We start from the raw sequence: 54,496 nt of genomic DNA, 5'->3' as shown, positions 1-54,496 counted from the left end.
GTCCGGCAAGGTGGTGCTGCGGCTGGCGCTGATGCGGCTGGAACGCCACTATCTGGACCGCTACGGCCGCGGCGCCCCGATGATCGGCTGATGCGTGCGGCCCGCGGTCGCAGGCCAGGTCGTTGCAGGTCACGCCGGATCGGCGTCGGAACGGGGATCATGCCCCGCTCCGGCCAGCGGGATCAGGCGGCGGCGCGGGCCCGGTCGCGCAGATAGGCCAGGATCGCCTGGGGCGAGGATTCGCCATAAGGATCCTCGGGGTGATTGTCGCATTTCCCCGGCTCGACGAACAGCCGCTCGACCACGCCGTCGTCGACGATGGCCGCATAGCGCCACGAGCGGGCGCCGAAGCCCAGGTTGTCCTTGCGCACCAGCATCCCGACCCTGGCGGTGAACTCGCCCGAGCCGTCGGGGATCACCTTGACGTTCTTCAGCTCTTGCGAGCGCGCCCACTGGTTCATCACGAAGGCGTCGTTGACCGACAGGCAGTAGATCTCGTCGATCCCCAGCTCGGCCATTTCGGCCGCCGCCTCCTCGAACTCGGGCAGCTGGAAGGTCGAGCAGGTGGGCGTGAAGGCACCGGGCAGCGAGAACAGCACCACCCGCTTGCCGGCAAAATAGTCGCCGGTGGTGGTTTCGTTCCAGCGGAACGGATTCGGCCCGCCGATCGAGGCGTCGCGGATACGGGTGTGAAAGATGACGTCGGGCAATCTGTCGCCGGGCTTCATGCTGGTCCTCATCTGCTCGCGGCGCGCTGCTGCGCCGCAGAAATCCCCCCGTGCGCTATCTGGGCCGGACGCGGCAGTTGATCAACCCCTGCCAAGAGGATAGGCCGGACTGGACAGTCCGCGCCCGCCCAGCCCAGCCCGAAGGGATCACCGATGTCCGACGCGCCCCCGATCCTGCGCCACCCCGAAAAGGCCCATCGCCCCGACCAGAGCCAGCCCAAGAAACCGTCGTGGATCCGGGTCAAGGCCCCGACCAGCCAGGGCTACAAGGACACCCGCGACATCCTGCGCAACAACCGCCTGTCCACCGTCTGCGAAGAGGCCGGCTGCCCCAACGTCGGCGAATGCTGGAGCGCGGGCCACGCCACCATGATGATCATGGGCGAGATCTGCACCCGCGGCTGTTCCTTCTGCAACGTCACCACCGGCAAGCCCAACGCGCTGGACGTGTTCGAGCCGGGGCGCGTCGCCCATGCCGTCGCGACGCTGGGGCTGAAGCATGTGGTGATCACCAGCGTCGACCGCGACGATCTGGACGACGGCGGCGCCGAGCATTTCGCCCAGACCATCCGCGCGATCCGCCACCGCGCGCCCGGGTCCACCATCGAGGTGCTGACCCCCGATTTCCTGAAGGCCCGCCCCGACGCGCTGGAAACCGTGGTCGAGGCGCGGCCCGATGTGTTCAACCACAATCTGGAAACCGTGCCGGGGCTGTATCCCACCGTGCGGCCGGGGGCGCGGTATTTCGCCTCTCTCCGGCTGTTGCAGCGGGTGAAAGAGCTGAACCCGGGGATGTTCACCAAATCCGGGATCATGGTGGGCTTGGGCGAGGACCGGCAGGGGGTGCTGCAGGTGATGGACGACATGCGTGCGGCGGATGTCGATTTCATCACCATCGGCCAGTATCTGCAGCCGACCCCCAAACACCACCGCGTCGACCGCTTCGTCACCCCCGAGGAGTTCTCGGGCTATGAAAAAGCCGCCTGGGGCAAGGGGTTCCTGATGGTCTCGGCGACGCCGCTGACGCGGTCGTCCTACCACGCGGGCGAGGATTTCGCCCGGCTGCGGGCGGCGCGGCAGGCCCGGCTCGCCACCTGAACCCCGCTTGCGCGGCGGCCGGCTTGCGCATAAACGGGCAGGGTGGCCCGAGTGGCGGAATGGTAGACGCAGCGGATTCAAAATCCGCCGACGCAAGTCATGTCGGTTCGAGTCCGACCTCGGGCACCAATAGCTTAGCCAGCTCCCCTCGACTGGCAGGGGGATTATTTCCCACTAGTTTCCCACTTCATAAGTTTCCCACTTTCATAGCTCGGTCTTGTTCTGTTCGACCAACCGCACGGCCGCGCGTGGCAGACGGCACTTCTTCTTTGCACATATCCTGGGGAGCCGGCCGCAGGCCGGCGGGCGAAGCCACTGACGCAGGACTCTGGCCCGGAACTAACCCGGCAGCGTCAGCACCGCCTTTAACCCGCCCAGTTTCGACCGCCCTAGCGCCAGCCCGCCGCCGTGCAGCGCGGCGAGATCGGCGACGATGGCAAGGCCCAGACCGGCGCCGGGCGGGCCCATCTCGTCCAGCCGGCCGCCGCGGGACAGGGCGCGGGCGTGGTCGCTGTCCGCCATGCCGGGGCCGTCGTCCTCGATGGCGATGACCAGCTGCCCGGATCGCTCGCCCGCGGTGACGCTGATCGCGGTGCGCGCGTATTTCACCGCGTTTTCCAGCAGGTTACCCAGCATTTCCTCGAGATCCTGCCGCTCGCCGGCGAAACGGGCGGCGGGGTCGCAGGCGGTGGCGATGCGCAGGCCGCGGTCCTCGGCCGGGCGGCGCAGCACCAGCAGGATGTCGTCCACCACCGGCGCCACCGGGGTCGCGTGGCCCAGCAGCCGCGGCTGCCCGGCGCTGCGGGCGCGGCGCAGGTGCCATGAAATCTGCCGGTCCATCCGCGCCACCAGCGCCCGCCCGGGATGATCGTCGGGCAGGGTGTTGGCCAACGCCGACAGCGGTGTGCGCAGGGAATGCGCCAGATTGCCCAGATGCTCGCGCGCCCGCGCGATCACCGAGCGGTTGGCGTCAAGCAGCGCATTCAGCTCTGCCGCGACCGGGCGCAGCTCGGCGACCGGGGGCAGGGGGATGTGCTCGGCCTGACCGGCGCGGATGCGGCGGATGTCGCGGCCAAGCGCGTCCAGCGTGCGCAGCCCCCAGCCCACCTGCACCAGGCTGGCCGCCGCCAGTCCCGCGCCCAGCACCACCAGCGCCAGCGCCAGCGGCGGACGCACCAGCGACATGGCGGCGTCGATCTCGGCGCGCGGCACGGTCACCACCACCGCCAGCGGCGGCTCGACCCCGGGCAGGGTAAAGACGCGGCGCATCACCCGCAGCGCCTCGCCATCGGGGCCGGTGCCGGGCTGGCCGGCATAGCTGCCCGGCGGCGCCTCCAGCCGCAGGTCCAGCAGCGAGGGCGAGCGGGCGATGAAGTCGCCCTCCGCGGTTTCCAACTGCCAGCTCCACAGCGACAGCGGCAGCGACAGCCGCGGATCGGCGGGGGGGCGCGTGATCTCGACGAGGGCAGGGGCGGCATTCGCCTCCGGTCCGACCCCCGCCCCGGGTTCGACCCCGGCGATCAGGGTCTCGGCGATCACTGCGGCCTCGGCGTCGAAACGCTCGGTGACGAAGCGTTCCAGCACGCCGCCGATGAACCACCACGCCAACAGCAGCACCAGCGTCAGCCACAGCGCCGCCGCCGCCAGCAGCCGCGCGCGGATGGAATCGAGCATCATGGCGCGCGCCGCAACACATAGCCCTCGCCGCGGCGGGTCTCGATCAGCCCGTCGCCGATCTTGCGGCGCAGCCGGCCGATCACCACCTCGAGCGACTTGTGGTCGCGGTCGCTGCCGGCGTCATACAGATGCTCGCTCAGCTCGCTGCGGCTGACCACGCGGTCGGGGTGGTGCATCAGATAGCCAAGGATCCGCGTCTCGAACGGGGTCAGCTTCAGTGCCACCCCGTCGCGGGTGATGACGCCCAGCTGCGTGTCGTAGGACAGCGGCCCGGCGGTCAGCACCGCCTGCGCGTGGCCGGCGGCGCGGCGCACCAGGGTCTGGGCGCGCAGCACCACCTCGTCCAGCCGGAACGGCTTGACCGCATAGTCGTCGGCCCCGGCGCGGAACCCCGCCACCTTGTCGGTCCAGTCGCCGCGCGCGGTCAGGATCAGCACCGGCATCGCCACCCCCTGCGCCCGCCAGCGCGACAGCACCTCGAGCCCCGGCAGCCCGGGCAGGCCCAGGTCGAGGATGGCAACGTCATAGGTCTCGGTCGCGCCGGCGAACTCGGCGGCCTCGCCATCGTGGAAGACATCGGCGACGAACCCGCCCTCGGCCATGGCGCGGGCCAGCTGGGCGGACAGCGTGGGGTCGTCCTCGGCGATCAGGCAGCGCATCTCAGTCCTTTCGGTTGGGCTTGTCGCGGCGGACGCCCGAAAGATCGGCGCCGCGCAGTTCCAGGAAGCGCCCGTCGAGCGCATCCATCCTGATGTCCAGCACGTCGCCCGCGCGGGTCAGCAGCCGGATGCGATAGACCAGCGGCGACGGCCCCGGCCCGGGCGGCAGCAGCGCGATGTCGAGCACCCGCCCGTCGAAGCGCTGTCCGGCCCGGCGCACGGCCTGGTGCATGGGAATGACCTCGGCCATCCAGCCGGGGGCGGCGTCGCCGAAATCGGGGTTATCCGCCGGCATCGGGTCGTGGTGCCGCGCCGGGGCGCGCGGATAGGGCGGCGGGTGACGCGCCGCCGGCAGGGCCAGCGCCACGGCCAGCGCGGCCAGCAACAGCAGGGGGATGAGGAATCGCGGGCGCATCGGCCCCATCTTTACCCCGGAAGCCAAACGGAAACCAAACGCGCCGTTGGTCTTTCGTTCGGGTGCGGGCGGCTAGATTGCGATTCGATCCGGGACGACAGGCAGCCCGGAACGATGCGAACGAAAGGAAAATCACGATGCTTCGCAGGTTTCGCAATTCCGCTGCGGTGATGGTGGCGATGACGGCGCTGGCCGCGCCGCTGGCCGCGCAGACCACCCAGCCCGCCCCCGAAACGCCGCCGGCAACCGCGCCGGCGACCCAAGCCGCGGCGCTGCCGCAGGCGCTGACCGATCTGGGCATCACCGATGCCCGCGTGACCAAAGGTCGGCGTGGCCAGCAGGTGCAGGGCACGCTGCCCGGCGGCCCGGCGTTCCGCGCCATGCTGGACAGCCAGGGCACGCTGCGGATGATCCGCGCCGAATCCGCGCCGCTGCCCGCCGCCATCGTCGAGCGGCTGGTGCCACAGCCGGTCCGCGACCAGGCGATCCTGAATGAATTCGCGCAGATTCAAGGGATTGGCCGCGGCGACCAAGGCGTGATGGTGTTCGGCACCGATGCGCAGGGGCAGGGGATCCGCGCCGGCTTCGGCAATGACGGCACGCTGCACCGCTTTGGCCGCGGCGAGACCGATTTCGGCCCCCGCGGGATCAAGGGCAAGGACCGCGGCGCCCATGACCACGGCATGGGCTGGCGCGGCAAGGATGGCCGCGACGACCGCGACCTGCGGCAGATGCAACGGTTCCACCGCGGCGACGACGCCCGCCGCGCGCCGCAGGCGGCGCCGGCCGCGCTGGATGACGCAGGCGTGCAACGGCTGCTGCAGGATGCCGGCTATACCCAGCCCGGCACCGTCACCCGCGACGGCCCGCGCATCGAGGTCGAGGCCGTGAACCCCGAGGGCGAGCCGGTCACCGTGACCATCAATGCCCGCGGCGTTATCGTGCGCGAACTGGCGCGCTGAACCTGACACCGCGCGGCCGTCCTTGGGCGGCCGCTGCGGGCTCAGCCTTCCAGCGCCGGGATCAGGTCCGAGAGGTCGTATCCGGCGCGGGCCGCGGCCTGCATGATCTCGGCCGCCGGCCGCCGCCCGGCCTGGCCGAGCGCCCAGGCGATGGTCGAGCGCGTCCCCGAGCGGCAATAGGCCAGCACCTTTCCCTGGGCGCCGTCGAGGATCTCGCGCAGCGCCCGGACCTGTTCCGGGCCGAGTTGCCCGGGCAGGATCGGCAGATAATGGAAATCAAGCCCGGCCGCGGCCGCCAGCTCGGCCATCCGGGCGCTTTGATGCGAGGGCCCGACCTCGGAATCCGGCCGGTTGGCGACCACCGCGGTAAATCCCGCCTCGGCCAGCCGGCGCATATCCTCGGGCTCGATCTGGGGCGCGACGGAAAGATCTGGGGTGAGCTGGCGTAGGTCCATGGTTCGTCCTGTATCTTCGAGGTCGAAGCATGGTGAGTGGCCAACGCCGGGTGTCAAGCAGCGGCTGCGCACGTCTGCTTGAATTACATAATACGGATTATTGTTATTCACGATGCCCTGCGGGGAGGGTGTGTGTCGAACGGAGGTATTGGACGGTTGAAGTCCCTTTCTTGACGGCTCAAACCCTCCTTGATCAGTGGACGCGCAATCCTTCGCGGCGAAGCGCCGTATTAAACCTAGCATTTACAGCTGGTTCCCTATGAGCTTGCCGGTGATTGCTGATGCGGGCCTTCGGCGTCGCCCTCCTCGGCGGATATGCCAGGCGCGGCTCCGGCGCGTCGCGGCTCCAGGTTGGGCTGTAGTCCACCACTTGACCCGCCCCTCTCGCCGCGCGATCCCGGGCTGACCACGGCAAGCAGCAGGAACAGCCATGCCCAAAGCCTACTGGATCGGCCATGTGACCGTCGACGATCCTGCCGCCTATCAGGCGTATCGCGCCGCCAATGCCGAGGCGTTCGCGAAATACGGGGGGCGGTTCCTGGTCCGCGGCGGCGGGCAGGAGGTGGTCGAGGGGGCGCTGCGGCCGCGGGCGGTGGTGATCGAGTTCCCCTCGTACCAGGCGGCGTGGGACTGTTACCACAGCCCCGAATACCAGGCGGCGCTGGCCATCCGCGCGCCGGTCTCGATCGCCGATCTGGCCATTGTCGCCGGATGGGACGAGGGCTGAGCGGGCCCCTTCCCCGGGGTTTCCGAGGGGCGCGCCCGGCAGCGGCCGCGGGCGCCGCCCGACCGGGCGACAGCGTTGCTATTGTTTAACTTGAAACCGCAAAAGACCTGTGCGGATACTCCGGCCATGTTTCGCAGATTGTTGCCTCGACTACTGGGTGAGATTCCCGCCGGAGCCGCGCTCTCGCACGACGATGCCGAAGTCGCGGTGGCGGCGCTGCTGGTGCGGCTGGCCCGCGCCGACAACCGCTATGGCGAGCCCGAGCGGCAGCGGATCGACGTGCTGCTGTCGCTGCGCCAGCGGCTTGCCCCCGACGAGATCGCCGATCGCCGCGCCGCCGCCGAGATGGTCGAGGCCGAGGTCCCCGATACCGAGCGCCTGACCGCCGCCATCCGCGAGCGGATCCCGCGCGAGCAATGCGCGGGAATCGTCGCGGCGCTGTGGGATCTGGCGCGCACCGACGGCCCGGAAACCCTGTGGGAAACCGCGGCGGTGGACCGCATCGCCCAGCTGCTGGGCATCAGCGAGGCCGACAGCGCCCGCGTGCGCGAAGGCGTGGCGCTGGCCACCGACCCGGACAGCTGAGCCGGGCCGCCGCCCCACCCCCGCGACCCCTTGCCTCTCTTGCCACGTCACCGTTGCAATCCGCCGCGGAATTGCGCCAGATGCCAGCCATGACCGCGCAACATTCACCTTCGCGGGCCGGCGCCCCTGCCCCAGGCCCTTCTGCCGCCGACGCGGACCCGCCGGTCATCGAGATTCGCGGCCTGCACAAGGCTTACGGCCAGCTCGAGGTGCTCAGGGGCGTCGACATGGCGGCGCCGCGCGGGCATGTGGTGACGCTGATCGGCTCCTCCGGCTCGGGGAAATCCACGCTGCTGCGCTGCTGCAACCTGCTGGAGATCGCGCAGGCCGGCGACATATGTATCGAGGGCGAGCCGATCCGCTGGACCAACAGCGGCCCCGACCGCCAGCCCGCCGACCGCGCGCAGGTGCGCCGGCTGCGCACCAACCTGGCGATGGTGTTCCAGCAGTTCAACCTGTGGTCGCACCTGACCATCCTGCAGAACGTGATGGAGGCGCCGCTGACCGTGCTGGGCCAGCCGCAGGCGCAGGTGGAATCGCGCGCCCGCGCCCTGCTGGCCAAGGTCGGCATCGGCGACAAGGCCGACGCCTGGCCCGCGCAGCTGTCGGGTGGCCAGCAGCAGCGCGCCGCCATCGCGCGCGCCCTGTGCATGGAGCCGCGGGCGCTGCTGTTCGATGAGCCGACCAGCGCGCTCGACCCCGAATTGCAGCAGGAAGTCGTCAAGGTCATCAAGGACCTGGCGGCCGAGCACCGCACCATGATCCTGGTCACCCACGACATGCGGCTGGCGGCCGAGGTCAGCGACCGCGTGGTGTTCCTGCACCAGGGACGGATCGAGGAAGAAGGCCCGCCCGACCAGATTTTCCGCGCTCCCCGGACCGACCGGCTGCGCCAATTCCTCAGCGCGACCATGGCCGCCTGAGACAACCAACCGACAGGAGACACCCAGATGAAGAACCTGCTGATCGCCGCTGCGGCCCTGGCGCTGAGCGCGGGCGCGACGCTTGCCGAGCCGCTGCGGATGGGGACCGAGGGCGCCTACCCTCCCTACAATTTCGTCAACGAAAAGGGCGAGGTCGACGGGTTCGAGATCGAGCTGGGCAACGAGCTGTGCAAGCGCATCGGCGCCGAATGCACCTGGGTGCGCAACGACTGGGATTCGATCATCCCCAACCTGGTCAACTCGAACTACGACACGATCATGGCCGGGATGAACATCACCGACGAGCGCAAGAAATCCATCGCGTTTTCCGATGAATATACGCCGCCGCCGCCCTCGGCCTATCTGGCGCTGACCCCCGACGCCGACATCTCCGGGGTGGTGGCCGCACAGACCAGCACCATCCAGGCCAGCTATGTCGCCGAATCCGGCGCCACGCTGATCGAGTTCGCCACCGGCGAGGAAGCCATCGCCGCCGTGCGCAACGGCGAGGCCGAGGCGGTGTTCGCCGACCGCGACTTCCTGGTGCCGTTCGAGCGCGATTCGGACGATCTGGTCTGGGTCGAGGGGCAGGACCGCGTGGTCGTCGGCGAAGGGCTGGGCATCGGGATGCGCCAGTCCGACACCGAGCTGAAGGCCCGCTTCGACAAGGCCATCGCCGAGATGAAAGCCGACGGCTCGCTGGACGCGCTGATCACCAAGTGGCTGGGCGACGAATCCATGACCTTTGCTGCCCAGGCCGAGGCGAAGGCCGAGGCCGGGAACTGATCGGAACCCACGGGGCCGCCGGTGACGGCGGCCCCGAACGCCCCCGCCCGCGATGTTCGCCTATTGCGCCGATCCCAGGACCCTCGAGGGTCTCGCCTGGCTGAGCTGCTATCTCAGCTCGGGCACGCATCTGCTGTTCTATGCCTCTTTCGGGACGGTGCTGCTGCTGCTGGCGCTGACCGCGCCGGTGTCGCTGGCGCTGGGGTTCCTGGGGGCGCTGGCGGCGCGGTCGGGGTTTGCGCCGCTGCGCTGGTTGGGCAAAACCTATGCCGCGGTGGTGCGCGGCGTGCCGGACGTGATCTTTTTCCTGTTCGTGCCCATCGCGCTGGACCAGGGGATCGAGTGGCTGCGTTCGCGGGTCTACTGCGACCCGTCGGTGCCGGTGCGGCAGGGCAACGAATTCGTGGTCTGCGCCGCCGCCAAGATGCCGCTGGGGACGGCGCCGGGCTGGGTGCATGACGCCTATGGCATCGGGCTGGCGGTGGTGGCGTTCTCGATCGTGTTCGGCGCCTTTGCCACCAATGTGCTTTACGGGGCGATGCAGGCGGTGCCACGTGCGCAGCTGGAAACCGCCGAGGCCTACGGCATGACCCCGCGCCAGATCGACCGCCGGATCCTGATCCCGCAGATGTGGAGCTATGCGCTGCCCGGGCTGTCGAACCTGTGGATGATCCTGATCAAGGCCACGCCGCTGCTGTTCCTGCTGGGGGTCGAGGACATCGTCTACTGGGCGCGCGAGCTGGGCGGCACCAAGACCACCACCTATGCCTATCCGCACGGCGACTGGCGGGTGTGGTATTTCCTGGCGCTGCTGGTGTTCTACCTGCTGATGACCTGGGTGTCGCAGCGGGCGATCGACCGGCTGTCCGCGCGCCTGTCGCGCGGTCAGGCCACGCTGGCCGGCGAGGCGATGCGCAAGGCGGGGGTGGCCGCATGAGCGCCGCCGCCGAATGCCTTCAGACCATCGCCGACTATGGGCTGCGCTCGATCGGGATCGGCGAGCGGCTGCTGCCGCGCAGCGACTTCACCCTGTGCCAGCAGGTGACGCTGATCGGCTCGGGGATGATCTGGAACCTGTATTTCGGGGTGCTGGCGCTGGCGGCGGGCTTTGTGCTGGCCAACGGGCTGGCGCTGGCCAAGGCCAGCCCGCGCCGCTGGCTGCGCCGCCCGGCCGAGGGCTTCATCTTCGTCTTTCGCGGCAGCCCGCTGTTCATCCAGTTCTTCCTGGCCTATTCGGCGCTGGTGCTGCTACCGCGCGAGGGGCTGTCGATCCTTGGCCTGACCCTGCCCACCGGCTGGATGGCGCGGGCTTGGGCCGGGGCGCTGCTGGTGCTGACGCTGAACACCGCCGCCTATTCGGCCGAGATCTTCCACGGCGCGCTGCGCAATGTCCCCAAGGGCGATCTCGAGGCCGCCGACGCCTTTGGCCTGACCGGCTGGGCGCGGTTCCGCCGCATCGTCTGGCCGACGATGATGCGGCTGGCATGGCCCGCCTATACCAACGAGGCGATCTTTCTGTTCCACGCCACCACGCTGGTGTTCTTTTCCGGCTTTCCCGCGTTTCGGCAGGAGGGCGACAGCCTGTATTACGCCAGCTACCTGGCCGACAAGACCTTCAACCCCTTTGTCGCCTATCCGATCGCGGCGGGGTATTTCATCCTTCTGACCCTGTGCCTGATCTGGCTGTTCGGGGTCGTCAACCAGCGGCTGAACCGGCATCTGCCCGGGCAGGCACGGCGCCTGCGCTATCGGCCGAACATCATCAGGTGAACCATGGACTGGCTGCACGAGCACCCCGAGGTCAAGACCATCCGCGTCGCGGCGGTCGATCTGAACGGCGTTGCCCGCGGCAAGCGGATGCCGGTGCGCTTTGCCGAGCGGCTGCTGCGCGAGGGCACCAAGTTCCCCTATTCCGTGCTGAGCATGGACATCTGGGGCGAGGATATCGAGGACAGCCCGCTGGTGTTCAAGGCGGGCGACCCCGACGGGCTGCTGCTGCCGACCGAGCGCGGCTTCCTGCCAATGCCGTGGCTGGACGCGCCTACCGCGCTGCTGCCGATCTGGATGTTCCACCCCGACGGGCGCCCCTATGACGGCGACCCGCGCCAGGCGCTGGCCCGCGTGGTCGAACGCTACAAGGCCGCCGGGCTGACCCCGGTGGTGGCGACCGAGCTGGAGTTCTTCCTGATCGACGACAGCAAGTTCGGGGAATTGCAGGTGCCGCCCTCGCCCCGGTCCGGCAAGCGCCGCACCGGCGCCGAAACCCTGTCGCTGCGGGCGCTGGACGCGTTCGACCAGTATTTCACCCGGCTTTACGACGCCTGCGAGGCGATGGACATCCCCGCCGACACCGCCATCAAGGAGGCCGCGCCGGGGCAGTTCGAGATCAACATGATGCACCAGCCCGACCCGTTGAAGGCCGCGGACGACGCCTGGCTGTTCAAGCTGCTGGTCAAGGGGGTGGCGCGGCAGTTCGGCTTTGCCGGGTCCTTCATGGCCAAGCCCTATGAAGGTTTCGCCGGCAACGGGATGCACATGCATTTCTCGATCCTCGACACGCAAGGGCGCAACATCTTCGACGACGGGACCGAGGGCGGTTCAGACATGCTGCGCCATGCGGTGGCGGGCTGCCTGCGGGCGATGCCGGGCTCGACGCTGCTGTTTGCGCCGCATGAGAACAGCTATGACCGGCTGGTGCCCAACGCCCACGCCCCCACCGGCATCGGCTGGGCGTACGAGAACCGCACCTCGGCGATCCGCATCCCGGCCTCCGCCCCCGCGGCGCGGCGGATCGAGCATCGCACCCCCGGCGGCGACGTGAACCCCTATCTGACGCTGGCGGCGATCCTGGGCGCGGCGCTGAACGGGATCGAGGACCGGCTGGACTGCCCTGCCCCGATCACCGGCAACGCCTATGACCACGATCTGGAACAGCTGCCCGGCAGCTGGGCGGCCGCCATCGACGCGTTCGAGACCTGCCCCGAGATCAAGCGCATCTTCCCGCAGCACCTGATCGAGAATCTGCTGATGACCAAGCGGCAGGAACTGCACTACATGGCGGAACTGTCGGACGACGAAACCGTCGAGCTGTATCTGGATACGGTCTAGGCGGCGTCCCGCGCCGCCAACGAGGCCACGAGCTCGTCCAGCACAAGCGCGGCCTCGTCGGGGTCGTAGTCGGTGCGGTAGCGCTTGCGCACCCCGTGGTCGGACAGCAGATGGTATTCCGAGGGCTCGACCCCGTGCCGGGCCAGGCAATTGCGCACGCAGGCCAGCGCGCAGCCGTCGATCGCCACGATGCGGCGCCCGGATTTCGCCACCCGCACCAGCTTGGGCACGTCGCCCCCGACCCCGGCGATGCAGGACATCTCGGCCAACCCGCGCCGGTCCAGTGACACCGCCAGATAATTCGCCATCTGCGCGGCGCTGGAACAGCCGGAACAGGAATAGACAAGCGGAAGCTGCGCGCGCGCGGACATGACGGCCCTCGGAGGATTCGGGTGGCTTGGGTGCGGGACGCAGCATAGCCCCCGGCGCGCGGCGGCCCGAAGGCGCGAATTGTCGCAGCCCCGGCGCGCCGGCCGGGGCCGGAAAGAAAAAGCCCTGCTACCGTGTTTCAGAAACAGTAGCAGGGCAATGATGGTGGGCGATAACGGATTTGAACCGCTGACATCTTCGATGTGAACGAAGCGCTCTACCGCTGAGCTAATCGCCCGGTGGAGGGGGTGATAACGCCCCTTCTCGCCGACGGCAAGCCCCAAGTTGGGGTGCCGGAAAGCTTCATTCCGCCGCGTCGCGTTGGGCCTCGGCCGCCCCCTTGCGACGCAGCCGCAGGATCAGCACCTCGCCACCCTTGGTGGTGCGCTGCCGGCTGACCCGCGCCTTGCCGAACGGCGGCAGGGCCAGGGTCTCGCCCTCGGCGATGGCACTGCCCAGCTGCTCGAGCGTGGCCTCGACGACCTCGCGGATCTGGGCGCGCGGGACGTTGACCTGATGGGCCACCCGGGTCAGGAACTCGCGCTTGTGCAGGATCCGGGCCGGGATCGGGTCTGCGCTGGGGGCGGGCGCCGGTCGCGGAAAGCGCGCCACCTTCTTGTCATCGGACATGGTTGAAACCTGTTATGGCTGCTCAGGCCCGCGCAGGGTTATCCGTCCCACCGCCGTATGCAACCCTTCTATGTCCTCAGAAAAGTTATGGCAGACATTTGATAACAATGGAATTTTATTACCCTGCCGTTGGGCAGAGGGCATTTTTCCCATGCATAGCACGGTTCTGCGCGCCTGGACGCAAGCATACAAGCTGACAACCATACCGCGGAAAACAGATCGCGCGCCCGGACAGGCGCGCGATCACATTATCGTCAACCCGCTGTAGCGGCGGGTTTTCCCGGCCGTTTCAGTGCGCGACCGGCCCTGAGGAGGACGGCCCCGGCACCGCCTCGGCCCGCAGCGCGGCCAGGCGCTTGGCCTCGGCCACCTCCCAGGCGGCCTCGTCCCATTCCATCGGCTCGGGCATCCGGACCAGCGCGTGGCGCAGCACCTCGCGCACGTTCGAGACGGGGATGATGGTCAGCCCCTCTTTCACGTTGGCCGGGATCTCGGCCAGGTCCTTCTCGTTTTCCTGCGGGATAAGCACGGTCTTGATACCGCCCCGCAGCGCCGCGAGCAGTTTTTCCTTCAGCCCGCCGATGGCCAGCGCGTTGCCGCGCAGCGTGACCTCGCCGGTCATGGCGATGTCCTTGCGCACCGGGATCCCGGTCATCACGCTGACGACCGAGGTCACCATCGCCAGACCCGCCGACGGCCCGTCCTTGGGGGTCGCGCCCTCGGGGACGTGGACGTGGATGTCGCGCTTGGCGAATTCCGGCGGGCTGATGCCCAGCTCCGGCGCCACCGAGCGGACAAAGCTGGAGGCGGCGTCGATGGATTCCTTCATCACCTCGCCCAGTTTCCCGGTCGTCTTCATCACGCCCTTGCCGGGCAGTTTCAGCGCCTCGATCTGCAGCAGGTCGCCGCCGACGCTGGTCCAGGCCAGCCCGGTGACCACGCCCACCTGGTCCTCTTTCTCGGCCAGGCCATAGCGATGGCGGCGCACGCCCAGGTATTCCTCGGCCTTGTCCGGGGTGACCTCGACCGAGGTGACCTTGCCCTTGAGGATCTCGGTCACCGCCTTGCGCGCCAGCTTGGCGATCTCGCGCTCGAGATTCCGCACCCCCGCTTCCCGCGTGTAATAGCGGATCACGTGGGTCAGCGCCTCGTCAGTCACGCTGAACTCGCCCTTTTTCAGCCCGTTCGCCTTGATCTGCTTGGGCAGCAGGTGCTGGCGGGCGATCTCGCGCTTTTCGTCCTCGGTGTAACCGGCCAGGCTGATGATCTCCATCCGGTCCAAGAGCGGGCCCGGCATGTTGTAGCTGTTGGCCGTGGTCAGGAACATCACGTTCGACAGGTCGTATTCCACTTCGAGATAGTGGTCCACGAAGGTCGAGTTCTGTTCCGGGTCCAGCACCTCAAGCATGGCCGACGCCGGGTCGCCGCGGAAATCCTGCCCCATCTTGTCGATTTCATCGAGCAGGATCAGCGGGTTGGTGGTCTTGGCCTTTTTCAGCGCCTGGATGATCTTGCCGGGCATACTGCCGATATAGGTCCGGCGGTGGCCGCGGATCTCGGATTCGTCGCGCACCCCGCCCAGCGAAATGCGGATGAACTCGCGCCCGGTGGCCCGCGCCACCGACCGCCCCAGCGAGGTCTTGCCCACGCCCGGAGGCCCGACGAGGCACAGGATCGGCCCCTTGAGCTTGTCCGAGCGGGTCTGCACCGCCAGGTATTCGACGATGCGTTCCTTGACCTTTTCCAGACCGTAGTGATCGGCGTCCAGCACCTTTTCGGCGGCGGTCAGGTCGCGCTTGGTGCGCGATTTCACGCCCCAGGGCAGCGACAGCAGCCAGTCCAGATAGTTGCGGCTGACCGTGGCCTCGGCCGACATCGGCGACATCGACTTGAGCTTCTTCAGCTCGGACAGCGCCTTTTCGCGAGCCTCCTTGCTGAACTTGGTCTTTTCGATCCGCTCTTCCAGCTCGGCCAGCTCGTTCTGGCCCTCGTCGTCGTCGCCCAGCTCGCGCTGGATCGCCTTCATCTGTTCGTTCAGGTAGTATTCGCGCTGCGTCTTCTCCATCTGCGACTTGACGCGCGACTTGATCTTCTTCTCGACCTGCAGGACCGACATTTCGCCCTGCATGAGGCCATAGACCTTTTCCAGCCGCTCGGCGACGTCCAGAGTCTCCAGCAGCTCCTGCTTGCGGTCGACGTCGATGCCCAGATGGCCGGACACCAGATCGGCCAGCCGGTGCGGGTCGCGGGTGCCGGCGACCGAGGTCACCGCTTCCTCGGGGATGTTCTTGCGGATCTTGACGTAGCGCTCGAACTCTTCGGCGACGGTGCGCACCAGCGCGGTGATCGCGTCGGCGTCGCCCTCGGTCTCGGCCAGTTTTTCGGCCGTGGCCTCGAAATATTCGGCATTCTCGACAAAGCCGGTGATGCGGACACGCGCCTGCCCCTCGACCAGCACCTTGACGGTGCCGTCCGGCAGCTTGAGCAGTTGCAGCACGTTGGCCAGCACCCCGGTGGTAAAGATGCCGTCGGTGTCGGGCTCGTCGATGGACGCGTCCTTCTGCGCGGCCAGCAGGATCGGCCGGTCGGCTTCCATCACCGCTTCAAGCGCGCGGACGGATTTCTCGCGGCCGACGAAAAGCGGCACGATCATGTGGGGGAAGACCACGATGTCGCGAAGCGGCAGCACCGGATAGGTGGTGTGGGTCGTGTCGTTCATAATCGTCCTTTCATGCCCGGACCGGCGGGCCCCCAGGGAACGGGCAGCGCGCCGGTCCTGCTTGAGGACAATCTAGGAACGCGAGGCCGGGGCTGCAATGGGATAAGGCGGCCTGGGCGGCGAGGCCGGACCGGGGCGCTGCCGCGGCCTTGTTCGCAGAAAACGGTCCGCCGGACTGTGTTCCGGGCGCTCGCAAGCCCCGGGATATTCACAAGGAAGAAGGGCGCGGGCAGAGGAAGCGAGCCGGATCACCGCGGAAGCACGATTTCCGCCTTGAGCCCGCCCAGCCGGGCGCTGTCGCCCAGCCGCAGCTCGCCGCCATGGGCGCGGGCGATGTCGGCGGCGATGGCCAGCCCCAGCCCCGCCCCCTGCCCCTGGTTGCGGCTGCGCGCCGAATCGAGCCGCACGAAGGGGCGCAGCGCCTCCTCGCGCCGTTCGGGCGGGATGCCGGGACCGTCGTCCTCGACCGTCACCGCAAAGCTGCGCGGGGTCAGCCGGGCGGCGATCTCGACCCTCGTGCCATGGCGCACGGCATTGGCGATCAGGTTCTCGATGGCGCGGCGCAGCGCCTGCACGCGGACCACCAGCTGCCCGCCCCCGGCGCCGGCCTGGAAATCGGCCAGCCGCACGAGATGGCCGCCGCGCTGCGCATCGGCGACGATCTCGTCCAGGAACTCGCGCGCCTCGACGGCTTCGGGGGCGCCGTCCTGCGCCTCGGCGCGGGCGTGGTCCAGAAACGCGTCGATCATCGCCCCCATCTCGGCCACGTCGCGCTCCATCGCCGCGATCTCGTCGGGGTCCGGGGGCAGGTCGGGCGACAGCATCGACAGCCCCAGCCGCAGCCTTGTCAGCGGCGTGCGCAGGTCGTGGCTGATCCCGGTCAGCATCAGCTTGCGCTGTTCGTTCTGCCGCTCGATCCGCGCGCGCATCTCGACAAAGGCGCGGCCGGCGCTGCGCACCTCGATGGCGCCGGCGGGGCGATAGGGGGTGACCTCGCCGCGCCCGTAGGCTTCGGCCGCCAGCGCCAGCCGCCGGATCGGGCGCAGCTGGTTGCGCAGGAATACCGTCGCGATCGCCGTCATCAGCAGCGAGGTTCCCAGCATCAGCACCAGCAGCTGATGCGGGTTCGAGGCGGTCAACCGCCGCCGCGGCAGTTCCAGCACGAAGGGGCGTTCGCCGCCGACCAGCACCCGCACCTGCCGCACCTGCCACAGGTCGACCGCAACCACCTGCGGCAGCTGCCGGTGCATTTCCGAGATCACCACCCGCCCCGAGAAATCATAGGACTGCCGCCCCTCGGTCACCGGCGCGGCCGGGGGCAGTTCCAGCGTCAGCCCCAGCGGCGCGGCAATGGCGGCGCCGGCGCTGCTTGCCGCGGCGTCGTCGGGGGCGGCCTGCACGCGTTCCGCCACCAGCGCGATTTCCGCCGCGGCCGATTCGACCATCTGCCGCGTCACCCCCTCGAAATGGCGCTGCAGGAACATCACCGTCACCACCAGCGTGACCGCGACCACCGGCAGGAACAGGATCAGCGCCGCCCGCCCGTAAAGCCCGCGAGGAAAGAACCGCTTCAGCCAGCCGAAATCCATGCGCCCTCCCCTGCCCGGCTGCCGCTTGCACCGGCCCGCGCGCCGGTCCAGCCTAGTGCGATGAGTGACGCAGCGAAAGTGCGGGTCGTGCTGGCCCCGAATCCCTCGGCCATGACCGGCCCCGGCACCAACAGCTTCCTGATCGGGGAACGCGAGGTCGCGGTGATCGACCCCGGCCCCGACGACCCCGCCCATATCGACGCGATTCTCGAGCTGGCCGAGGGACGGATCTCGCATATCCTGGTCACTCACGCGCATCTGGACCACAGCGCCGGGGTGGCGCGGCTGGCGCAGGCGACGCGGGCGCCGGTGTTCGCCTTCGGCGCCGCCGATTCGGGGCGCTCGCCCACCATGGCGCGGCTGGCGGCCACCGGACTGACCGGGGGCGAGGGCGTCGATGCCGGGTTCCGCCCCGACATCGAGCTGCGCCACGGCGAAGAGCTGCGCTCCTCCGACTGGACGCTGCAGGCGCTGCACACACCGGGCCACATGGGCGGGCATCTGAGCTTCCGCCTGGGCGACGCGATCTTCTGCGGCGATCTGGTGATGGGGTGGAGCACCTCGCTGATTTCCCCGCCCGAGGGCGATCTGGTGGATTATTTCCGCTCGCTCGACCTGCTGGCGCGGCTGGCGCCGCGGGTGCTCTACTCCGCACACGGCGACCCGATCACCGCCCCCCTGCCCCGGCTGGAGGAACTGGCCGCCCACCGCCGCCTGCGCTCGGCCCAGATTCTGGCCGCGCTGGACGCCGGCCCCGGCACCGCCGCCGAGCTGGCCGCCCGCATCTACACCATCCCCGCGCATCTGATGCCCGCAGCCGAGCGCAACGTGCTGGCGCATCTGCTGGCCCTGGCCGACCTGGGCGCGGTCGCCGGCAACGGGCCGGTGCGGGCCGATCTGCGCTGGCAGCGGGCGGGCGGATGACCTTGTCGCCCACCGATGCAAAAATCTGCCCGCCCCCTCTGGACGCCCCTGAATCCGGGTGCTAAATGCCCCCTCGTGTTCCGGCGTAGCTCAGCGGTAGAGCAGTTGACTGTTAATCAATTGGTCGTAGGTTCGATCCCTACCGCCGGAGCCAAAACCTATCCAAGACATTGATAGATTTGGTATAATTCAGGTTCCGTCCTGAATGCCATACCAAGGTGCCATACACGACGCGCCTGAGTGAAAACCCGTGTTCCGCCAAATCGGAGCACCCATGGGTGTAGCGTGCCATCGAAATTTGCAGAGTCTGCCTCCAATATTTGCAGCACGATGGTTTTGACGCCGCGCTGTTGAACGCCGCTTGAATGGTTCGTTCAAGCGCCGGGTGGGCATCAGCTGCTCAGTCGCATAGCTAGCCCAACTGTCCGTCGATCCAGTCGATGCGGGCAGTTACCCAATCGAGTAGTCGTAGGCGGTGATCGCCGCGCTCGGCCAGCTTCATGTCGTAGCCCGATGAAATCGACTATCGAAAGATATCCTGTTGCATCGGATGGCGCGGATATGGGCTGCGGCGTGCCCATATCCGCGAGATAAGGGGCGGCAATTCGGGGGCCGTTGCGGCACCCGCGCCCAGTCAGCCGGCCAGCAGCGCGGCGTTGCCGCCGGCGGCGGTGGTGTCCACGCACAGGTGGCGCTCATGCGCGACATGGGCCAGGTCGGGCATCGCGGTCACCAGCTGCACGATCTCGCCCTCGCGCGCGGCCAGCGCCCCTGCATAGGCGCGGCCCTGCCCCTCGTCGCCCCACCACAGCACGGCAGAGAGCTGCGGCAGCCGGGTCAGCGCCTCGGGCGGCAGGTCGCCGTCGGCGCCGACGGCCTGCCCGCCAAGCGCCTCGACCGCCGCCACCTGCGCGGCCACGGCCTCGGCCCCCGGACCAAGGCAGAGCACCGGCGGACGGCTATGCGCGGTCAGGCGGTTCAGCTCTCCGGTCGGGCCGGGCATCAGCCGTTCGTCGATCTTCCGCGGCGCGGCCGCGGCCAGCGCCGCGCGCAGCCGCGCCTCGTCGGCCTGCCCCTGCCAGCGTCCGGCCGGGACCGAGGGCGTGGCGGGGGCAAGGAAGCGCGGCACATAGCGCGGCCCGCCGGCCTTGGGGCCGGTGCCCGACAACCCCTCGCCGCCGAAGGGCTGGCTGCCCACCACCGCGCCGATCTGGTTGCGGTTGACGTAGATATTGCCGACGCGGATCGCGTCCGAGACCTCTTGCACGCGGCTATCGATGCGGGTGTGCAGCCCGAAGGTCAGGCCGAAGCCGCGGGCGTTGATGTCGGCGATCACCTGCTCCAGCTGGTCGCCCCGGAAGGTGGCGACATGCAGCACCGGGCCGAAGATCTCGCGGTCCAGGTCATCGATGCCCGACACTTTCAGCAGCGTCGGCGGGATGAACCAGCCCTGCGCGGGCACCGCCAGCCGGTGCAGCAGGCGATTGGCGTTGGCGGCGACATAGTCGGCGATCTCGCCCTGCGCGCCGGGGTCGATCACCGGGCCGACATCGGTGGCCAGGTGCCACGGGTCGCCCACGCGCAGCTCGTCCATCGCGCCCCGGATCATCTCGATCAGATGCGGCGCGATATCCTCCTGCACGTAAAGGCAGCGCAGCGCCGAACAGCGCTGCCCGGCCGAGCGGAAGGCCGAGTTCACGATGTCGCGCACCGCCTGTTCCGGCAGGGCGGTGGAATCGACGATCATCGCATTGAGCCCGCCGGTTTCCGCGATCAGCGGCGTGCCGGGCGCAAGGTTTCCGGCCATGGTCTGCGTGATGGTCTGTGCGGTCGCGGTCGAGCCGGTGAAGACCAGCCCCGCCACCCGCGGGTCCGAGCTCAGCGCCGTGCCGACCACGCGGCCGGCCCCGGGCAGCAGCTGCAGCGCGGCTTTCGGCACCCCGGCCTGGCGCAGCAGCCCCACGGCATAGGCGGCGACGACCGGCGTATGCTCGGCCGGCTTGGCGATGACGGCATTGCCCGCCATCAGCGCCGCCGCGATCTGGCCGGTGAAGATCGCCAGCGGGAAGTTCCACGGGCTGATCGCGCCGATGATGCCGCGCGGCGTGCCGGGATGGGCCTCGCCCTCGGCGGCGTAATAGCGCAGGAAATCCACCGCCTCGCGCAGTTCCGCCACCGCGTCGGGCAGCGCCTTGCCCCCTTCTCGCGCGAGGATGCCGAAGATCGGGCCGTAATGCTCTTCGTAAAGATCGGCGGCGCGGCGCAGCACCGCGGCCCGTTCCGACGCGGGCGCGTCCCAGATGCGCGCGTCATCGATGGCGCGGGCGGTGGTCTCGGCATCGACCATCAGCACCTGCGCGATGCTGTCGCCGGTGGCCGGGTTGAACACATCCTGCATCTTGCCGGTGGGCGCCGAGACGGTCAGCGGCATCGCATCCGGGATCGCCCCCTCGCGGGCGGCATCGATCCTTGCCAGCGTCTGTTCATCGCTGAGGTCGAAGCCGGTCGAGTTCCTGCGCGTGTCCCCGAACAGCGCCGCGGGCGCCAGCAGCGCGCGCGGCGGCCGCGCGGTCTCCAGCGCCTCGAACGGGTCGCGGGCGACCTCCTCGGGGGTGATGGCTTCGTCCACGATCTGGTTCACGAAGCTGCTGTTCGCCCCGTTTTCCAGCAGCCGCCGCACCAGATAGGCCAGCAGGTCGCGATGCGCACCGACCGGCGCATAGATGCGGCAGCGGCTGCCGTGGTCGCGCAGCACGATGTCATGCAGCCGTTCGCCCATGCCGTGCAGGCGCTGGAACTCATAGCGGATGCCGCCCGCCATCTTGAGGATCGCGGCGACGGTATGGGCATTGTGGGTGGCGAATTGCGGATAGATGCGGTCGGCATAGCCGATCAGCTTGCGGGCGTTGGCGATATAGCTGACATCGGTCGCCGCCTTGGTGGTGAACAGCGGAAAGCCCGGGAACCCCTCGACCTGGGCGCGCTTGATCTCGGTGTCCCAATAGGCGCCCTTGACCAGCCGCACCATGATGCGGCGGTCCAGACGCTCGGCCAGCGCGTGCAGCCAGTCGATGGTCTGGCCCGCGCGCTTGCCGTAAGCTTGCACGACGACGCCGAACCCGTCCCAACCGGCCAGCGAGGGGTCGGACAGCACCGCCTCGATCACCTTCAGCGAGATCACCAGCCGGTCCTGTTCCTCGGCGTCGATGTTCATGCCCATGCCGGCGGCCTTGGCCTGCCGCGCCAGCTTCAGCACCACCGGCACCAGCTCGGCCATGACGCGGGCTTCCTGCGCCACCTCGTAGCGCGGATGCAGCGCCGAAAGCTTGATCGAGATGCCGGGGTTTTCCTCGACCGAGCCCCTGGTGCAGGCTTTCGCGATCGCCGCGATGGCGTCGGAATAGGCGCGATCGTAGCGGGCCGCGTCGGCCCCGGTCATCGCCGCCTCGCCCAGCATGTCGTAGCTGTAGGTGAAGCCCTGCGCCTCGCGTTTGGCCGCGCGTTCCAGCGCCCCTTCGATGGTCTGGCCCAGCACGAACTGCCGGCCCATCTCCTTCATGGCGCGGCCGACGGCGGTGCGGATCACCGGCTCGCCCAGACGGCGTACCGCGCGGCGCAGCGTCCCCGCGATGCCGGCCTGATCGTCGTCCAGCACCTTGCCGGTCAGCATCAGGGCCCAGGTCGAGGCGTTGACCAGCGAAGACGACGCCTCGCCCAGATGCCGGCCCCAGTCCGAGGGCGCGATCTTGTCCTCGATCAGCGCGTCGATGGTCATGCGGTCGGGCACGCGCAGCATCGCCTCGGCCAGGCACATCAGCGCCACGCCCTCGCGGGTGGAAAGCCCGTATTCGGCCAGGAAATGCTCCATCATCGTCGGCCGTGCCTCGGCGCGGATACGGCGGACAAGCTCGGCGGCGCGGGCCGAGATGGCGCGGCGCTGGCCGGGGTCAAGCTGCGCCTGCGCGGCCAGCGAGGCCAGCACTTCCGCCTCGTCGGCGAATTTCGCCTGGGTGGTGAACGCCTCGAGGGTGGTCGCGGGGTTGACAGCGCTCATGCCGGTCTCCTTATTCGATGGGACGGGTTTATCAGATTTTGCCTGGGCGTTTCGCCCAAAGATGCCCGTACAGACAGTCCAAGCGAACAAAATCGGGGTCTTTGGCAGCATGAGCGTGACACTGGATGCACAGGACCGCAAAATCCTTGCCGCCCTGACCCGGAACGCGCGAATCCCGATTGCCGAGCTGGCGCGGCAGGTCGGGCTGTCCAAGACCCCGGTCGCCGCAAGGATCCGGCATCTGGAAGAGATCGGCCTGATCACCGGCTACCGCGCCATCCTGTCGCCGCTGAAGCTGGGGCTGACCCACGTGACCTATGTCGAGGTCAGCATGCACGACACCCGCGAACAGGCGCTGCAACAGTTCAACGCCGCCGTCCGGGCGATCCCCGAGGTCGAGGAATGCTACATGATCGCCGGCGGCTGCGACTATCTGATCAAGGTCCGCTCACGCGACATGGCCGACTTCCGCCGCATCCTGGCCGAGAAGATCTCGGTCCTGCCCCATATCAGCAACACCTCGAGCCACGTCTCGATGGAAGCGGTGGTCGAGCAGAACTTTCCTCTGGATTGAGGGGGTTGGCGGGGGTGATCTAGTGAGGGTTTTCTCAGTTGTCCTCCGGCTTGATTGCGATCGCCGAAGCTGATGAGGGCAGGCAGGGCGCAATACCTTTGATTCATCGAAGATTTTCCGGCGACTTCAAGGAACGCTCCCCCGGCAAGGTTAGCCCAGGCAGGAAGCACCGCCTCGCCCCTGTCGCGTCTCCATTCGGAGCGGAACGATGCCGGAACCGGCGAAGCCGGAGCACAGAACATGTTCTGATAGCCCATTGAAAACCATGATTTTTCACACCTCGCTTCGCCGAAGGCGAAGGGATGAAAAGACGGCGGACCTTCAAGGACCGATTTCGCACCGGCGGCCGGTCGCCGAAGGAAGGAAGGTCCCAGCAAACCCTTTTGACACGTAAAGAAAAAGGCCCCGCGAGGGGACCTGTTTTCGGGTTTGCAACGTGCAAGTGGCGGAGCGAGAGGGATTCGAACCCTCGAGACGGTTCCCCGCCTACACACTTTCCAGGCGTGCGCCTTCGACCACTCGGCCACCGCTCCGTGGGATGGCGTGTAGCGCGGGGGCGCGGCCGCTGCAAGTCAGAGCTTCGAGATCCGCGCCTGAAGTTCGGCGAGCTGGCGGCGGATCTCCTCGGCCTCGGAGGAGGTCGGCGCGGCGGCGTCCCGGGGGGGCGCGGCGGGGGGGGGCTTGCGGGGGGCGCGGGCGGGGCCGGCGGGTTCGGCGGCGGGCTTGCGGGGGGCAGAGGCGGCGGGTTCGGCGTCGTCGGAATCGTCGGGGGCCGGGCCGCTGCTGCCGGTCCAGCCGCCCATCATCGCGCGCAGGAACATCTGCTGCTGGCGCTGCATTTCCGAAAACCCGGGCATCGAGGCCATCGGGTGCTGCAAAGCGGAAAGCTGTTCCAGCATCTGCGACTGGCCGTTGCGCAGCATCTCGAAACTCGCCTCGAGGAACTGCGGCACCACCGATTGCGCCTGCGCGGTGTAGCTGCGCACCAGATCGGTCAGCAGGTCCACCGGCAGCACGTTCTCGCCCCGGCTTTCGTGCTCGGCGATGATCTGCAGCAGATATTGCCGGGTCAGGTCGTCGCCCGAGCGCAGGTCGACGATGCGGACCTCGCGGCCCTCGCGGATCACCCGGGCGATCTCGTCCAGGGTGATGTAGTCGCTGGTCTCGGTGTTGTAGAGCCGGCGGCTGGCGTAGCGCTTGATCAGCAGCGGCTCGGCCGGGGCGGGTGCGGGGGCCGTGGCGGGTTCGGGGGACATGGTCGCTTCGCTCTGTTGCATTTGCAGCAATGATGCGGCCCCGACCCCGCGATTGCAAAAGAAAAAACGCGCGCCGGCAAAGGGCGCGCGTTCCGATGGCAGGGACCGCGTGGCGCGGCCCCGGCGTGGCCGGTGCTCAGACCTTGGGGGCCTTGCTGGCGGCGGCGCCGGCGGCGTCCTGCACCTGGCGGGCGGCTTTCTGCACGTTGTCGCTGGCGGCCTGCGCCATGCGCTGCGCGTCGGCCTGAACGTCCTTGCTGGCGTTCAGCAGCAGATCGACGGTGTCCATCTGCACTTTCTTGGCGACTTCGGCATAGGCGGCCATGTGCTCGGCGGCCAGCTCGGCCGCGGCCGAGGCAAAGTCGGACATCGCCTTGGCATAGTCCGAGGGCTGCTCTTTCGAGGTGGTCAGCTCGCCCATGCGCGACAGCGTGTCCTTGGCCCAGGCGGCCGAGATCTCGGTCGAACGCTCGGCCGCCTGCAGGGCGACGCGGGTCATCCGCTCGCTCAGCGCGGACTGCGAGCGGAAGGCTTCGGTCAGCGACGAGGTGTCGACGGGGAAGTTGGCCAGCATGTCCTGGAACGGCTTGGTGAAATCGGGGGTCTTCGCCATGAGTATCTCCTGCGGGTCAGTGGCGCGGATTCGGCGCGGGTTGATGCCCATAAGAATAGATGCTGCACCGCAGCATTGCAATCCTCGCGTGAAAATTTCCTGCTGCGGTGCAGCAAAAATCCGCCGATGCCGCAGCCCGTTGACGACGCTGTGAAAAAAAGGGGGGCGCAACGCTTGCGCACCGCGCCCCCGGGACAAGCCGGACCCCTCAGGCCATTTCCAGCACATAGGTGCCGGGCGCCGGAGCCAGCGATTCCCGCGGCGCCCGGGCCGGGACCATCGGGCCCGAGTGGCGGGCCAGCCACTCCTCCCAGTGATGCCACCAGCTGCCCTCGTGATAGGTGGCGCGGTCGCGCCAGTCCTGCGGGCTGCCCTCGAACCCGGCGTCCGAGATGTAATGCCCGTATTTGATCCGTCCCGGCGGGTTCACGATCCCGGCGATATGGCCCGATTCCGACAGGATGAAGCTCTTGTCGCGCGACCCCATCCGGGCCACGCCCTTCCAGCTGTGCAGCCAGGGCGCGATATGGTCGCCCTCGCAGGCGACGGCGCACAGCGGCAGCGTCACCTCGGACAGGTGGACCTTGTGGCCGAGGATCTCGAACCCGTCCTCGACCAGCGCGTTTTCCTGGCACAGCTGGCGCAGATATTGCGTCACCATGCGCCCGGGCAGGTTGGTGCCGTCGCCGTTCCAGTAGAGCAGGTCAAAGGCGGGCGGGGTTTCCCCCAGCATGTAGCTGCGGATCGCCGGGCCCCAGATCAGGTCGTTGGCGCGCAGGAAGCTGAAGGTGCGCTGCATCAGCCGCGCCGACAGATAGCCGGTGCGGGCCACCTCGTCCTCGATGCCGCTGACGAAATCGTCCTGCAGGAAGGTGGTGAACTCGCCCTGGTCGGAAAAATCGGTCAGCGTGGTCAGGAAGGTCGCCGACTTCACCCGGTCGTCGCCGCGCTGCTTCAGCAGCGCCAGCGTCGCTGACAGGGTGGTGCCGGCGATGCAATAGCCGACCGCGTTCAGCTGCCGCTCGCCGGTCAGCTCGCGCACCACGTCCATCGCCTCGAGATAGGCCGAAACGTAATCGTCCATCGCCACGTCTGCATAGGTGGAATCGGGGTTCTTCCACGACACCACGAACAGCGTGTAGCCCTGTTCGACCAGCCAGCGCAGCAGGCTGTTCTGCGGCTTGAGGTCGAGGATGTAGTATTTGTTGATCCAGGGCGGGAACACGATCAGGGGCGTCTGGTGGACCTCTGTGGTGGTGGGGGTGAACTGGATCAGCTCGAACAGCCGCGAACGGTGGACGACCTCGCCGGGGGTGGTGCCGATATTGGCGCCGACCTTGAACGCCTCGCGGTCGGCCAGCGTCACGATCAGCTCGCCGCCGCTGGTCTCCACGTCGCGCACCAGATTCTCCAGCCCCTGCACCAGGCTTTCGCCCTCGGTCTCCAGCGCCTTGAGCAGCGCGTCGGGGTTGGTGGCCAGAAAGTTGGTGGGGGCGAGCATGTCGATCATCTGGCGGGTGAACCAGTCGACGCGGCGGCGCTCGGTCTCGCCCTCGATCTCCAGATCCTCGGCAGCCTTGCGCAGCGCCTCGGCATTGATCTGATACTGGCGCATGACGAAGTTGTAGAACGGGTTCGTCTGCCACAGCGGGTTCTTGAAGCGGCGGTCGGCGGGGGTGTCGGGGCTGCCGGGCTGGAAGCCCTGCGCGAACGCTCCCTGCGCCTCGGCGACGTGACGCAGCGTCTCGCCCCAATAGCGGACCTGCTGCTCGATCAGCCGCGCGGGCTGTTCCGTGGCCAGCTTCAGCCACGCCTGCGCGACCGAGCCGTAAAGCTCGGGGCCCGGCCCCTCGACCCCGGGCGGATAGACCGGCCGCGTGGCCAGCGAGCGCATCAGCCGGTGGCCCAGCGTCTCGATCCGGGCGATGTTTTCCGCCAGCCGGTCGGAAAGCCCGGGGGTGGTCAGCGGGTTGGCGGGGTCGAGCGGGGCGGCGGAGGAAGGCGCCTCAGCGGCCGCAGCTTGCGGCGCAGGCTGCGGCGCGAGCGGCTGCTCGGCTTGCGGCGCGGTCGGGGCCGCGGCCTTGCGCGTGCGGGGCTTCGCGGTGGGCTCGGCCATCGCCGCGGCGGCTTGCGGCTGCTCGGGTTGTGGCGCTGCGGCCGGAGCCGCAGCCTTGCGCGGCGCCCGCGGCTTCGGCGTGGTCTCGGCCACGGCGGCTTGCGGCTGCGCCGGTTGCGCCGCTGCCGCCTTGCGCGACGCGCGCGGCTTTGCAGGGGCCCCTGCCGACGCTGCGCCGACGGCTTTCGCCCGCCGCGCCGCCGGTTTCCGGGTCACCGGCGCATCCGCCGCCTTGCCGCCCTCCGTTGTGGGATTCGGGCGCGGTGCGGCCTCGCCCTGCCCCGTCCCCGCGTCCGCCGTCCCTGCTGCCCTGCGGCCCCGCCCTGCCCCGGCGCTGCCCCTGCCCCGGCGCGGCGCCGGGCTGTCGTCCTGTTCCATCGTCGAATCACCTTTTTGAATTATCTCGGCTTTCCCGGCCGCGGCCGGGTCGGTCGCGCCCGCCTGCTGCGGCACCGCGTCGCTGCTGTCCGCGGCACGGCGCCGTGTCCGCCGTGCCACGGTCGCCGCCCCCTCACCCGAGGCCGCGGCCTGTGGGGAGGCTGCTGCATCTGCAACGATTGCGCCCGGTTCTGCCGGGATTTCCCCGGTCTGACGCAATGTCACCGGGTCCTTCTCGTGCCGAATCCTTGCCATGGCGTCGCCTCCCCCTAAGTAATGATTCTCATTAACACCTGCTTGACGAAACTCGTAAACCCGACATTACACATTGGGGGAGGGTTCTGTAGGAGTGCGGTAATGGTTTTCAGTGGCTATCGCGGAATGGTGTCCTATGACGCCATCGAAACGATGCGTAACACCAACGAATGGATGGGGGCCTCGGCCCGCGCCATCGCATCCTATCCCATGTTCGCCCTCATGCCGACGCCGCTGTTCAAGCTGATGAGCGCATGGGGCCGGGTGACCGAGCGCAGCTTTGCCCGCATGGTCATCAAGCCGGACTGGGACATTCCCGCCATTCCCGGCGACAGCGGCCAGGACCATCTGGTCTATGTCGAGCCGGCGCTGCGCCGCCCCTTTGGCGACCTGGTGCATTTCCGCGTCGCCCGGCGCGAGCCGATGGCGCGCCGCGTGCTGCTGGTCGCGCCGATGTCGGGGCATTACGCGACGCTGCTGCGCTCGACCGTGACCTCGCTGCTGCCCGATTGCGACGTGTGGATCACCGACTGGCACAATGCCCGCGACATTCCGGTCAGCGACGGCAAGTTCGATGTCGAGGACTATACCGCCTATCTGGTGGATTTCATGCGCCATCTGGGGCCGGATCTGCATGTGATCGCGGTCTGCCAGCCGGCGCCGCTGGCGCTGGTCGCCACCGCCCTGCTGGCCGAGGATGACCCCGCCGCCCAGCCCCGCACCCTGACGCTGATCGGCGGCCCGATCGACCCTGACGCCGCCGCGACCGATGTGACCGATTTCGGCAACCGCGTCACCATGGGCGAGCTTGAGCATCTTTTCATCCAGCAGGTCGGCTTCAAGTATCGCGGCGCCGGCCGCATGGTGTATCCGGGGCTGGCGCAGCTGGCCTCGTTCATCGCGATGAACGCCGACACCCACCGCCGCGCCTTCGTGGACAAGATCGTGGCCGAGGCCGCGGGCGAGGGCTCGGTCGACGACAAGCACTACAAGTTCTATGATGAATATCTGGCGGTGATGGACATGACCGCCGAGTTCTACCTTTCGACCGTCGAGCGCATCTTCAAGAAGCTCGAGATCGCCCGCAACGACTTCCGCGTGAACGGGCGCAAGGCCGACATCGGCAAGATCCGCGACGTGGCGGTGATGACGGTCGAGGGCGCCAAGGACGACATCTCGGCCCCCGGTCAATGCGTGGCCGCCCTGTCGCTGTGCAGCGGCGTGCCCACGGCGAAAAAGGCCCAGCATCTCGAGGAGGGCGCCGGGCATTACGGCATCTTCGCCGGGAAAAGCTGGCGGCTGAACATCCGCCCGCTGGTGCTTGATTTCATGGACGAGCACTCGGGCGAGCCGCAAGAGCTGCCGCGCAAGAAGCGCAAGCGCGGGACCGAGGGCGTCACCGGCGTCTCGAGCTTCGGCCCGGATACCGACGACAGCAAGATCGCGGTCTGAGCGCCGCAGCCCCCGCTGCAAGTCACGAAAAAGCCCCGGCGCCGCCGGGGCTTTTGCCGTTCCGCCGCCGCGCCGCTACAGCTCGACCGTCTCCATCACCTTCGGGGTCAGCACCTGCACCCCCGGCAGCGCCCGGCGCATCACCTCGGGGTCCTGCCGGATCGGCGGGAAGGTGTCGTAGTGGCACGGGATCACGGTCTTGAAGTCGAAATAGCGTTTCGCCGCCCAGGCCGCGCGCTGCATGTCCATGGTGAAATGCCCGCCCGCCGCCAGGATCCCGATCTCGGGGCGGTGCAGCTCGGCCATCCATTCCATGTCGGCCATGATGTCGGTATCGCCCGAGACATAGATCGTGCGCCCCTCGCCCCGGATCATGTAGCCGGATTCGTGGCCCGCATAGACCGGCCGCCCCTCGACCGTCAGGGATGACGAATGGGTCGCGTTCACCATGGTCACCGCCGCCCCGTTCAGCTCCACCGTGCCGCCCTTGTTGAAGCCGATGGCGGTGATGCCGTGCTGCGATTCCCACCAGCTCAGCAGGTCGTAGATGCCGACCAGCGGCAGCCCCTCGCGCGCCAGCGCCAGCGCCTCGCCGGTGTGGTCGGAATGGCCGTGGGTCAGCAGCACATGGGTGGCGCCGGCAATGGCCTCGGCGCGCCGTTCCTCGGGGAACACCGGGTTTCCGGTCAGCCACGGGTCGATCAGGATCACCGCGCCCTCGATCTCCAGTCGAAAGCCGGCATGGCCCAGCCAGGTCAGTTTCATCGCGCCCCTCCACTAATCTTCGGGAACGCTAGCGCGGCTTGCAGGGCAGGTCCACGGGCGGTAAACGCGGGGCAATCGAAAGGAACACCCGCAATGTCGATTTCAGAGACCGAGGCCCGCAAGGTCGCGCAGCTCGCGCGGATCGCGGTCGCGGACGAGGCGCTGCCCGCGCTGGCCGTCGAACTCAGCCACATGCTGCAATTCATGGCGCAGTTGTCCGAGGTCGATGTGACCGGCGTCGAGCCGATGACCGGGGTCGAAAAGATGCGGCTGAAGCGGCGCGAGGATGTGGTCACCGACGGCAACATGGCCGAGGCGGTGCTGAAGAATGCGCCCGACGCGCGCGAGGGGTTCTTTGCCGTGCCGAAGGTGGTGGAATGAGCCTGAACCGACTGACCATCGCGGAGGCCCGCGACCGCCTGCGCAAGGGCGAGATCACCGCCGTCGAGCTGACCGACGCCTGCCTGGCCGCGATCGAGGACGCCGGCGCGCTGAACGCATTCGTGCACAACACCGCCGACATCGCCCGCCAGCAGGCGGCGGCGGCGGATGCACGGCTGCAGGCGGGCGACGCGCCCGCGATGTGCGGGATTCCGCTGGGGATCAAGGATCTGTTCTGCACCAGGGGGGTGCCGACCCAGGCCGCCAGCCGCATCCTGCAGGGCTTCCTGCCCGAATATGAATCGACCGCGACGCAGAACCTGTTCGACGCCGGCGCGGTGATGCTGGGCAAGCTGAACATGGACGAATTCGCCATGGGCTCGACCAACGAGACCAGCGTCTACGGCCCCGCGGTGAACCCGTGGCGGCTGGGCGAGCAGCAGCTGACGCCCGGCGGCTCGTCCGGTGGCTCGGCGGCGGCGGTGGCGGCGGATCTGTGCCTGGCGGCGACCGGCACCGACACCGGCGGCTCGATCCGCCAGCCCGCGGCGTTCACCGGCACGGTCGGACTCAAGCCGACCTACGGGCGGGTGTCGCGCTGGGGGATCGTGGCCTTTGCCTCGTCGCTGGACCAGGCCGGGCCGATGACCAAGACCGTGCGCGACGCGGCGATCATGCTGGGCGCCATGGCCTCGGTCGACCCCAGGGATTCGACCAGCGCCGACCGCCCGGTCCCGGATTACGAAGCCGCGCTGACCGGGGACATCCGCGGGCGTAAAATCGGCATCCCCCGCGAATATCGTGTCGACGGGATGCCGGCCGAGATCGAGGCGCTGTGGCAGCAGGGCATCGCCATGCTGCGCGACGCCGGTGCCGAGATCGTCGACATCAGCCTGCCGCACACGCAATACGCCCTGCCCACCTATTACGTGATCGGCCCGGCCGAGGCGTCCTCGAACCTCGCCCGCTACGACGGGGTGCGCTATGGCCACCGCGCCCGGCTGGGTGCGGGCGACGGCATCAACGAGATGTACGAAAACACCCGCGCCGAGGGTTTCGGCGCCGAGGTGCAGCGCCGGGTGATGATCGGCACCTATGTGCTGTCGGCGGGGTTCTACGACGCCTATTACAACCGCGCCCGCAAGGTCCGCGCCCTGATCAAGCGCGACTTCGACGAGGCGTTCGCGGCGGGCATCGACACGATCCTGACCCCCGCGACGCCCTCGGCCGCCTTCCCGCTGGGGGCGATGAAGGACGTCGACCCGGTGCAGATGTATCTGAACGACGTGTTCACGGTGACGGTGAACCTGGCCGGGCTGCCGGCGCTGGCGCTGCCCGCCGGGCTTGATTCGCAGGGTCTGCCGCTGGGGCTGCAACTGATCGGGCGGCCCTGGGACGAAGGCGGGCTGCTGAACCACGCCGCGGTGCTGGAACGCGCCGCAGGCTTTGTCGCCAAACCCGAACGCTGGTGGTAGGCTGAGCCCACGCACCCGCCCGGCCACCCGAGGAGAGAGCCCGATGCGCGCCAAGACCCTGATCCCCCTCGTCGCGATCCCGCTGCTCGCGCTGGCGGGCTGTGCCGAGAACAGCGGCTGGAACCCCAACTACCAGGCGGGGGCCAGCAATTACGGCAATTACCTGCGCGCACGGGAAATGGCGCTGACCGGGCGGGTCGAGGCGCCGCCGCAGGTGGTCCCGGTCGCCCTGCCCGCCCGCGCGCCCACGGCGGCGGAAATCGCCGGCGCATCGGCGGTGCGCACCACCGCCGCGCCGCAGGCGCAGCCGCGCCGGGTGCGGCTGCGCGGCGCCCCCGCCATCGACCCGGTGCCCGGGGATGCGGTGGTGGTGACCACCGCCGTCGCCGCCCCCGCGGCTGCCCCGGCCCCGGCGCCGCAGCCTGCCCGCCGCCGCGCGCCCTCGGCCCAGCCGGCGGCGGTGACCGCAACGGTGCTGCCCGGCTCGGTCAAGCCGCTTTACGCCCGCACCATCCGGGTCGGCGGCGACTGCACCGCCTATGCCACCCCGCGCGCCGCGCAGGCCGAGTTCACCGCCCGCGGCGGCCCGGAGCGCGACCCGCTGGGGCTGGACCCTGACGGCGACGGCAACGCCTGCGGCTATCGCCCCGGGATGTGATGACGCCCCGGGACGTGACGGCGCCCGCCTCGCCGAACCACTCGGCCCGCCGCGGCGGGCTGACGCCGGCGCTGATCGTGATCCACTATACCGGCATGGGCTCGCTGGACGACGCCCGCGCGCGGCTGTGCGATCCGGCGGCCGAGGTCTCGGCCCACTGGCTGATCACCCCCGACGGCACCACCGAGGCGCTGGTCCCCGAAACCTTCCGCGCCTGGCACGCCGGCGCCGGCAGCTGGCGCGGGCTGGGCGACATCAACTCGCGCTCGATCGGGATCGAGCTGCACAATCCCGGCGACCGCCCGTTTCCGCAGCCGCAGATGCAGGCGCTCGAGGCGCTGCTGCCCGCGATCATGGCGCGCTGGAACATCCCCGCGCAGGGGGTGATTGCCCATTCCGACATGGCGCCCGACCGCAAGGCCGACCCCGGCCCGCGCTTCGACTGGGGGCGGCTGGCGCGTCAGGGGCTGGCGCTGGCGCCCCATGGCCTGCCCGAACCGCCCGGCCCGCTGGTGCCGATGCTGGACCGCATCGGCTATCCGCCCTGCGACGAGGGCGCGCGGCTGGCGGCGTTCCGGCTGCGCTTCTGCCCGTGGAACCGCGGCCCGGAAAACGAGCTCGACCGCCGCACCGCCGCCGGGGCGCTGGCCGCCCTGCCCGCGCCCGAGTCTGCGCTGCCGGTCTACAAGGTGCTGCGCGCAGATGAATGGGCGGTGCTGCAAGCGCAGGGCGAGACCGTCGGCGCCCCGGTCGACCTGGCAGACGGCTATGTGCATCTGTCCACCGCCGCGCAGCTGCCCGAAACGCTGGGCAAGCATTTCGCGGGCGAGCGCGGGTTGCAGCTGCTGGCCTGCGACGCCGCCGCGCTTGGCCCGGCGCTGCGCTGGGAACCCTCGCGCAAGGGCGCGCTGTTTCCGCATCTTTACCGCCCGCTGCGGCTGGCCGACCTGATCTGGCACCGCCCGCTGCCCCTTGGCCCCGGCGGCCACCACCAGACCGGAGATCTCTGATGTTCCTGATCGAGCAAGCCGGCCGCGCCGCCCTGTTCCGGCTGGACCCCGAACGCGCCCACGACCTGTCGATCCGGGCGCTGGAAATGGGGCTGGTGCCGCTGCCGGGGCGAGCCTTCACCTCGGAAAGATTGGCGACCACGCTGGCCGGGATGGCGCTGCCGAACCCGGTCGGGCTCGCCGCCGGCTACGACAAGAACGCCCGCGTGATCGCGCCGCTGACCCGCGCCGGCTTCGGCTTTGTCGAGGTCGGCGCCGCCACCCCACGCCCGCAGCCGGGCAACCCGAAACCGCGGCTGTTCCGCCTGGCCGAGGACCGCGCGATCATCAACCGCTTCGGCTTCAACAACGAGGGCGCCGAGGCGATCTGCGCCCGGCTGGCGGCGCGGCCCCGCGGTCCGGTGCCGGTCGGGCTGAACATCGGCGCCAACAAGGACAGCGCCGACCGCGCCGCGGATTTCGCCCATGTCGCCAGCCTTGCCGCAGGGGCGGCGGATTTCCTGACCATCAATGTCAGCTCCCCCAACACCGAAAAGCTGCGCGACCTGCAGGGGGCGCGGGCGCTTGCGGCGCTGATCCGCGGCGTGCTGGATGCGCGCGACGCATCGGCCGCGCGCCCCCCGGTGTTCGTCAAGATCGCCCCGGACCTGGACGAGGCCGCGCTGGCGGAACTGGCGGCGGTGCTGCGCGACAGCGGCATCGACGGCGCCATCGCCACCAACACCACCCTGACCCGCGACGGGCTGGCATCGCGCCACGCGAGCGAGACCGGCGGTCTGTCCGGCGCCCCGCTGTTCAGGCTGTCGACAAGGATCCTCGCCCGGCTCTACCGGCATCTGGACGGGAAACTGCCGATCATCGGGGTCGGCGGCGTCGGGTCGGTGGACGAGGCCTGGGCCAAGCTCGAGGCTGGCGCATCGGCCGTCCAGATCTACAGCGCCCTGATCTATCAGGGATTTTCGCTGGCCGACCGCATCGCGCGCGGGCTGGATGCGCGGCTCAGGTCCGAAAACACCACGCTTGCAGCGCTGACCGGCAGCGCCGCCGACCGCTGGGCGGCCTGAGGGGCTAGACGATCCCCTCCAGCCCGATGATCTGCTCCATCGTGTCCGAGGGCGTGTCGCAGCCCGCATCGCCCACGATCCGCGCCGGCACCCCGGCCACGGTCTTGCAGGGCGGGATGTCGGTCAGCACCACCGAGCCCGCCGCCACCCGGCTGTGATGGCCGACCGAGATATTGCCCAGCACCTTGGCGCCGGCACCGATCATCACCCCCTCGCCGATCTTGGGGTGGCGGTCGCCGTCCTCCTTGCCGGTGCCGCCCAGCGTCACCGAATGCAGCATCGACACGTTGTCGCCGACCACCGCGGTTTCGCCGATCACGATGGAATGGGCGTGGTCGATCATCACCCCGGTGCCGATCCGCGCGGCCGGGTGGATATCGACGCCGAACACCTCGGAACAGCGCATCTGCACGAAATATGCCATGTCGCGGCGGTCGTTGTCCCACAGCCAGTGGCCGATGCGATAGGCTTGCAGCGCCTGGAACCCCTTGAAGAACAGCATCGGCTGCATCAGCCGGTGGCAGGCGGGGTCGCGCTCATAGACGGCGCGCAGGTCGGCCTCGGCCGCGCGTTCCAAGGCCGGGCTGCGGCGATGGGCGTCGTCGGCGATCTCGCGCAGGATCTGCTCGCTCATCTCGCCCGAGGCGAGCTTCAGCGAGAACCGATAGGCCAGCGCGGCGCGGAAATTCTGGTGGTGCAGCAGCCCGGCGTGGATCAGCGCCCCCAGCAGCGGCTCGGCCTGCACGGCGGCGGCGGCCTCGGCCTGGATATGCGGCCACAGATCGCCGGCCGGGACTGCGGGTTTCCTGAAAGCCTGAGCGTCCATGTCTCCATCCATGCCGCGGCTCCTTCTGGCGTCATTGCCCCTCATCTAGGGCAGACGGCGGGCGACCGAAAGGCTTCTGCGGCGTCAGGGGCCGGAATCAGGTTGCCGGGCCAGCAGATAGATGTCCATCACCCAGCCGTGGCGGGCGCGGGCGGCGGCGCGGGCGGCAATGATGCGGGGCCCGGCCTCGGCCAGCGGGCCATGGTCCAGCAGCTGCCGCGCCATCCCGACGCAAGCGCCCCACCAGATGTTGACGCCCCTCGGATCCAGCGTGCGGAAGGCGCAATCCCCGTCCAGCATCACCGCCACTCGGTCAGCGCCCGGCGGCCAGCCGTGGTCGCGCAATTGCCGGCCGGTGGTGATGACCACCGGGCGGCCCAGATCGTTCAGCGGGATCCCATGCGCCGCGGTCAGCGCCTGCAGGGCGGTGATGCCGGGCACCACGCGGACACGCGGCGCCGGGCGCAGCCGCGCCGCGATCCGCAGGGTGGAATCGTAAAGCGATGGGTCGCCCCAGACCAGCAGCGCCACCCGCCCCGTGCCGGGGGGAATGGCCGCGCCCCAGGCGGCGGCCAGCGCGTCGTGCCAGTCCTCGACCCCTGCCAGATAGCCGGCGTCCGCGCGCCGCGCGGGCACGGCAAAGCGCCCGCGCGGGACCGCGGGCGCCACCGCGTCGCAGATCGCGTCGCGCAGGGCGGCAAGCTCGGCCTTGTCCTCGCCCTTGTCGGGGATCAGCACCAGATCGGCCGAGCGCAGCGCGGCTTCCGCCTCGCGCGTCAGGTGATCGGGGTTGCCGGTGCCGATGCCGATCAGCAGCAGTTCCATGCCTGCCTCGTTGGAAATGGCGCGGCCCGCCAAAGGCCGCGCCGTTGAGGTTCAGGCCGCGTGATGCAGCCGCCGCGTGACCAGCGCCGAGCCGCGCAGGCCGCGCAGCGATTTCGCCGCCGCCAGCACCGCCAGATCGGCCAGCGGCTCGATCACGATCACCAGCATGTAGGCGGCGCCGAAACTGCCGATCGCGGCCAGCGTGTCGACGGATACCCCTTGCCCGTAAAGCACCCAGAACGCCACCCAGGCGACCACGCCCGCCTGATAGGCGGTCGACAGCGCCAGCGCCTGCCCATAGCGCAGATCGACATAGGGGGTGCCCGGCGCGATGATGCGCCGCGCTAAGGCCTCGATCCCGAACAGCGGCACCAGCAGCGTGGTCAGGTTCATCCCGAATTGCGGCAGGTCGAAGGGGGCAAAGAACAGCCCCTGCACCAGCAGCCCCAGCCCCAGCCCGACCGCCGCGGGCGCCGCCCCGAACAGCAGCAGCAGCGTCGAGCCGAGGATGAAATGCACCTCGCTGACGCCGACCGGGAAATGCGGCAGCACCTCAAAAAAGGTGAAGACGGCGGCGGTGGCCAGCCCGCTGCGCAGCAGCAGCGAGCCCGCGCCCTGTTCGCGGATCGCATTGAGCGCCATCCAGCCCGCATAGCCCGCGGCACCCGCGGCGGTCGCGTAGCTCAGCACGATCTTGGTGGCGTCAACGACGCCCGGTTCGATATGCATGTATCCCTCCTGCCCGTCATCCCCGACGGCAATGTGGTTGGTTGGGGCGCGGAATGCCCCGGGGCTTTGACGGCAGGTCTCCTGACTCGCGGGTCGGGGCCGGTCCCCTGGCCTTCCCGGCCCATGGGCCAGTGGCGCAATCGGGGGCGGCTCGCCGCTTACAGTTGCGGGGGCAGTCGCGGGTTTGGCGCCTGATGGCTACACCTCACCGCGTTCCCTTTTCATCCCCGTGCGGTTTTTCCGGCTTGGGGAACCGTCTGTTGCGATGTGCCAGCATGGGCGGGTTGCGTCAAGGATCGCTGGCCCCAAAGACTAACTGGCAGCCGCAATCAGGTGAAAGAACGTCCCGGTGACATTCCCGCGGCGCGAGCCGGTGCCGGGCAGCTCCGCCCCCGTCGCATCCCGCACCAGCGCCAGCGCCGCGTCGGGTTGGGCGGTGGTGGTGGCATAATGGAACTCATGCCCGCGCAGCCGCGTCCCCGGCGGGTGGCCGGGCATCGGCGCGCGCAGCTCGGCCAGCCGGTATCCGAGGTTCATCCGGCGCTTGGCAAAGCTGGTTTCCAGCCCCAGCAGCCCGGTCATGCGGTGCCTCGTGCCGTCCGCCGTGACCAATCCCTGCCCCAGCACCATATAGCCGCCGCATTCGCCATGCACCGGGCGAGAGGCCGCGAAATCCGCCAGCGCGCGGTGGAAATTTCCAGCTGCCGCCAGCCGCCCGGCGTGAAGTTCGGGATAGCCGCCCGGCAGCCAGCAGACATCGGCCGCAGCGTCCGGCCCCTGATCGGCCAGGGGCGAAAACGTCACCACCTCGGCCCCCGCCGCCCGCCAGCCGGCCAGCAGATGCGGGTAGACAAAGGAAAACGCCGCATCCCGCGACAGGGCGATGCGCTGGCCGGGGGGCGTGACCGGCAGGGGCGCGGCGGGGGGCAGGATGCCGCTTGCCGCCGCCCTTATCGCGGCAAGATCGCAATGCGCGGCGATGAACTCGGCCAGCGCGTCGATGCGGGCGGTCAGGTCCGACTGTTCCTCGGCCTGCACTAGCCCCAGATGCCGCTCGGGCAGTTCCAGATCGGGGCGGCGGGGCAGCGCCCCCAGCACGGTGATGCCCGCTTGCGCCATGCCGTCGCGCACCAGCGCCTCGTGGCGGACTGAGGCGACGCGGTTCAGCACCACCCCCGCCAGTTGCAGATCGGGACGCAGCCGTGCGAACCCCAGCGCGGTCGCCGCCGCCGATTGCGCCTGCCCGGACACATCCAGCACCAGCAGCACCGGCCAGCCGGTCAGCGCCGCCAGCTCTGCCCCGCTGCCGGTGCCGGCCTCACCCGGCAGCGCCACCCCGTCGAAGAGCCCCATCGAGCCCTCGGCGATCGCCAGATCCGCATCCGCCGCGGCGCCGACCAGCCCGGCGATGCGCGGCGCCGCCATCGCCCAACTGTCAAGGTTGAAGGACTGCCGCCCGGTCGCCGCGGCATGAAACCCGGGATCAATATAGTCGGGGCCGTTCTTGAAGGGTTGCACCGCCAGCCCCTGCGCGCGAAACGCCGCCATCAGCCCCAGCGCCACGGTGGTCTTGCCGGTCCCCGAGGCCGGCGCGGCGACGATCAACCCAGGGGTCGCCGCGCTCATTCCGGGTACCTCGGGGCGCTGCCCACGGGGCGGAAGCGGCGGTCGTAATCGCCCGCGTAAAGCCGGCTTTCGGCGAAACCTTCCTGCGCCAGCGCCGGGCCAACCAGAATCAGCCCGGTGCGTTCGCCCACCCCCAGCAAGGGCTCCAGCGTCGCCAGCGTGGCGCGGATGATGCGCTGGTCGGGCCAGCTGGCACGGAACACCACCGCCACCGGGCAATCGCCGCCGTAATGCGGCGTCAGCTCGGCGATCACCCGCTCCAGCACATGCACCGACAGATGGATGGCCAGTGTCGCCCCGGTGGCGGCGAATGCGGCCAAGGTCTCGCCCTCGGGCATGGCCGAGGCCCGCCCCGAGGTCCGCGTCAGCACCAGCGATTGCGCAACCCCGGGCAGGGTCAGTTCGGCCGCCAGCGCGGCGGCGGCGGCCGCGAAAGAGGGCACGCCGGGCGTCACGTCACAGGGGATCCCCAGCGCGCGCAGCCGCCGCAGCTGCTCGCCCATCGCCGACCACACCGACAGGTCGCCCGAATGCAGCCGCGCCACGTCGTGCCCGGCCGCATGGGCGGCAGCGATCTCGGCAATGATCTCGTCCAGCGACAGGGGCGCGGTGTTCACGATCCGCGCGCCCGGCGGGCAGTGCTCCAGCAGCGCCTGCGGCACCAGCGACCCGGCATAGAGACAGACCGGCGAGCCCGCGATCAGGTCGCGCCCGCGCAGGGTGATGAGGTCGGCAGCACCGGGGCCGGCGCCGATGAAATGGACGGTCATGTCGGGGTTCCTGTCTGGGCAAGGGCGCGGCGGTTTGACGGGGCGATGCGCCCGACGAGGCCGGTAACGATGAGATGGGCGATCATGCCGAGGCTCCGGGCCGGGCGAAGAAGCAGATGGCGCAGGTGGCACCGCGGTCGGGCCAGAGGGCGCGAGGGGCCATGACGCGCGCGACGTCACGTCGAGGCTCCCGGCCGGATAACTGCAATGGCGCAGGTGGCGCAGCGGTCGGGGGAGGTCGCGCGGGGGGCGAGCAGTCGCGCGCCGGGGCCGGCGGCGGCCAGCGCCACCGCCTCGGCGATGCTACCAGTGTGGTGTGCGGCGAGGCTGCGGGAGGATTGCGTCGGCGTGAGGATGCCGGCGACCGAGGCGACCTCGATCAGCGGCAGGTCCAGCGCTCGCGCCAGTTCCGCGACCATCGCTGCGTGGCCGGGCAGCGCCGCCAGCGCCTCGGCCGGACCGGCGCCACCGAGCGCCGCCAGCGCCTCGGCCGGGCCGGCGGCGGCCAGCGCCGCGCGCAGCGACTCGAGGGTGGCGCGGCTGTTCATCCCGAAACCCGCGACCCTCATCGCGTCACCGCCCATTGCACCACCGGCCGCGCCGGCTGCCAGCCGCGGAACCCGCCCAGGGGGGCGGCCTCGGCCAGCTCGATCCGCAGCAGGGTGCCGCCGTGGCGGTGGTGCAGCTGCGCCAGCAGCGCCTCGGTTTCCAGCGTCACCGCATTGGCGACCAGCCTTGTGCCGGGGGGGAGGCGCGCCCACAGTGCCGCGGCCAGCGCCTCGGTCAGCCCGCCGCCGACGAACACCGCATCGGGGTCGGGCAGGCTGGGCAAGGCGGCAGTGCTGTCGGACTGCAGCGCCGAGACCGCCTCGGCCAGTCCGAAGCCTTTGATGTTGGTAATAATGTTCCCCAAACGGTCAGCGCGGCGCTCGACCGCCACCGCGCGGCCGCCCGCAAGCGCCCACTCCACCGCCACCGAGCCCGACCCCGCGCCCAGATCCCACAGCAGCGCCCCCGGACGCGGTGCCAGCGCCGCCAGCGTCAGGGCGCGGACCGGCGCGCGGGTGATCTGGCCGTCATGCTGGAACGCATCGTCCGGCAGGCCCGGCCCCGCCCGGCGCGCCACCCCGCCTGCGGCCTGCACCGCCACCGCCACCGGCGGCCGCGTGCCGTGCAACTCGAACCCCGCCGCCGTCGCCTGACGGATGCGCTCGCGCGGGCCGCCAAGCGCCTCTAGCACCCACAGCGTGGACGCCCCCCAGCCGCGCGCCGCCAGCCATGCCGCCAGCGCCGCCGGGGCCTGCCCGTCGCGCAGCAGCAGGATGGCGCGCCCCCCCGGGCGCAGCACCGGCAGCAGCCGCTCGAACGGCGCGGCGTGCAGGCCAAGGCAGGCGGTATCCTCGATCCGCCAGCCCAGCCGTGCCGCGGCCAGCGAAAAGCTGGACGGCGCCGGGAACGCCCGCCACTCGCCGGGGGAAAGCTGCGCCGCCAGACTGCCGCCGGCCCCGTGCCAGAACGGATCGCCCGAGGCCAGCACCGCCACGCGCTGCCCCCGGCAGGCCAGCACCGGGGCGAGGTCGAAAGGCACCGGCCACGCCCGCCCGCGCCGCCCCGCCTGCGCCAGCCGCAGATGCCGCGGCCCACCGAACACGATTTCGGCGCCGTCCAGCGCGGCACGGCTTGCGGGCGACAGGCCGGACAGGCCATCCTCGCCCAGACCGATGATGGACAGCCAGGGATCAGACATGCGGGTTCTGCTGCTGGGCGGCACCACCGAGGCCGCCGCCATGGCCCGCGCCCTCGCCGAGGCCGGGGTCGAGGCGCTGTATTCCTATGCCGGCCGCACCAGCACGCCGCGCCCGCAGCCGCTGCCCCTGCGCATCGGCGGCTTCGGCGGCGCCGAGGGGCTGGCGGCGTGTCTGCGCGAGGGCGGCTTTACCCATATGATCGACGCCACCCACCCGTTTGCCGCCAGCATCAGCTGCAACGCGGTTACGGCCTGCGCGGCGACGGGGGTGCCGCTGCTGGCGCTGGAACGTCCCGCATGGGCGCAGGCCCAAGACGACGACTGGACAATGGTGCCGGACCTGGCCGCTGCGGCCACGGCCCTGCCCCGGACGCCGGCGAATGTGTTCCTCGCCATCGGCCGCCAGAACCTCGACATCTTCGCCGCCCTGCCGCACCGCTGGTTGCTGCGCTTTGTCGACCCCGAGCCGGTGCCCCTGCCCCGCGCCAGCCGCGTGGTTGACCGCGGCCCCTTCACCAAAGACGGCGACATGGCGCTGATGCGCGATCACCGCATCCAGATCGTGGTCGCCAAGAATGCCGGCGGCGAGGGTGCGCGCGCCAAGCTCGACGCCGCCCGCGCGCTGCGCCTGCCGGTGGTGATGGTGCAGCGCCCGGCGATCCCGGCAAGGGAAACCGTGGCGTCGGCCGCGCAGGCGATGGCGTGGCTTCATCGCACGCCCCCGGCCGAACGCGGGGTATAGATCCAGCGCCCCACAAGCCGCGTGTCGGCATTGCCGACCAGCACCACCGTGCGCATGTCGGCCATCTCGGGCACGGCCTCGGCCAGCGTCACCACTTGCAGCGATTCCTGCGCCGTGGTCACGGCGCGGGCAAAGGCGATCAGCCGCCCCGGTTCGCAACATCCGCGCAGCAGGTTCAGAACGCGCGCGAACTGATGCGGCCGCGCGGCCGAGCGGGGGTTGTAGAAGGCCAGCGCAAACCCCGCCTGCGCCGCCGCCAGCACCCGCCGTTCCACCAGCGCAAAGGGCTTGAGGTTGTCGGACAGGTTGATCGCCGCGAAATCATGGCCCAGCGGCGCCCCCAGCCGAGCAGCGGCGGCCAGCATCGCGGTGATCCCCGGCAGGATGCTGATGTCGAGCGCCGCAAACCGCGGCTCGGCCTCGACCGCCTCGAACAGCGCCGAGGCCATGGCGAACACCCCCGGATCGCCCGAGGACACCACCACCACCCGCCGCCCCGCCGCGGCCAGTTCCAGCGCATGGCGGGCACGGTCCAGTTCCACCCGGTTGTCCGAGGGATGCAGCACCAACCCCGGTCGCGCCGCCACCCGCGCCACATAGGGGCCGTAGCCCACGATATCGGTGGCGCGGGACAGCGCCTCGCTCACCTCGGGGGTCAGCAGCGCCTCGTCCCCCGGCCCCAGCCCGGCCACGGCCAGCCAGCCGCTCATTCCGCAGCCTCCGGCACGGCGAGGGGGCGCCGCCCCTGCCCGTGCACCAGCAGAATCGCGAAATACGGCGCCACCTCGGCGTCGGATTCCACCAGCCGCTGCACGCGCTGCCCTTGCATGGTGCCGCGTTCCACCAGCCAGGCCGCGTCCAGCCGCCCGGCGCGGGCAAGCGCGCGGCGCAGCTTGGGCAGGTTGCGCCCGGTCTTCATCACCACCAGCGCGTCGGTGCCCGCCATGCGCGCGGCCAGGGTGTCCTCGTCCAGCGTGCCCATCAGAACGGTCAGCACGTCGTCGCCCCAGGCGATCGGCATATCGGTTGCGGTCCAGCAGCCCGACATGCCGGTGATGCCGGGGATCACCTCGATCTCGCAGCGCCCCTGCAGGCGCAGGTGCAGGTGCATGAAGCTGCCATAAAAGAACGGGTCGCCCTCGCACAGCACCACCACCTCGCCGGGCAATGCGGCCAGCCGCTCGGCCCAGTGGTCGTAAAACGCGGCCAGCTGCGCGTTATAGGCGGGGTCGGACAGCGGGATTTCGGTGGTGACGGGGTATTCCATTGCCAGCTCGACGCAGCCGGGGGCAAGCATCCCCTGAACGATGCGCCGCGCCATGCCGGGGCGGCCGGGCTTGCGGAAATAGGCGATGCGGCGGGCGCCGCGCAGGGCGCGGGCGGCGCGCACGCTCATCAGGTCGGGGTCGCCCGGGCCTAAGCCGGCACAGATGATCCGCGCCATCACTCGACCCTTGATGCCAGCGCGTTCAGCGCGGCGACGGTGACGGCGCTGCCGCCCAGCCGGCCCAGCACCGCCATGGCGGGCACCGGGGGCGCCTCCATCAACGCCGCCTTGGATTCCGCGGCCCCGATAAAGCCCACCGGGCAGCCGATGATCGCTGCCGGGCGCGGCCAGCCGGGATCCCCGAGCAGGTTGAGCAGATGGAACAGCGCGGTCGGCGCATTGCCGATGGCGACCACCGCGCCGGCCAGATGCGGGCGCCACAGCTCGACCGCCGCGACGGATCTGGTGTTGCCCATGGTCGCCGCCAGCGCCGGCACCTGCGGGTCGTTCAGCGTGCAGATCACCGGGTTGTCGGCGGGCAGCCGGGCGCGGGTGATGCCTTCACTGACCATGCGCGCATCGCACAGGATCGGCGCGCCCGCGGCCAGCGCCGCCCGCGCCACCGCGGCAAAGCCGGGCGAAAAGCGGATGTCGCGTTCCAGTCCGACCAGCCCCGCGGCATGGATCATCCGCACGGCCACGGGTTCTTCGTCGGGGTCGAAACGGGCCAGATCGGCCTCGGCCCGGATGGTGGCGAATGAGGCGCGATAGATCGCCGCCCCGTCGGTTTCATAATGGTAGCGCATCGGGGGTTCCGGGAATTGACAGGAAAGCCGGGTCCGCCGCCCTGCCGGCGCGGACGAGATCATAGCCCCGCCCCCGCGCGACCAGCGTGAGGTCCGCGGAACGGGGATGGGCGCAGCCCTTGGCGCAGCCCGAGACATGCAGCAGGCAGCCCGGCGGCAGCTGCGGGGCCAGCGCGCGCGCCAGCACCCGGGTCGGCCCCAGCGCCTGCGGGCAATGGGGCGCGCCGGTGCAGGCGACGACACGGCGCAACGGGTCGGCGGGGTCGGTGATCAGCCCGTGCAGGGGGGGCATCGCCGCCAGCCCCTCGACCAGCAGCATCCGCCAGGGCGTCGCACGGATCGGCCCCAGCGCGGCCAGCGCGGCGAGCGTCCCGGCCTGCATCTGCCCGAAGGCGAGGCCCACCAGCGCCCCCTGCGCCACCAGCCCCGGCACCGGCTCGGGCGCAGGCTCGGCGGGGGCCACGTCGAACCCCTCAGGCCGGCACCGCGCCACCAGCGCCGCCATCCGCCCCCGACCCTCCGGGGCGCCGCCATTGCGCAGGAACCAGCGCGCCAAAGCCAGCGCATCCGCCACGGGATCATCCGTCAGCCGCCCTACGTCCAACTCGTCGGCGCGCAGCAGGAACGCCTCTCCCAGACGCTCGATCCGCACATCCGCCGACACGCGCCGCAGCACCGGCCGCGGCCCGGTATCGACCGCAAAGCCGAACTTCCCGGGCAGCGCCAGATCCGCGGCCGCCGCCAGCGCCTCGGCCAACCCTGCGGCCAGCGCATCCGCCGCCGCGTCGGCGAACGGAGTCACCACGATATTGCGCCTCGTTTCGGCCGCAACCGACGCATCCACCAGCCCGAGAACGCGCAGCCCTTCGACCAGCGCCCCGTGGCTGCCTTCCCGCACCCCGCGCAGCTGCAGATTGGCGCGCGAGGACAGATCGATCACCCCGCTGCCATGCGCGCCCGCCAGCGCCGCCAGCTCCGCAGCCTGCACCTGCGTCAGCCGCCCGCCCGGCGGCCGCACCCGCACCACCAGCCCGTCGCCCGACGCCATCGGCCGCAACGCCCCCGGGCACCAGCCCTGCACGATGGGACTTCTTTCTGGCCCAAATACCCCGGGGGAGTCTCCGCAGGAGACGGGGGCAACGCCCCCAGTGACCACGCTCACAGCCGCTCACCCCCCGTCGAGTTGCGCAGCCCCCGCCACAGCCCGGCCGCGCGCAGCGCGTCGAAACGCGCGCGCAGCATGGCCAGCGCCTGCGGGTTCTCGGCATCGAGGAACGCCACCACCTCGTCGCGCCCCAGCGTGGCCTCGTGGTAGAGATCGAACAGATGCCTAGGCACGGAACGGGTCAGCTGCGCAAAGGCCGCGAGGTTGTCCAGCGTGGCGGCGATCTCGGCGCCGCCGCGGAAGCCGTGGCGCATCATCCCGGCGGCCCAGTCGGGATTGGCGGCGCGGGCGCGGACCACGCGGGCGATCTCGGCCCCCAGGGGGCGGGCGCGCGGCGCCTCGACCCGGCTGCTGTCCAGATGCCAGGCCGCCGCCTCGGGCAGGCCAAGCGCCGCCCGCGCCGCCAGCACGCCGGCCTGATGCGCGGCGAAATCGGGGGCCATCAGCAGGTCGGTTTCCGCCAGATCCTGCACATGCACCACCGCATCCGCCCCGGCCAGCCGCGATTCCAGCGCCGCGCGGTCGCGCCGCCCCTCGGCCCCGTCGACCACCCATTCCGAGCCCGCCAGCCAGGCCAGCCCCGCCGCCTGCCGGCCCGCGTCGGACAGATCGGCACTCAGGTCGCCCATGCCCAGCCCATAGGACCCCGGCCGTGGCCCGAACACCCGCGGCGCGCGGGACAGATAGGGGTTGTCGGCGGCGGTTTCCTCGCGCGCGGCCAGCGCCTCGGCGCCCAGTTCGAACAGCCCCGCCAGCCCGGGGAAGATGTCGCGAAACAGCCCGGAAACCCGCAGCGTCACGTCGATGCGCGGCCGCCCCAGCAGCGCCAGCGGCACCACCTCGACCCCGGTGACGCGGCCGGTGGCGCCGTCCCAGACCGGCGCCAGCCCGGCCAGATGCAGCGCCATCGCGAATTCTTCCCCCGCCGTGCGCATCGAGGCCGAGCCCCACAGATCCACCACCAGCCCGCGCGGCCAGTCGCCGTGATCCTGCAGATGCGCGCGCAGCAATTCCTCGGCCAGCTTCACCCCCTGCGCATGGGCGGCGCGCGTCGGCACCGCGCGGGGATCGACCGCAAACAGGTTGCGCCCGGTGGGCAGCACGTCGCCGCGCCCCCGCGCGGGCGAGCCCGAGGGCCCCGGCTCGACCCGCCGCCCGTCCAGCGCCGCCAGCAGCCCCTCGGCCTCGCCCGCCGCCGCGCCATAGACATGCAGCCCGTCGCCGAAGCGGCTTTCCTTGAGATCGCAGACGAAGCGGTCGATGCGCGGGATCGCCTCGGCGGCCGAGGCACCGGCGGGGATCGCCAGGTCATCTTCGACCCCCGCCGCCTGCGCCGCCTGCCGGATCGTCGCGATCAGCCGGGTGCGGCGCGAGGGGTCCAGCCCGTCGGCGGTCGCGTATTCGTCCAGCAGCCGCTCGAGCCCCGCCAGCGCCTCGGGCAGCGCGGACTGCAGCAGCGGCGGCGGCACATGGCCCAGCGTCACCGCGCCGAGGCGGCGCTTGGCCTGCGCGGCCTCGCCGGGGTCGTTGACGATAAAGGGATAGATCACCGGCAGCTCGCCCAGCAGCGCCTGCGGCCAGCATTCCGGCCCCAGCGCGACCGCCTTGCCCGGCAGCCACTCGAGCGTCCCATGCGCACCGACATGCACCAGCGCGTGCAGCCCCTGCGAGCGCAGCCACAGGTAAAAGGCGACGTAGTGATGGCGGGGGGTGCGGGTCAGGTCGTGGTAATCATCCTCGCGCAGCTGCGGCTGCCCGCGCTCGGGCTGCAAGGCAACCAAGGCGTTGCCGCGGCGGACGGCGGCGAAATGGAAGGCGCCGCCCGCAACCGCCGGGTCGGTCTCCGGTGCGCCCCAGGAGGCCGCCAGATCATCGCGCAGGGGCTGCGGCAGCAAGGCCAGCGCCCGCAGATACTCGGACAGCGGCCAGCGGATGGTCTCCCGCAGCGACGGCGCGAGCGCCGCCCCCGGCGCGCAGGTCCAGCCGCGATCCCCCAGCAGCCGCAGCATCGCATCGGCCGAGGCCAGCGCATCCAGCCCCACCGCATGGGCGATCTGGTCGGGACGGCCGGGATAGGTGGACAGCACCAGCGCCAGTTTCCGCTGCGCCGCCGGCACCGTTCCCAGCCGGTGCCACGCCGCCACACGGTCGGCAGCGGCGTCAACCAGCTGCGGATCAGCGCGGTGGACAAAGCGGGAATATTGCAGGGCCTCGTCGCGCCGCGTCGGCTGCTTGAAGCTGACCACCCCGGCAAGGATGCGGCCGTCCACCTCGGGCAGCACCACATGCATCGCCAGATCGGCGGGCGACAGCCCCCGCGCCGCGCCTTCCCAATCCCGCCGGCGGGCGGTGGACAGCGCCAGCTGATGCACCGGGCACCCCGGCGCATCCAGCGGCGACACGCCCCTTTCGCGCGCGGAAAACGCGGTGGCGTTGACGATGGCGGCGGGGGACAGGGCGCGCAGCTCGCGCTCCACCCACGCCGCCGAGGCCCCCTTCAGCGACGGCGCAAACAGCCCCGCCGCCCGGAACCCCCGCGCCCGCAGGGCATCAATCATCGCCGCCACCGGGTCGATATCGGCAGCGGCCAGATAGCTGCGATAGAACACCACCACCGCCCAGGGGCCGACCCCCTCGGGGCGGGCGGTCACGCCGGCCTCGGGGCTCCACCAGCCGCAGGCGGGCAGCTCGCCCACCGGCCCCGGCATCGGCAGCGCCAGCCCGCAGGCGCGGCCGAGTTCCGTCAGCGCCGCCCCTGCCGCCGCGGCCCCGCCCATGTCGCACAGCGCCGTCAGCCGCGACAGCAGCGCCGGCGCCACCGTCGAGGCCGCCGCCAGCGCCGGATCCTGGCGCCCGTCCACCGGCAGCACCGCCAGCGCAATCCCGCGCCTGCGCGCCAGATCCTGCACGCTGGCCAGCCCGTAAGCCCAGTAGCTTTCGCCCCCCAGCAGCCGGATCAGGATGGCCCGCGCCCCCGACAGGGTGTTGTCCAGATAGCTATCGACCGACACCGGATGGCGCAGCGCCACCAGGTTCTGCAACCGCAGCGACGGCCGCGGCCCGTCCCTCCCCCGCCAGCCTTCCGCGAAAGCCCCCAGGTCGCTGTCGGAAAACGACAGCACCACTATGTCCGCCGGCGTCTGGCCGGGGTCATAGGGGGCCGCGGTTTCCTCGAGCCCGTGGCTTTCGCGAAAGACCACATGCATCAGAGGTCGGAGGCCTCGACCGAGCCGCCCAGATGCGCGGCGATGGCGGCGGGATCCAGATCGCCGCGTTCCGCGATCACCACCAGCCGCGACTGCCGCGGGGCCTCGCCCCAGGGGCGGTCGAACTGCTGGCGCACCCGCGCCCCCACCGCCTGCACCAGCAGCCGCATCGGCTTGCCGGCGACGGCGACATGGCCCTTGACCCGCAGCACCTTGTGGTCGCGCCCCAGCGCCGCCACCGCCTCGGCCAGCGCGGCCGCCTCGGCGATCTCGGGCAGCGCGATCACGGCGCTGGCGAAATCGTCGTGTTCATGGTCGTCGGCGCCGTCATGGTGGCTGGGGCGGGCGGCAAGGTCGTCCTCGGCGGCAGCGTTCAGCCCCAGCACCACCCGCGGGTCCACCGCCCCGTCGGTCACCGCCAGCATCGGGACCGGGCGCGGCGCCTCGGCCGCGATCGCCGCGCGCGCGGCGGCCAGACCGGCCTTGCCGGCCAGGTCGGCCTTGGTCAGCAGGATCAGGTCGGCGCAAGCGATCTGGTCCTCGAATACCTCGGAAAGCGGCGTCTCGTGGTCCAGGCTGTCGTCGGCCGCCCGCTGCGCCTCGACCGCCTCGGGGTCGGGGGCAAAGCGGCCTGCGGCCACCGCCTCGGCATCCGCCAGCGCCACCACCCCGTCCACGGTGATGCGCGAACGGATCTCGGGCCAGTCGAAGGCCTTGAGCAGCGGCTTGGGCAGCGCCAGCCCCGAGGTCTCGATCAGGATGTGATCGGGACGGGGCTCGCGCGACAGCAGCGCCTCGATGGTCGGGATGAAGTCGTCGGCGACGGTGCAGCAGATGCAGCCGTTGGCGAGCTCCACGATATTACCCGCCGGGCAGTTCTCATCGGCGCAATCGCGCAGGATGTCGCCATCGACGCCGACGGTGCCGAATTCATTGACCAGCACCGCCAGCCGGCGACCCTGCGGGTTCTGCATCAGATGCCGGATCAGCGTGGTCTTCCCCGAGCCGAGAAAGCCGGTGATGACGGTGACGGGGGTCTTGGCAAGATCGGACATTCAGCTCTCCATCGGGGGGATGCGGGCAAGCGACTGCTTGCGGAAGATCACCGGCCGCTCGCGCCAGGGCGACAGCCCGTCGGGGGCGGCGGCATAGGCGCGGGCGCCGGCAAGGATGTCGGAGGCATCGTCGGGGGACAGGCGGCCATAGACATAGGACCAGCGCCCCGGCCCGGTCAGCGCCACCGCGCAACCGTTGTCGCAGGCCGAGAGGCACGCCACCCCCACCACCCGCAGCCCCGGCGGCAGCTGGGGGTGCAGCGCCAGCGCCGCCAGCAGCCTGGTGCCGGGGGTCTTTTCGCCCTCGGCCACCGGCAGACCGGCCCGGCAGGTGGTGCAGACATGCAGCGTAACCGTCATCGCGCGCCCATCCTCAGGGACGGGGCAATGACGCAAGGGGACGGCCGGCAGGCGCGACACACCTCGGCCGCGGAACACCCCGTCCGCCCGAAACATAACCGTGTCGGCAGGTCTCCCGGCTTGCGGAGCCGGGCCTTGCGGCCCCGGTCGCCCGCCTTCCCGGCACGAATGCCAGTGGCTTGGACGACCTCTCCGGTCACGGTCGCGGGGGCGGCTGAACTTCGGGCCGGGGCCCTAGATCATTCCCTCTTCGCCTGTCATAGACAGGAACCGACACCGCCCAACTGCCGCGGGCGCACCCCCGATGTCAAGGGACAGCCGATGGACAGCACCACCGACCACGATCGCCACGCCGAAAAGATGGCCCGGAAGAAAGCCGCCCGCGACAGGATCATGGCGGGGAAAGAGGGCGAAAAGGGCCTGATCATCGTTCACACCGGCCCGGGCAAGGGCAAGTCGTCCTCGGGCTTCGGGATGATCCTGCGCTGCGTGGCGCATGGGATGCCCTGCGCAGTGGTGCAGTTCATCAAGGGCGCCTGGGACACGGGCGAACGCCGCCTGCTGACCACGCATTTCGCCGACCTGTGCCAGTTCCACGCGATGGGCGAGGGCTTCACCTGGGAAACCCAGGACAAGACCCGCGACATCGCCGCCGCCCGTGCCGGCTGGGACAAGGCCAAGGAGCTGATCCGCGACCCCGCAATCCGCTTCGTGCTGCTGGACGAGATCAACATCGCGCTGCGCTACGGCTATCTGCCGCTGGACGAGGTGCTGGATTTCCTGCGCGACGAAAAACCCGCGCTGACCCATGTCTGCCTGACCGGCCGCAACGCTGCCCCCGAGCTGGTCGAGCTGGCCGATCTGGTGACCGAGATGACGCTGGTGAAACACCCCTTCCGCGGCGGCATCAAGGCGCAGCCGGGGGTCGAGTTCTGATGCGCCGGACCGGGGCGCCGCCCCGGACCCCGGGATATTTTCGCCACGATGAAAGAGCCGTTAACCGAATCTTCAGCGTTTCATGGTCCAAGGGATGCACGGTACAGGCGGGGACGCCGATGACCGTCCACGGTGAAAGCACCCTGTCTTCCCCGGTCCGCCGGCCCAAGGCAGGGTGCAACCCCTTCTTTCAGCGTGGTCCAAATATCCCCGCCGGAGGCCCCGGCGGCACACCCAAGCACGGGGCTGCCCCCTGATGCCGGCGTTGATGATCCAGGGCACCGGCTCGAACGTCGGCAAGTCGATGCTGGTCGCCGGGCTCTGCCGTGCGGCACGCAGGCGCGGGCTGTCAGTCGCGCCCTTCAAGCCGCAGAACATGTCCAACAACGCCGCCGTCACCGCCGACGGGGGCGAGATCGGGCGCGCGCAGGCATTGCAGGCCCGCGCCTGCGGAATCGCACCGCTGGTCGACATGAACCCGGTGCTGCTCAAGCCCGAATCCGAAACCGGCTGCCAGGTGATCGTACAGGGGCGGTTGGCCGCGACGGTGCGGGCGGGGGAATATTCGGCGCTCAAGACCTCGCTGCTGCCCCGGGTCCTGGACAGTTTCCGCCGCCTGTCTGCCGCGCATGATCTGGTCATCGTCGAGGGCGCCGGCAGCCCGGCCGAGGTCAACCTGCGCCCCCGCGACATCGCCAACATGGGCTTTGCCCGCGCCGGTAAGGTGCCGGTGGTGCTGGCCGGCGACATCGACCGCGGCGGCGTGATCGCGCAGATCGTCGGCACCCAGGCGGTGATCGAACCGGAAGACGCCGCGATGATTTCCGGCTTTCTGGTCAACAAGTTCCGCGGCGATCCCAGCCTCTTCGACGACGGCTACCGGCTGATCGAATCGCGCACCGGCTGGCGCGGCTACGGGGTGCTGCCGTGGTTCCCGCTGGCGCATCTTCTGCCGGCCGAGGATGCGCTGGACCTGCCCACCGGCAGCGGCGAGGGGCTGCATGTGGTGGCGCTGGGGTTTTCCCGCATCGCCAATTTCGACGATCTCGACCCGCTCGCGGCCGAGCCGGGGGTGCGGCTGACCCTGCTGCGCGCCGGCCAGCCCATCCCGGGTGACGCCGCGCTGGTGATCCTGCCCGGCAGCAAGTCCACCCGCGCCGATCTGGCGTTCCTGCGCGCGCAGGGCTGGGACATCGACCTTGCCGCCCATGTCCGGCGCGGCGGCCATGTGCTGGGGCTCTGCGGCGGCTTCCAGATGCTCGGCCAGGTGATCCGCGACCCAGCGGGCGTCGAGGGTCCGGCCGGCGAGACCCCGGGCCTCGGCCTGCTGGATCTCGCGACCGAAATGACCGCCGACAAGCGCCTGGCGCTGGTCGAGGGCACCCATGAAGCCACCGGCCAGCCGATCCGCGGCTATGAGATCCACCTCGGCCGCAGCACCGGCCCCGACTGCGCCCGCCCCTTTGCGCTGATTGGCGGCCAGCCCGAGGGCGCCACCTCGGCCAACGGCCGCATCATGGGCAGCTATCTGCACGGCGCCTTTGCCAGCAACGATTTCCGCCGCGCTTTCCTTTCCCGGCTGGGCGCCGCGCCCTCGAGCCTCGATTACGAGGCCGGCGTGGAACAGGCGCTCGACGCCCTCGCCGATCATCTCGAGGCGCATCTGGACGTGGACGGCCTGCTGGCGCTGGCGCGCTAGGGGCGCAGCGCCGCCTCGACCCGGGCCCACTCGCCCGGCGCTGGCAGCCCCAGCCGCAGCCAGCGCCGATGCCACGGAAAGATCCGCGACCAGATATGGTGCCGGCCCAGCAGCTCCTGCGCCGCCGCCGCATCCGGCGTGTCATACAGGCGAAACAGATGCCCGCCGCCGACCAGCCGCCAGCCCGCGCCTGCCGCCAGCCCATCCAGCCGCCGGGCGTCGTCCTGCAATCGCGCAACACTCTCCGCCGCCCAGTCCCGATCCGCCAGCGCCGCGCAGCCGATGGCGATCGCCGGCCCCGACACCGGCCACGGCCCCGCCAGCGCCGCCAGCGCGGCAATCGCGGCCTCGTCCCCCAGCACGAATCCTAGCCGCACCCCGGCCAGCCCGTAGAACTTGCCGAACGAGCGCAGTACCAGCGCCCGCCCCGGCGCGGGCGCCAGCGACAGTTCCGGCACCGGGTCGGCGAAGCTTTCGTCCACCACCAGCCGCCCGACCTGCCCCGCCAGACGCCGCAGCGCCTCGGGCGCATGACAACTCCCGTCCGGGTTGTTCGGATTGACAACCACCGCCAGATCAGCCCCGGCCAGCGCGGAGAGCTCGCCCACCTCCTCGACCCGCCAGCCCGCCGCGCGCAGCGCCCCCGCGTGTTCGTTGTAGGTCGGCCCCAGCACCCGGGCGAGGCCCACGGGAAACGCCCGCGGGATCATCTGGATCGCCGCCTGCGCCCCCGCCACCGGCAGCACCGCCGCCCCGGTTGCATAGGCCGCCTGCGCTGCCCGGATCAGCCCCGCCATTGCCGCGCGATCCGGCAGCGCCTGCCACGCCGTGGCCGGGATCGCGGGCAGCGGATAGGGCACCCGGTTGATCCCGGTCGAGAGGTCGATCCACTCCCCGTCGCCATAGCGCCCCCGCGCCGCGTCCAGATTGCCCCCGTGATCCCGCATCATCATCCTTGTCCAGACATCCCCGTTCTTCCTTGTCCAAAATCCGGGGCTTGCGAGCGCCCGGAACAGGAGGCGGACCAGAAAACAGCCCCGAGGCCGTTTTCCCGCCGATGGTCCGGTGGACCGTTTTCAGCGAGGAACCCCACGGCAATGGCCCCCGGTCCGCGCCATCTCAAACCACCGCCACCACCGCAAGCACCACCGCCGCCAGCGCCACCGCCCCCCGATAGACCGCCAGCCCGCGCCGCAGCTCGCTCGCGCCCGGATCAGCCGCGCCAGCATTCAGCCACGGCTCGGCCGCCACCCGGTCCGCATAGATCCGCGGCCCCGACAGCCGCACCCCCAGCGCCCCCGCCATCGCGGCCTCGGGCCAGCCGCCGTTGGGCGAACGGTGGTGCCGCGCATCGCGGCGCATCACCCGCCACGCCGCCGCGAACCGCCCGCCCGCAAGCGCGATCAGCAGCGCCGTCAGCCGCGCCGGGATCAGGTTCGCCACATCGTCGATCCGCGCCGCCGCCCAGCCGAACTCCTCGTGCCGCGCGGTGCGGTGGCCGATCATCGAATCCAGCGTGTTGGCCGCCTTGTAGGCCGCGATCCCAGGCAGTCCCGCCACCGCCCCCCAGAACAGCGGCGCGATCACCCCGTCCGAGGCATTCTCGGCCAGGCTCTCCAGCGCCGCCCGCGCCACGCCGGCCTCGTCCAGCGCCGCGGGGTCGCGGCCGACGATCATCGCCACCGCCGCCCGCGCGCCCTCCAGATCGCCCGACGCCAGCGGCCGCGCCACCGCCGCCACATGGTCGTGCAACGACCGCGCCGCGATCAGTGGCCAGGCGATCACCCCCGCCAGCACCGCGCCCCAGACGCCGGCGGGCAGCGCCGCCTGCACCAGCGCCCCCACCGCGCCCGCCAGCAGGATCACCAGCCCCGCCGCCGCCGCGCCCTTCAGCCGGCGCCGACGCCCACAGTTCCAGCGCCGGTCCAGCGCCGCGATCAGCGCGCCAAGCCAGGTGACCGGATGTCCGCAGCGGCGATAAAGCGCAGCGGGCCAGCCCAGCACCGCCTCGATCCCCAGCGCAACCAGCATCGCCACCAGGCTCATGCGCCGACCCCCGCCCGAAACCGCAGTACCCCGGCAAACCCGGCCGCGCGCAGCGCCGCCCCGGCGCCCACGGGCACACTCCCCGGCGCAAAGATCAGCCCCTGCGCCGAGCCGGTATGCGCCGCAACCCAGCCCAACGCTCTCAATTCATGCGCCAGCACCGCTGCCGGCGCCTCACCCCAGCGACGCGCCGCCGATTCCGCCGCCAGCGCCGCCTGTACCCGCAGATCCCCCCGCCAGCCCGCCACCAGATCCGAGATATCCGCGAAATCCTCCTTGCCCGGAT

At 70.5% G+C, this 54,496-nt stretch carries 52 protein-coding genes, 4 tRNA genes, 1 pseudogene and 2 riboswitches (2 of these 59 running past the window's edge); of the genes and pseudogenes, 24 read left to right on the top strand and 33 right to left on the bottom strand.

The features are described from left to right. Positions 1 to 91 carry the 3' end of a DUF6456 domain-containing protein gene (locus RSP45_RS02220; RefSeq protein ID WP_415393060.1) on the top strand. 1,091 nt of this gene lie to the left of the window's left edge, so 91 of the gene's 1,182 nt are visible here — the last part of the coding sequence; the start codon falls outside the window, past its left edge; it ends in the stop codon at positions 89 to 91. A gap of 91 nt (positions 92 to 182) precedes the next feature. Here the strand turns inward: RSP45_RS02220 and RSP45_RS02215 are convergent, their stop codons facing one another. Beyond that, complete coding sequence (locus tag RSP45_RS02215) at positions 183 to 728, bottom strand: peroxiredoxin (protein ID WP_415393976.1); 546 nt, start codon at positions 726 to 728, stop codon at positions 183 to 185. Between the two features lie 153 nt (positions 729 to 881). Between RSP45_RS02215 and lipA the strand changes: the two genes are divergently transcribed. Beyond that, a complete protein-coding gene (gene lipA, locus RSP45_RS02210; RefSeq protein ID WP_415393059.1) occupies positions 882 to 1,826 on the top strand; it encodes a lipoyl synthase in 945 nt (314 codons plus the stop codon). Positions 1,827 to 1,871: 45 nt separating this feature from the next. Next, positions 1,872 to 1,955 (top strand) — tRNA-Leu (locus tag RSP45_RS02205). Between the two features lie 210 nt (positions 1,956 to 2,165). On the opposite strand, the gene RSP45_RS02200 is transcribed toward RSP45_RS02205, so the two are convergent. The 3 genes from RSP45_RS02200 to RSP45_RS02190 are packed head-to-tail and all read right to left on the bottom strand — an operon-like array spanning position 2,166 to position 4,577. After that, complete coding sequence (locus RSP45_RS02200) at positions 2,166 to 3,503, bottom strand: ATP-binding protein (RefSeq protein ID WP_415393058.1); 1,338 nt, start codon at positions 3,501 to 3,503, stop codon at positions 2,166 to 2,168. Continuing rightward, positions 3,500 to 4,162 (bottom strand): response regulator transcription factor, encoded by a 663-nt coding sequence (locus tag RSP45_RS02195; protein ID WP_073065911.1) that lies wholly within the window; start codon positions 4,160 to 4,162, stop codon positions 3,500 to 3,502. Before RSP45_RS02195 ends, RSP45_RS02200 begins: the two co-directional genes overlap by 4 nt. Before the next feature lies 1 nt (position 4,163). Further along, positions 4,164 to 4,577 (bottom strand): PepSY domain-containing protein, encoded by a 414-nt coding sequence (locus tag RSP45_RS02190; protein ID WP_415393057.1) that lies wholly within the window; start codon positions 4,575 to 4,577, stop codon positions 4,164 to 4,166. 137 nt (positions 4,578 to 4,714) lie between these two features. Between RSP45_RS02190 and RSP45_RS02185 the strand changes: the two genes are divergently transcribed. Then, positions 4,715 to 5,539, top strand: a complete 825-nt coding sequence (locus tag RSP45_RS02185) for a hypothetical protein (protein WP_415393056.1) — start codon at positions 4,715 to 4,717, stop codon at positions 5,537 to 5,539. Positions 5,540 to 5,580: 41 nt separating this feature from the next. On the opposite strand, the gene RSP45_RS02180 is transcribed toward RSP45_RS02185, so the two are convergent. Further along, positions 5,581 to 5,994, bottom strand: a complete 414-nt coding sequence (locus RSP45_RS02180) for a TIGR01244 family sulfur transferase (protein ID WP_415393055.1) — start codon at positions 5,992 to 5,994, stop codon at positions 5,581 to 5,583. A gap of 430 nt (positions 5,995 to 6,424) precedes the next feature. On the opposite strand from RSP45_RS02180, the gene RSP45_RS02175 reads away from it, so the two are divergent. From RSP45_RS02175 to RSP45_RS02145, 7 genes are all read left to right on the top strand, one after another. Then, positions 6,425 to 6,721, top strand: a complete 297-nt coding sequence (locus RSP45_RS02175; RefSeq protein WP_415393054.1) for a DUF1330 domain-containing protein — start codon at positions 6,425 to 6,427, stop codon at positions 6,719 to 6,721. A 126-nt stretch (positions 6,722 to 6,847) separates the two neighbouring features. Then, a complete protein-coding gene (locus tag RSP45_RS02170) occupies positions 6,848 to 7,306 on the top strand; it encodes a TerB family tellurite resistance protein (protein WP_073065895.1) in 459 nt (152 codons plus the stop codon). A gap of 89 nt (positions 7,307 to 7,395) precedes the next feature. Further along, on the top strand, positions 7,396 to 8,229 hold the full coding sequence (locus RSP45_RS02165; RefSeq protein ID WP_415393053.1) for an ABC transporter ATP-binding protein: 834 nt from the start codon (positions 7,396 to 7,398) through the stop codon (positions 8,227 to 8,229). A gap of 27 nt (positions 8,230 to 8,256) precedes the next feature. Then, positions 8,257 to 9,015 (top strand): transporter substrate-binding domain-containing protein, encoded by a 759-nt coding sequence (locus tag RSP45_RS02160; protein ID WP_415393052.1) that lies wholly within the window; start codon positions 8,257 to 8,259, stop codon positions 9,013 to 9,015. 52 nt (positions 9,016 to 9,067) lie between these two features. After that, positions 9,068 to 9,952, top strand: coding sequence for an ABC transporter permease (locus RSP45_RS02155; RefSeq protein ID WP_415393051.1), 885 nt, complete (start codon positions 9,068 to 9,070; stop codon positions 9,950 to 9,952). After that, positions 9,949 to 10,785, top strand: a complete 837-nt coding sequence (locus tag RSP45_RS02150) for an ABC transporter permease (protein ID WP_415393050.1) — start codon at positions 9,949 to 9,951, stop codon at positions 10,783 to 10,785. Before RSP45_RS02155 ends, RSP45_RS02150 begins: the two co-directional genes overlap by 4 nt. Before the next feature lie 3 nt (positions 10,786 to 10,788). After that, positions 10,789 to 12,123, top strand: coding sequence for a glutamine synthetase family protein (locus RSP45_RS02145; RefSeq protein ID WP_415393049.1), 1,335 nt, complete (start codon positions 10,789 to 10,791; stop codon positions 12,121 to 12,123). On the opposite strand, the gene RSP45_RS02140 is transcribed toward RSP45_RS02145, so the two are convergent. The 5 genes from RSP45_RS02140 to RSP45_RS02120 form a co-directional block, all read right to left on the bottom strand. Continuing rightward, on the bottom strand, positions 12,120 to 12,494 hold the full coding sequence (locus RSP45_RS02140; protein WP_415393048.1) for a putative zinc-binding protein: 375 nt from the start codon (positions 12,492 to 12,494) through the stop codon (positions 12,120 to 12,122). The genes RSP45_RS02145 and RSP45_RS02140 overlap by 4 nt on opposite strands. A gap of 161 nt (positions 12,495 to 12,655) precedes the next feature. After that, positions 12,656 to 12,730: transfer RNA gene (locus RSP45_RS02135), tRNA-Val, on the bottom strand. A gap of 65 nt (positions 12,731 to 12,795) precedes the next feature. After that, positions 12,796 to 13,122, bottom strand: coding sequence for an HU family DNA-binding protein (locus RSP45_RS02130; RefSeq protein WP_415393047.1), 327 nt, complete (start codon positions 13,120 to 13,122; stop codon positions 12,796 to 12,798). Between the two features lie 289 nt (positions 13,123 to 13,411). Then, on the bottom strand, positions 13,412 to 15,841 hold the full coding sequence (gene lon, locus RSP45_RS02125) for an endopeptidase La (RefSeq protein ID WP_415393046.1): 2,430 nt from the start codon (positions 15,839 to 15,841) through the stop codon (positions 13,412 to 13,414). A gap of 248 nt (positions 15,842 to 16,089) precedes the next feature. Beyond that, entirely contained in the window at positions 16,090 to 17,430 is a 1,341-nt protein-coding gene (locus tag RSP45_RS02120; protein ID WP_415393045.1) for an ATP-binding protein, read from the bottom strand. Between the two features lie 60 nt (positions 17,431 to 17,490). On the opposite strand from RSP45_RS02120, the gene RSP45_RS02115 reads away from it, so the two are divergent. Next, positions 17,491 to 18,354, top strand: coding sequence for an MBL fold metallo-hydrolase (locus tag RSP45_RS02115; protein ID WP_415393044.1), 864 nt, complete (start codon positions 17,491 to 17,493; stop codon positions 18,352 to 18,354). A gap of 79 nt (positions 18,355 to 18,433) precedes the next feature. After that, positions 18,434 to 18,508: transfer RNA gene (locus tag RSP45_RS02110), tRNA-Asn, on the top strand. A gap of 480 nt (positions 18,509 to 18,988) precedes the next feature. On the opposite strand, the gene putA is transcribed toward RSP45_RS02110, so the two are convergent. Beyond that, entirely contained in the window at positions 18,989 to 22,408 is a 3,420-nt protein-coding gene (putA, locus tag RSP45_RS02105) for a bifunctional proline dehydrogenase/L-glutamate gamma-semialdehyde dehydrogenase PutA (protein WP_415393043.1), read from the bottom strand. Positions 22,409 to 22,517: 109 nt separating this feature from the next. On the opposite strand from putA, the gene RSP45_RS02100 reads away from it, so the two are divergent. After that, the gene (locus tag RSP45_RS02100; RefSeq protein ID WP_415393042.1) at positions 22,518 to 22,982 is read left to right on the top strand and encodes an Lrp/AsnC family transcriptional regulator; all 465 of its coding nucleotides are present in this window, start codon (positions 22,518 to 22,520) and stop codon (positions 22,980 to 22,982) included. 443 nt (positions 22,983 to 23,425) lie between these two features. Here RSP45_RS02100 and RSP45_RS02095 read toward each other — a convergent pair. The 4 genes from RSP45_RS02095 to phaC form a co-directional block, all read right to left on the bottom strand. Then, positions 23,426 to 23,515: transfer RNA gene (locus tag RSP45_RS02095), tRNA-Ser, on the bottom strand. Between the two features lie 39 nt (positions 23,516 to 23,554). Further along, positions 23,555 to 24,238, bottom strand: a complete 684-nt coding sequence (gene phaR, locus RSP45_RS02090; protein ID WP_415393041.1) for a polyhydroxyalkanoate synthesis repressor PhaR — start codon at positions 24,236 to 24,238, stop codon at positions 23,555 to 23,557. 136 nt (positions 24,239 to 24,374) lie between these two features. Beyond that, the gene (locus RSP45_RS02085) at positions 24,375 to 24,851 is read right to left on the bottom strand and encodes a Phasin (RefSeq protein WP_073066180.1); all 477 of its coding nucleotides are present in this window, start codon (positions 24,849 to 24,851) and stop codon (positions 24,375 to 24,377) included. A 208-nt stretch (positions 24,852 to 25,059) separates the two neighbouring features. Beyond that, positions 25,060 to 26,967 carry a class I poly(R)-hydroxyalkanoic acid synthase gene (gene phaC / locus RSP45_RS02080; protein ID WP_415393040.1) on the bottom strand — a complete coding sequence of 636 codons (1,908 nt, stop codon included), beginning with the start codon at positions 26,965 to 26,967 and terminating at the stop codon, positions 25,060 to 25,062. 735 nt (positions 26,968 to 27,702) lie between these two features. Here phaC and phaZ point away from each other — a divergent pair. Beyond that, entirely contained in the window at positions 27,703 to 29,052 is a 1,350-nt protein-coding gene (gene phaZ, locus RSP45_RS02075) for a polyhydroxyalkanoate depolymerase (RefSeq protein ID WP_415393039.1), read from the top strand. Between the two features lie 75 nt (positions 29,053 to 29,127). Here the strand turns inward: phaZ and RSP45_RS02070 are convergent, their stop codons facing one another. Further along, positions 29,128 to 29,817 (bottom strand): metal-dependent hydrolase, encoded by a 690-nt coding sequence (locus tag RSP45_RS02070; RefSeq protein ID WP_415393038.1) that lies wholly within the window; start codon positions 29,815 to 29,817, stop codon positions 29,128 to 29,130. A gap of 93 nt (positions 29,818 to 29,910) precedes the next feature. On the opposite strand from RSP45_RS02070, the gene gatC reads away from it, so the two are divergent. From gatC to RSP45_RS02040, 6 genes and pseudogenes are all read left to right on the top strand, one after another. Continuing rightward, on the top strand, positions 29,911 to 30,198 hold the full coding sequence (gene gatC, locus RSP45_RS02065; protein ID WP_415393037.1) for an Asp-tRNA(Asn)/Glu-tRNA(Gln) amidotransferase subunit GatC: 288 nt from the start codon (positions 29,911 to 29,913) through the stop codon (positions 30,196 to 30,198). Next, on the top strand, positions 30,195 to 31,673 hold the full coding sequence (gene gatA / locus RSP45_RS02060; protein ID WP_415393036.1) for an Asp-tRNA(Asn)/Glu-tRNA(Gln) amidotransferase subunit GatA: 1,479 nt from the start codon (positions 30,195 to 30,197) through the stop codon (positions 31,671 to 31,673). Before gatC ends, gatA begins: the two co-directional genes overlap by 4 nt. Before the next feature lie 43 nt (positions 31,674 to 31,716). After that, positions 31,717 to 32,331: a hypothetical protein gene (locus tag RSP45_RS02055; RefSeq protein WP_073065841.1), complete on the top strand. Its 615-nt coding sequence runs from the start codon at positions 31,717 to 31,719 to the stop codon at positions 32,329 to 32,331. Then, a pseudogene (locus RSP45_RS02050) lies at positions 32,331 to 32,990 on the top strand (N-acetylmuramoyl-L-alanine amidase); the annotation flags it as partial. The gene RSP45_RS02055 and the pseudogene RSP45_RS02050, both read left to right, overlap by 1 nt. Positions 32,991 to 33,020: 30 nt before the next feature. After that, complete coding sequence (locus RSP45_RS02045) at positions 33,021 to 33,341, top strand: DUF952 domain-containing protein (protein WP_415393975.1); 321 nt, start codon at positions 33,021 to 33,023, stop codon at positions 33,339 to 33,341. After that, on the top strand, positions 33,341 to 34,405 hold the full coding sequence (locus RSP45_RS02040) for a quinone-dependent dihydroorotate dehydrogenase (RefSeq protein ID WP_415393035.1): 1,065 nt from the start codon (positions 33,341 to 33,343) through the stop codon (positions 34,403 to 34,405). The genes RSP45_RS02045 and RSP45_RS02040 overlap by 1 nt, the downstream gene beginning before the upstream one ends. Before the next feature lie 4 nt (positions 34,406 to 34,409). Here the strand turns inward: RSP45_RS02040 and cysE are convergent, their stop codons facing one another. From cysE to cbiE, 7 genes are all read right to left on the bottom strand, one after another. Next, the gene (cysE, locus tag RSP45_RS02035) at positions 34,410 to 35,231 is read right to left on the bottom strand and encodes a serine O-acetyltransferase (protein WP_143159689.1); all 822 of its coding nucleotides are present in this window, start codon (positions 35,229 to 35,231) and stop codon (positions 34,410 to 34,412) included. Between the two features lie 84 nt (positions 35,232 to 35,315). Next, complete coding sequence (gene cobF / locus RSP45_RS02030; protein ID WP_415393034.1) at positions 35,316 to 36,056, bottom strand: precorrin-6A synthase (deacetylating); 741 nt, start codon at positions 36,054 to 36,056, stop codon at positions 35,316 to 35,318. Positions 36,057 to 36,107: 51 nt separating this feature from the next. Next, positions 36,108 to 36,785: an energy-coupling factor ABC transporter permease gene (locus RSP45_RS02025; RefSeq protein ID WP_415393033.1), complete on the bottom strand. Its 678-nt coding sequence runs from the start codon at positions 36,783 to 36,785 to the stop codon at positions 36,108 to 36,110. Between the two features lie 53 nt (positions 36,786 to 36,838). Continuing rightward, positions 36,839 to 37,058: riboswitch (cobalamin riboswitch) on the bottom strand. A 39-nt stretch (positions 37,059 to 37,097) separates the two neighbouring features. Further along, entirely contained in the window at positions 37,098 to 38,411 is a 1,314-nt protein-coding gene (locus tag RSP45_RS02020) for a cobyrinate a,c-diamide synthase (RefSeq protein WP_415393032.1), read from the bottom strand. Beyond that, positions 38,408 to 39,181 (bottom strand): precorrin-4 C(11)-methyltransferase, encoded by a 774-nt coding sequence (gene cobM / locus RSP45_RS02015; protein WP_415393031.1) that lies wholly within the window; start codon positions 39,179 to 39,181, stop codon positions 38,408 to 38,410. The genes RSP45_RS02020 and cobM overlap by 4 nt, the downstream gene beginning before the upstream one ends. Before the next feature lie 176 nt (positions 39,182 to 39,357). Then, positions 39,358 to 39,750, bottom strand: a complete 393-nt coding sequence (locus tag RSP45_RS02010) for a cobalamin biosynthesis protein (protein WP_415393030.1) — start codon at positions 39,748 to 39,750, stop codon at positions 39,358 to 39,360. Beyond that, on the bottom strand, positions 39,747 to 40,928 hold the full coding sequence (gene cbiE / locus RSP45_RS02005) for a precorrin-6y C5,15-methyltransferase (decarboxylating) subunit CbiE (protein ID WP_415393029.1): 1,182 nt from the start codon (positions 40,926 to 40,928) through the stop codon (positions 39,747 to 39,749). The genes RSP45_RS02010 and cbiE overlap by 4 nt, the downstream gene beginning before the upstream one ends. Between cbiE and RSP45_RS02000 the strand changes: the two genes are divergently transcribed. Continuing rightward, positions 40,927 to 41,670 carry a cobalt-precorrin-6A reductase gene (locus RSP45_RS02000; protein WP_415393028.1) on the top strand — a complete coding sequence of 248 codons (744 nt, stop codon included), beginning with the start codon at positions 40,927 to 40,929 and terminating at the stop codon, positions 41,668 to 41,670. The genes cbiE and RSP45_RS02000 overlap by 2 nt on opposite strands. On the opposite strand, the gene cobJ is transcribed toward RSP45_RS02000, so the two are convergent. The 7 genes from cobJ to RSP45_RS01965 all read right to left on the bottom strand — a co-directional run bounded on the left by cobJ (position 41,637) and on the right by RSP45_RS01965 (position 49,529). Then, on the bottom strand, positions 41,637 to 42,380 hold the full coding sequence (cobJ, locus tag RSP45_RS01995) for a precorrin-3B C(17)-methyltransferase (RefSeq protein WP_415393027.1): 744 nt from the start codon (positions 42,378 to 42,380) through the stop codon (positions 41,637 to 41,639). The two genes, RSP45_RS02000 and cobJ, sit on opposite strands and share 34 nt — an antisense overlap. Beyond that, complete coding sequence (locus tag RSP45_RS01990) at positions 42,377 to 43,114, bottom strand: precorrin-2 C(20)-methyltransferase (protein WP_415393026.1); 738 nt, start codon at positions 43,112 to 43,114, stop codon at positions 42,377 to 42,379. The genes cobJ and RSP45_RS01990 overlap by 4 nt, the downstream gene beginning before the upstream one ends. Then, complete coding sequence (locus tag RSP45_RS01985) at positions 43,114 to 43,743, bottom strand: precorrin-8X methylmutase (protein ID WP_415393025.1); 630 nt, start codon at positions 43,741 to 43,743, stop codon at positions 43,114 to 43,116. The genes RSP45_RS01990 and RSP45_RS01985 overlap by 1 nt, the downstream gene beginning before the upstream one ends. Beyond that, positions 43,727 to 44,791: a precorrin-3B synthase gene (locus RSP45_RS01980; protein WP_415393024.1), complete on the bottom strand. Its 1,065-nt coding sequence runs from the start codon at positions 44,789 to 44,791 to the stop codon at positions 43,727 to 43,729. The genes RSP45_RS01985 and RSP45_RS01980 overlap by 17 nt, the downstream gene beginning before the upstream one ends. 110 nt (positions 44,792 to 44,901) lie before the next feature. Further along, positions 44,902 to 48,114: a cobaltochelatase subunit CobN gene (gene cobN, locus RSP45_RS01975; protein ID WP_415393023.1), complete on the bottom strand. Its 3,213-nt coding sequence runs from the start codon at positions 48,112 to 48,114 to the stop codon at positions 44,902 to 44,904. Then, complete coding sequence (gene cobW, locus RSP45_RS01970) at positions 48,114 to 49,169, bottom strand: cobalamin biosynthesis protein CobW (protein ID WP_415393022.1); 1,056 nt, start codon at positions 49,167 to 49,169, stop codon at positions 48,114 to 48,116. Before cobW ends, cobN begins: the two co-directional genes overlap by 1 nt. Continuing rightward, the gene (locus tag RSP45_RS01965) at positions 49,170 to 49,529 is read right to left on the bottom strand and encodes a DUF1636 family protein (protein ID WP_415393021.1); all 360 of its coding nucleotides are present in this window, start codon (positions 49,527 to 49,529) and stop codon (positions 49,170 to 49,172) included. A gap of 87 nt (positions 49,530 to 49,616) precedes the next feature. Further along, positions 49,617 to 49,819, bottom strand: a riboswitch (cobalamin riboswitch). Between the two features lie 31 nt (positions 49,820 to 49,850). Between RSP45_RS01965 and cobO the strand changes: the two genes are divergently transcribed. Together cobO and RSP45_RS01955 are read left to right on the top strand one after the other, a co-directional pair. Then, positions 49,851 to 50,465, top strand: a complete 615-nt coding sequence (gene cobO / locus RSP45_RS01960; RefSeq protein WP_415393020.1) for a cob(I)yrinic acid a,c-diamide adenosyltransferase — start codon at positions 49,851 to 49,853, stop codon at positions 50,463 to 50,465. A gap of 256 nt (positions 50,466 to 50,721) precedes the next feature. Beyond that, positions 50,722 to 52,164 carry a cobyric acid synthase gene (locus RSP45_RS01955; protein ID WP_415393019.1) on the top strand — a complete coding sequence of 481 codons (1,443 nt, stop codon included), beginning with the start codon at positions 50,722 to 50,724 and terminating at the stop codon, positions 52,162 to 52,164. Here RSP45_RS01955 and cobD read toward each other — a convergent pair. The 3 genes from cobD to RSP45_RS01940 form a co-directional block, all read right to left on the bottom strand. Further along, positions 52,161 to 53,111, bottom strand: a complete 951-nt coding sequence (gene cobD, locus RSP45_RS01950; RefSeq protein WP_415393974.1) for a threonine-phosphate decarboxylase CobD — start codon at positions 53,109 to 53,111, stop codon at positions 52,161 to 52,163. The two genes, RSP45_RS01955 and cobD, sit on opposite strands and share 4 nt — an antisense overlap. A gap of 172 nt (positions 53,112 to 53,283) precedes the next feature. Then, the gene (cbiB, locus tag RSP45_RS01945) at positions 53,284 to 54,210 is read right to left on the bottom strand and encodes an adenosylcobinamide-phosphate synthase CbiB (RefSeq protein WP_415393018.1); all 927 of its coding nucleotides are present in this window, start codon (positions 54,208 to 54,210) and stop codon (positions 53,284 to 53,286) included. Next, on the bottom strand, positions 54,207 to 54,496 hold the 3' end of the coding sequence (locus RSP45_RS01940) for a propanediol utilization protein (protein WP_415393017.1). Its footprint extends 493 nt past the window's final position; the window shows 290 of its 783 coding nt (coding positions 494-783); its start codon lies beyond the right edge, outside the window; its stop codon occupies positions 54,207 to 54,209. The genes cbiB and RSP45_RS01940 overlap by 4 nt, the downstream gene beginning before the upstream one ends.

This window comes from Paracoccus sp. SJTW-4 (assembly GCF_047716885.1).
Taxonomy (GTDB): Bacteria; Pseudomonadota; Alphaproteobacteria; order Rhodobacterales; family Rhodobacteraceae; genus Paracoccus; species Paracoccus solventivorans.
The sequence above is the reverse complement of the archived record's forward strand: the minus strand, read 5'-3'. Positions and strand labels throughout refer to the sequence as shown.

What these genes read in the sequence shown, in the direction of transcription:
- cobF (WP_415393034.1), bottom strand. Translation starts at nt 36,056, where the DNA reads ATGGAACTGCTGCTGATCGGCATCGGCACCGGCAACCCCGATCACCTG.
- RSP45_RS02185 (WP_415393056.1), top strand. Translation starts at nt 4,715, where the DNA reads ATGCTTCGCAGGTTTCGCAATTCCGCTGCGGTGATGGTGGCGATGACG.
- RSP45_RS02140 (WP_415393048.1), bottom strand. Translation starts at nt 12,494, where the DNA reads ATGTCCGCGCGCGCGCAGCTTCCGCTTGTCTATTCCTGTTCCGGCTGT.
- RSP45_RS01955 (WP_415393019.1), top strand. Translation starts at nt 50,722, where the DNA reads ATGCCGGCGTTGATGATCCAGGGCACCGGCTCGAACGTCGGCAAGTCG.
- cobD (WP_415393974.1), bottom strand. Translation starts at nt 53,111, where the DNA reads ATGCGGGATCACGGGGGCAATCTGGACGCGGCGCGGGGGCGCTATGGC.
- cobM (WP_415393031.1), bottom strand. Translation starts at nt 39,181, where the DNA reads ATGACCGTCCATTTCATCGGCGCCGGCCCCGGTGCTGCCGACCTCATC.
- lon (WP_415393046.1), bottom strand. Translation starts at nt 15,841, where the DNA reads ATGAACGACACGACCCACACCACCTATCCGGTGCTGCCGCTTCGCGAC.
- RSP45_RS02150 (WP_415393050.1), top strand. Translation starts at nt 9,949, where the DNA reads ATGAGCGCCGCCGCCGAATGCCTTCAGACCATCGCCGACTATGGGCTG.
- cobW (WP_415393022.1), bottom strand. Translation starts at nt 49,169, where the DNA reads ATGTCCGATCTTGCCAAGACCCCCGTCACCGTCATCACCGGCTTTCTC.
- cysE (WP_143159689.1), bottom strand. Translation starts at nt 35,231, where the DNA reads ATGGACGCTCAGGCTTTCAGGAAACCCGCAGTCCCGGCCGGCGATCTG.
- lipA (WP_415393059.1), top strand. Translation starts at nt 882, where the DNA reads ATGTCCGACGCGCCCCCGATCCTGCGCCACCCCGAAAAGGCCCATCGC.
- RSP45_RS02190 (WP_415393057.1), bottom strand. Translation starts at nt 4,577, where the DNA reads ATGCGCCCGCGATTCCTCATCCCCCTGCTGTTGCTGGCCGCGCTGGCC.
- RSP45_RS02055 (WP_073065841.1), top strand. Translation starts at nt 31,717, where the DNA reads ATGCGCGCCAAGACCCTGATCCCCCTCGTCGCGATCCCGCTGCTCGCG.
- phaC (WP_415393040.1), bottom strand. Translation starts at nt 26,967, where the DNA reads ATGGCCGAGCCCACCGCGAAGCCCCGCACGCGCAAGGCCGCGGCCCCG.
- cobN (WP_415393023.1), bottom strand. Translation starts at nt 48,114, where the DNA reads ATGCATGTGGTCTTTCGCGAAAGCCACGGGCTCGAGGAAACCGCGGCC.
- RSP45_RS01965 (WP_415393021.1), bottom strand. Translation starts at nt 49,529, where the DNA reads ATGACGGTTACGCTGCATGTCTGCACCACCTGCCGGGCCGGTCTGCCG.
- RSP45_RS02085 (WP_073066180.1), bottom strand. Translation starts at nt 24,851, where the DNA reads ATGGCGAAGACCCCCGATTTCACCAAGCCGTTCCAGGACATGCTGGCC.
- RSP45_RS02180 (WP_415393055.1), bottom strand. Translation starts at nt 5,994, where the DNA reads ATGGACCTACGCCAGCTCACCCCAGATCTTTCCGTCGCGCCCCAGATC.
- RSP45_RS02025 (WP_415393033.1), bottom strand. Translation starts at nt 36,785, where the DNA reads ATGCATATCGAACCGGGCGTCGTTGACGCCACCAAGATCGTGCTGAGC.
- cbiB (WP_415393018.1), bottom strand. Translation starts at nt 54,210, where the DNA reads ATGAGCCTGGTGGCGATGCTGGTTGCGCTGGGGATCGAGGCGGTGCTG.
- RSP45_RS02115 (WP_415393044.1), top strand. Translation starts at nt 17,491, where the DNA reads ATGAGTGACGCAGCGAAAGTGCGGGTCGTGCTGGCCCCGAATCCCTCG.
- RSP45_RS01980 (WP_415393024.1), bottom strand. Translation starts at nt 44,791, where the DNA reads ATGGCGTCGGGCGACGGGCTGGTGGTGCGGGTGCGGCCGCCGGGCGGG.
- RSP45_RS02020 (WP_415393032.1), bottom strand. Translation starts at nt 38,411, where the DNA reads ATGAGCGCGGCGACCCCTGGGTTGATCGTCGCCGCGCCGGCCTCGGGG.
- RSP45_RS02120 (WP_415393045.1), bottom strand. Translation starts at nt 17,430, where the DNA reads ATGGATTTCGGCTGGCTGAAGCGGTTCTTTCCTCGCGGGCTTTACGGG.
- gatC (WP_415393037.1), top strand. Translation starts at nt 29,911, where the DNA reads ATGTCGATTTCAGAGACCGAGGCCCGCAAGGTCGCGCAGCTCGCGCGG.
- RSP45_RS02165 (WP_415393053.1), top strand. Translation starts at nt 7,396, where the DNA reads ATGACCGCGCAACATTCACCTTCGCGGGCCGGCGCCCCTGCCCCAGGC.
- RSP45_RS02040 (WP_415393035.1), top strand. Translation starts at nt 33,341, where the DNA reads ATGTTCCTGATCGAGCAAGCCGGCCGCGCCGCCCTGTTCCGGCTGGAC.
- gatA (WP_415393036.1), top strand. Translation starts at nt 30,195, where the DNA reads ATGAGCCTGAACCGACTGACCATCGCGGAGGCCCGCGACCGCCTGCGC.
- RSP45_RS02070 (WP_415393038.1), bottom strand. Translation starts at nt 29,817, where the DNA reads ATGAAACTGACCTGGCTGGGCCATGCCGGCTTTCGACTGGAGATCGAG.
- RSP45_RS02170 (WP_073065895.1), top strand. Translation starts at nt 6,848, where the DNA reads ATGTTTCGCAGATTGTTGCCTCGACTACTGGGTGAGATTCCCGCCGGA.
- RSP45_RS01985 (WP_415393025.1), bottom strand. Translation starts at nt 43,743, where the DNA reads ATGCGCTACCATTATGAAACCGACGGGGCGGCGATCTATCGCGCCTCA.
- RSP45_RS02000 (WP_415393028.1), top strand. Translation starts at nt 40,927, where the DNA reads ATGCGGGTTCTGCTGCTGGGCGGCACCACCGAGGCCGCCGCCATGGCC.
- RSP45_RS01990 (WP_415393026.1), bottom strand. Translation starts at nt 43,114, where the DNA reads ATGGCGCGGATCATCTGTGCCGGCTTAGGCCCGGGCGACCCCGACCTG.
- RSP45_RS02200 (WP_415393058.1), bottom strand. Translation starts at nt 3,503, where the DNA reads ATGATGCTCGATTCCATCCGCGCGCGGCTGCTGGCGGCGGCGGCGCTG.
- cobJ (WP_415393027.1), bottom strand. Translation starts at nt 42,380, where the DNA reads ATGAGCGGCTGGCTGGCCGTGGCCGGGCTGGGGCCGGGGGACGAGGCG.
- RSP45_RS02215 (WP_415393976.1), bottom strand. Translation starts at nt 728, where the DNA reads ATGAAGCCCGGCGACAGATTGCCCGACGTCATCTTTCACACCCGTATC.
- cobO (WP_415393020.1), top strand. Translation starts at nt 49,851, where the DNA reads ATGGACAGCACCACCGACCACGATCGCCACGCCGAAAAGATGGCCCGG.
- RSP45_RS02145 (WP_415393049.1), top strand. Translation starts at nt 10,789, where the DNA reads ATGGACTGGCTGCACGAGCACCCCGAGGTCAAGACCATCCGCGTCGCG.
- phaR (WP_415393041.1), bottom strand. Translation starts at nt 24,238, where the DNA reads ATGTCCCCCGAACCCGCCACGGCCCCCGCACCCGCCCCGGCCGAGCCG.
- RSP45_RS02195 (WP_073065911.1), bottom strand. Translation starts at nt 4,162, where the DNA reads ATGCGCTGCCTGATCGCCGAGGACGACCCCACGCTGTCCGCCCAGCTG.
- RSP45_RS02010 (WP_415393030.1), bottom strand. Translation starts at nt 39,750, where the DNA reads ATGAGGGTCGCGGGTTTCGGGATGAACAGCCGCGCCACCCTCGAGTCG.
- phaZ (WP_415393039.1), top strand. Translation starts at nt 27,703, where the DNA reads ATGGTTTTCAGTGGCTATCGCGGAATGGTGTCCTATGACGCCATCGAA.
- RSP45_RS02100 (WP_415393042.1), top strand. Translation starts at nt 22,518, where the DNA reads ATGAGCGTGACACTGGATGCACAGGACCGCAAAATCCTTGCCGCCCTG.
- RSP45_RS02175 (WP_415393054.1), top strand. Translation starts at nt 6,425, where the DNA reads ATGCCCAAAGCCTACTGGATCGGCCATGTGACCGTCGACGATCCTGCC.
- putA (WP_415393043.1), bottom strand. Translation starts at nt 22,408, where the DNA reads ATGAGCGCTGTCAACCCCGCGACCACCCTCGAGGCGTTCACCACCCAG.
- RSP45_RS02155 (WP_415393051.1), top strand. Translation starts at nt 9,068, where the DNA reads ATGTTCGCCTATTGCGCCGATCCCAGGACCCTCGAGGGTCTCGCCTGG.
- RSP45_RS02160 (WP_415393052.1), top strand. Translation starts at nt 8,257, where the DNA reads ATGAAGAACCTGCTGATCGCCGCTGCGGCCCTGGCGCTGAGCGCGGGC.
- cbiE (WP_415393029.1), bottom strand. Translation starts at nt 40,928, where the DNA reads ATGTCTGATCCCTGGCTGTCCATCATCGGTCTGGGCGAGGATGGCCTG.
- RSP45_RS02130 (WP_415393047.1), bottom strand. Translation starts at nt 13,122, where the DNA reads ATGTCCGATGACAAGAAGGTGGCGCGCTTTCCGCGACCGGCGCCCGCC.